The 54992-nt window shown below is 70.1% G+C and carries 55 protein-coding genes, 1 pseudogene and 1 riboswitch (1 of these 57 running past the window's edge); of the genes and pseudogenes, 33 read left to right on the top strand and 23 right to left on the bottom strand.

Going from position 1 to position 54992, the window contains the following annotated elements:
* Positions 1-70: 70 nt before the first annotated feature.
* The 3 genes from ACH492_RS37490 to ACH492_RS37500 form a co-directional block, all read right to left on the bottom strand.
* On the bottom strand, positions 71-1606 hold the full coding sequence (locus ACH492_RS37490) for an MFS transporter (protein WP_398993524.1): 1536 nt from the start codon (positions 1604-1606) through the stop codon (positions 71-73).
* Positions 1607-1669: 63 nt separating this feature from the next.
* A complete protein-coding gene (locus tag ACH492_RS37495) occupies positions 1670-2860 on the bottom strand; it encodes a lipid-transfer protein (protein WP_398993526.1) in 1191 nt (396 codons plus the stop codon).
* Positions 2861-2890: 30 nt separating this feature from the next.
* On the bottom strand, positions 2891-5041 hold the full coding sequence (locus tag ACH492_RS37500; protein ID WP_398993528.1) for an acyl-CoA dehydrogenase: 2151 nt from the start codon (positions 5039-5041) through the stop codon (positions 2891-2893).
* Positions 5042-5322: 281 nt separating this feature from the next.
* Between ACH492_RS37500 and ACH492_RS37505 the strand changes: the two genes are divergently transcribed.
* Entirely contained in the window at positions 5323-5727 is a 405-nt protein-coding gene (locus ACH492_RS37505) for a hypothetical protein (RefSeq protein WP_398993530.1), read from the top strand.
* A 64-nt stretch (positions 5728-5791) separates the two neighbouring features.
* On the opposite strand, the gene ACH492_RS37510 is transcribed toward ACH492_RS37505, so the two are convergent.
* Both ACH492_RS37510 and ACH492_RS37515 read right to left on the bottom strand, forming a co-directional pair.
* Complete coding sequence (locus ACH492_RS37510; protein WP_398993532.1) at positions 5792-6067, bottom strand: DUF397 domain-containing protein; 276 nt, start codon at positions 6065-6067, stop codon at positions 5792-5794.
* Positions 6027-6875: a Scr1 family TA system antitoxin-like transcriptional regulator gene (locus tag ACH492_RS37515; RefSeq protein ID WP_398993646.1), complete on the bottom strand. Its 849-nt coding sequence runs from the start codon at positions 6873-6875 to the stop codon at positions 6027-6029. Before ACH492_RS37515 ends, ACH492_RS37510 begins: the two co-directional genes overlap by 41 nt.
* A gap of 85 nt (positions 6876-6960) precedes the next feature.
* Between ACH492_RS37515 and ACH492_RS37520 the strand changes: the two genes are divergently transcribed.
* The 6 genes from ACH492_RS37520 to ACH492_RS37545 all read left to right on the top strand — a co-directional run bounded on the left by ACH492_RS37520 (position 6961) and on the right by ACH492_RS37545 (position 11534).
* Complete coding sequence (locus ACH492_RS37520; protein ID WP_398993534.1) at positions 6961-7380, top strand: ATP-binding protein; 420 nt, start codon at positions 6961-6963, stop codon at positions 7378-7380.
* Between the two features lie 44 nt (positions 7381-7424).
* Entirely contained in the window at positions 7425-8075 is a 651-nt protein-coding gene (locus ACH492_RS37525; protein ID WP_398993648.1) for a class I SAM-dependent methyltransferase, read from the top strand.
* A gap of 23 nt (positions 8076-8098) precedes the next feature.
* Positions 8099-9058, top strand: coding sequence for an N-acetylmuramoyl-L-alanine amidase (locus ACH492_RS37530; RefSeq protein WP_398993536.1), 960 nt, complete (start codon positions 8099-8101; stop codon positions 9056-9058).
* A 150-nt stretch (positions 9059-9208) separates the two neighbouring features.
* Entirely contained in the window at positions 9209-10030 is an 822-nt protein-coding gene (locus ACH492_RS37535; RefSeq protein WP_398993538.1) for a hypothetical protein, read from the top strand.
* A gap of 112 nt (positions 10031-10142) precedes the next feature.
* Positions 10143-11153: an LLM class F420-dependent oxidoreductase gene (locus ACH492_RS37540; protein WP_398993540.1), complete on the top strand. Its 1011-nt coding sequence runs from the start codon at positions 10143-10145 to the stop codon at positions 11151-11153.
* Positions 11154-11240: 87 nt separating this feature from the next.
* Complete coding sequence (locus ACH492_RS37545; protein WP_307663779.1) at positions 11241-11534, top strand: hypothetical protein; 294 nt, start codon at positions 11241-11243, stop codon at positions 11532-11534.
* Between the two features lie 171 nt (positions 11535-11705).
* Here the strand turns inward: ACH492_RS37545 and ACH492_RS37550 are convergent, their stop codons facing one another.
* The 3 genes from ACH492_RS37550 to ACH492_RS37560 all read right to left on the bottom strand — a co-directional run bounded on the left by ACH492_RS37550 (position 11706) and on the right by ACH492_RS37560 (position 15089).
* Positions 11706-12776, bottom strand: coding sequence for a prenyltransferase (locus tag ACH492_RS37550; RefSeq protein WP_398993542.1), 1071 nt, complete (start codon positions 12774-12776; stop codon positions 11706-11708).
* Positions 12773-13507, bottom strand: a complete 735-nt coding sequence (locus tag ACH492_RS37555) for a class I SAM-dependent methyltransferase (RefSeq protein ID WP_398993544.1) — start codon at positions 13505-13507, stop codon at positions 12773-12775. Before ACH492_RS37555 ends, ACH492_RS37550 begins: the two co-directional genes overlap by 4 nt.
* Before the next feature lie 205 nt (positions 13508-13712).
* Positions 13713-15089 (bottom strand): glycosyltransferase family 4 protein, encoded by a 1377-nt coding sequence (locus tag ACH492_RS37560; protein ID WP_398993546.1) that lies wholly within the window; start codon positions 15087-15089, stop codon positions 13713-13715.
* Between the two features lie 199 nt (positions 15090-15288).
* Here ACH492_RS37560 and ACH492_RS37565 point away from each other — a divergent pair, with 199 nt between their 5' ends.
* Entirely contained in the window at positions 15289-15936 is a 648-nt protein-coding gene (locus ACH492_RS37565; protein WP_398993548.1) for a TetR family transcriptional regulator, read from the top strand.
* A 46-nt stretch (positions 15937-15982) separates the two neighbouring features.
* On the opposite strand, the gene ACH492_RS37570 is transcribed toward ACH492_RS37565, so the two are convergent.
* Complete coding sequence (locus ACH492_RS37570; RefSeq protein ID WP_398993550.1) at positions 15983-16216, bottom strand: ferredoxin; 234 nt, start codon at positions 16214-16216, stop codon at positions 15983-15985.
* Positions 16216-17676 (bottom strand): aldehyde dehydrogenase, encoded by a 1461-nt coding sequence (locus ACH492_RS37575; protein ID WP_398993552.1) that lies wholly within the window; start codon positions 17674-17676, stop codon positions 16216-16218. Before ACH492_RS37575 ends, ACH492_RS37570 begins: the two co-directional genes overlap by 1 nt.
* Here ACH492_RS37575 and ACH492_RS37580 point away from each other — a divergent pair.
* Both ACH492_RS37580 and ACH492_RS37585 read left to right on the top strand, forming a co-directional pair.
* Positions 17675-17995: a CGNR zinc finger domain-containing protein gene (locus ACH492_RS37580; RefSeq protein WP_398993554.1), complete on the top strand. Its 321-nt coding sequence runs from the start codon at positions 17675-17677 to the stop codon at positions 17993-17995. The two genes, ACH492_RS37575 and ACH492_RS37580, sit on opposite strands and share 2 nt — an antisense overlap.
* A 109-nt stretch (positions 17996-18104) precedes the next feature.
* The gene (locus ACH492_RS37585) at positions 18105-18704 is read left to right on the top strand and encodes a DinB family protein (protein ID WP_398993556.1); all 600 of its coding nucleotides are present in this window, start codon (positions 18105-18107) and stop codon (positions 18702-18704) included.
* Positions 18705-18765: 61 nt separating this feature from the next.
* Here ACH492_RS37585 and ACH492_RS37590 read toward each other — a convergent pair whose 3' ends face one another.
* Positions 18766-19596, bottom strand: a complete 831-nt coding sequence (locus ACH492_RS37590; protein WP_398993558.1) for an alpha/beta fold hydrolase — start codon at positions 19594-19596, stop codon at positions 18766-18768.
* Positions 19597-19653: 57 nt separating this feature from the next.
* On the opposite strand from ACH492_RS37590, the gene ACH492_RS37595 reads away from it, so the two are divergent.
* A complete protein-coding gene (locus ACH492_RS37595; RefSeq protein ID WP_398993559.1) occupies positions 19654-20127 on the top strand; it encodes a MarR family winged helix-turn-helix transcriptional regulator in 474 nt (157 codons plus the stop codon).
* Between the two features lie 44 nt (positions 20128-20171).
* Here the strand turns inward: ACH492_RS37595 and ACH492_RS37600 are convergent, their stop codons facing one another.
* The gene (locus ACH492_RS37600) at positions 20172-20246 is read right to left on the bottom strand and encodes a 50S ribosomal protein bL37 (protein ID WP_099504217.1); all 75 of its coding nucleotides are present in this window, start codon (positions 20244-20246) and stop codon (positions 20172-20174) included.
* Positions 20247-20521: 275 nt separating this feature from the next.
* On the opposite strand from ACH492_RS37600, the gene ACH492_RS37605 reads away from it, so the two are divergent.
* Positions 20522-21559: an MBL fold metallo-hydrolase gene (locus tag ACH492_RS37605; protein WP_398993561.1), complete on the top strand. Its 1038-nt coding sequence runs from the start codon at positions 20522-20524 to the stop codon at positions 21557-21559.
* An 88-nt stretch (positions 21560-21647) separates the two neighbouring features.
* Here the strand turns inward: ACH492_RS37605 and ACH492_RS37610 are convergent, their stop codons facing one another.
* On the bottom strand, positions 21648-21896 hold the full coding sequence (locus ACH492_RS37610; RefSeq protein WP_307663767.1) for an SCO4226 family nickel-binding protein: 249 nt from the start codon (positions 21894-21896) through the stop codon (positions 21648-21650).
* 223 nt (positions 21897-22119) lie between these two features.
* Positions 22120-22192: riboswitch (cobalamin riboswitch) on the top strand.
* A 129-nt stretch (positions 22193-22321) separates the two neighbouring features.
* Between ACH492_RS37610 and ACH492_RS37615 the strand changes: the two genes are divergently transcribed.
* The 6 genes from ACH492_RS37615 to ACH492_RS37640 all read left to right on the top strand — a co-directional run bounded on the left by ACH492_RS37615 (position 22322) and on the right by ACH492_RS37640 (position 28953).
* A complete protein-coding gene (locus ACH492_RS37615) occupies positions 22322-23572 on the top strand; it encodes a prenyltransferase/squalene oxidase repeat-containing protein (RefSeq protein WP_398993564.1) in 1251 nt (416 codons plus the stop codon).
* Positions 23572-24228, top strand: coding sequence for an SCO2322 family protein (locus tag ACH492_RS37620; protein ID WP_398993565.1), 657 nt, complete (start codon positions 23572-23574; stop codon positions 24226-24228). The genes ACH492_RS37615 and ACH492_RS37620 overlap by 1 nt, the downstream gene beginning before the upstream one ends.
* A gap of 131 nt (positions 24229-24359) precedes the next feature.
* Entirely contained in the window at positions 24360-25574 is a 1215-nt protein-coding gene (locus ACH492_RS37625; protein ID WP_398993567.1) for an energy-coupling factor transporter transmembrane protein EcfT, read from the top strand.
* Positions 25571-27385, top strand: coding sequence for an ABC transporter ATP-binding protein (locus ACH492_RS37630; RefSeq protein WP_398993569.1), 1815 nt, complete (start codon positions 25571-25573; stop codon positions 27383-27385). Before ACH492_RS37625 ends, ACH492_RS37630 begins: the two co-directional genes overlap by 4 nt.
* Positions 27382-28212 (top strand): ECF transporter S component, encoded by an 831-nt coding sequence (locus ACH492_RS37635; protein WP_398993571.1) that lies wholly within the window; start codon positions 27382-27384, stop codon positions 28210-28212. Before ACH492_RS37630 ends, ACH492_RS37635 begins: the two co-directional genes overlap by 4 nt.
* A gap of 315 nt (positions 28213-28527) precedes the next feature.
* A complete protein-coding gene (locus ACH492_RS37640) occupies positions 28528-28953 on the top strand; it encodes a transglycosylase SLT domain-containing protein (protein WP_398993573.1) in 426 nt (141 codons plus the stop codon).
* A gap of 140 nt (positions 28954-29093) precedes the next feature.
* Here ACH492_RS37640 and ACH492_RS37645 read toward each other — a convergent pair whose 3' ends face one another.
* Positions 29094-30263, bottom strand: a complete 1170-nt coding sequence (locus tag ACH492_RS37645) for a steroid 3-ketoacyl-CoA thiolase (protein ID WP_398993575.1) — start codon at positions 30261-30263, stop codon at positions 29094-29096.
* A 264-nt stretch (positions 30264-30527) separates the two neighbouring features.
* On the opposite strand from ACH492_RS37645, the gene ACH492_RS37650 reads away from it, so the two are divergent.
* Positions 30528-31772 (top strand): cytochrome P450, encoded by a 1245-nt coding sequence (locus tag ACH492_RS37650; RefSeq protein WP_398993577.1) that lies wholly within the window; start codon positions 30528-30530, stop codon positions 31770-31772.
* 639 nt (positions 31773-32411) lie between these two features.
* On the top strand, positions 32412-33278 hold the full coding sequence (locus ACH492_RS37655) for a helix-turn-helix domain-containing protein (RefSeq protein WP_398993650.1): 867 nt from the start codon (positions 32412-32414) through the stop codon (positions 33276-33278).
* Positions 33279-33342: 64 nt separating this feature from the next.
* On the opposite strand, the gene ACH492_RS37660 is transcribed toward ACH492_RS37655, so the two are convergent.
* From ACH492_RS37660 to ACH492_RS37670, 3 genes are all read right to left on the bottom strand, one after another.
* Positions 33343-33552 (bottom strand): DUF397 domain-containing protein, encoded by a 210-nt coding sequence (locus tag ACH492_RS37660; protein WP_398993579.1) that lies wholly within the window; start codon positions 33550-33552, stop codon positions 33343-33345.
* Between the two features lie 509 nt (positions 33553-34061).
* Positions 34062-34322 (bottom strand): DUF397 domain-containing protein, encoded by a 261-nt coding sequence (locus ACH492_RS37665; RefSeq protein ID WP_398993581.1) that lies wholly within the window; start codon positions 34320-34322, stop codon positions 34062-34064.
* A complete protein-coding gene (locus tag ACH492_RS37670; protein WP_398993583.1) occupies positions 34297-35130 on the bottom strand; it encodes a helix-turn-helix domain-containing protein in 834 nt (277 codons plus the stop codon). Before ACH492_RS37670 ends, ACH492_RS37665 begins: the two co-directional genes overlap by 26 nt.
* A gap of 118 nt (positions 35131-35248) precedes the next feature.
* Between ACH492_RS37670 and ACH492_RS37675 the strand changes: the two genes are divergently transcribed.
* Positions 35249-35608, top strand: coding sequence for an ATP-binding protein (locus ACH492_RS37675; RefSeq protein WP_398993652.1), 360 nt, complete (start codon positions 35249-35251; stop codon positions 35606-35608).
* A 9-nt stretch (positions 35609-35617) separates the two neighbouring features.
* Here the strand turns inward: ACH492_RS37675 and ACH492_RS37680 are convergent, their stop codons facing one another.
* Complete coding sequence (locus ACH492_RS37680; protein WP_398993585.1) at positions 35618-36472, bottom strand: helix-turn-helix domain-containing protein; 855 nt, start codon at positions 36470-36472, stop codon at positions 35618-35620.
* Between the two features lie 168 nt (positions 36473-36640).
* Here ACH492_RS37680 and ACH492_RS37685 point away from each other — a divergent pair, with 168 nt between their 5' ends.
* On the top strand, positions 36641-37246 hold the full coding sequence (locus ACH492_RS37685) for an NADPH-dependent FMN reductase (RefSeq protein WP_398993587.1): 606 nt from the start codon (positions 36641-36643) through the stop codon (positions 37244-37246).
* 217 nt (positions 37247-37463) lie between these two features.
* On the opposite strand, the gene ACH492_RS37690 is transcribed toward ACH492_RS37685, so the two are convergent.
* Positions 37464-38417, bottom strand: coding sequence for a hypothetical protein (locus ACH492_RS37690; RefSeq protein WP_398993589.1), 954 nt, complete (start codon positions 38415-38417; stop codon positions 37464-37466).
* A 157-nt stretch (positions 38418-38574) separates the two neighbouring features.
* On the opposite strand from ACH492_RS37690, the gene ACH492_RS37695 reads away from it, so the two are divergent.
* From ACH492_RS37695 to ACH492_RS37705, 3 genes and pseudogenes are all read left to right on the top strand, one after another.
* Entirely contained in the window at positions 38575-39348 is a 774-nt protein-coding gene (locus ACH492_RS37695; protein WP_398993591.1) for a class I SAM-dependent methyltransferase, read from the top strand.
* Positions 39349-39489: 141 nt separating this feature from the next.
* Positions 39490-39782, top strand: a pseudogene (locus ACH492_RS37700) (IS5/IS1182 family transposase); the annotation flags it as partial.
* 211 nt (positions 39783-39993) lie between these two features.
* Positions 39994-40542 carry a DUF1062 domain-containing protein gene (locus ACH492_RS37705; RefSeq protein ID WP_398993593.1) on the top strand — a complete coding sequence of 183 codons (549 nt, stop codon included), beginning with the start codon at positions 39994-39996 and terminating at the stop codon, positions 40540-40542.
* A 165-nt stretch (positions 40543-40707) separates the two neighbouring features.
* Here ACH492_RS37705 and ACH492_RS37710 read toward each other — a convergent pair whose 3' ends face one another.
* Positions 40708-42723, bottom strand: a complete 2016-nt coding sequence (locus ACH492_RS37710; RefSeq protein WP_398993595.1) for a bifunctional glycosyltransferase 87/phosphatase PAP2 family protein — start codon at positions 42721-42723, stop codon at positions 40708-40710.
* Between the two features lie 243 nt (positions 42724-42966).
* On the opposite strand from ACH492_RS37710, the gene ACH492_RS37715 reads away from it, so the two are divergent.
* The 3 genes from ACH492_RS37715 to ACH492_RS37725 all read left to right on the top strand — a co-directional run bounded on the left by ACH492_RS37715 (position 42967) and on the right by ACH492_RS37725 (position 44595).
* Entirely contained in the window at positions 42967-43650 is a 684-nt protein-coding gene (locus tag ACH492_RS37715) for an O-methyltransferase (protein WP_398993597.1), read from the top strand.
* Positions 43651-43692: 42 nt separating this feature from the next.
* Positions 43693-44025: an antibiotic biosynthesis monooxygenase family protein gene (locus ACH492_RS37720; RefSeq protein ID WP_398993599.1), complete on the top strand. Its 333-nt coding sequence runs from the start codon at positions 43693-43695 to the stop codon at positions 44023-44025.
* 90 nt (positions 44026-44115) lie between these two features.
* Positions 44116-44595, top strand: a complete 480-nt coding sequence (locus ACH492_RS37725) for a GNAT family N-acetyltransferase (protein ID WP_398993600.1) — start codon at positions 44116-44118, stop codon at positions 44593-44595.
* Between the two features lie 38 nt (positions 44596-44633).
* Here the strand turns inward: ACH492_RS37725 and ACH492_RS37730 are convergent, their stop codons facing one another.
* Complete coding sequence (locus ACH492_RS37730; protein WP_398993654.1) at positions 44634-46682, bottom strand: DHA2 family efflux MFS transporter permease subunit; 2049 nt, start codon at positions 46680-46682, stop codon at positions 44634-44636.
* Between the two features lie 171 nt (positions 46683-46853).
* Here ACH492_RS37730 and ACH492_RS37735 point away from each other — a divergent pair, with 171 nt between their 5' ends.
* Both ACH492_RS37735 and ACH492_RS37740 read left to right on the top strand, forming a co-directional pair.
* Positions 46854-47759, top strand: coding sequence for a peptidoglycan-binding protein (locus tag ACH492_RS37735; protein ID WP_398993602.1), 906 nt, complete (start codon positions 46854-46856; stop codon positions 47757-47759).
* Positions 47760-47888: 129 nt separating this feature from the next.
* The gene (locus tag ACH492_RS37740; protein ID WP_398993603.1) at positions 47889-48560 is read left to right on the top strand and encodes an HAD-IA family hydrolase; all 672 of its coding nucleotides are present in this window, start codon (positions 47889-47891) and stop codon (positions 48558-48560) included.
* Between the two features lie 284 nt (positions 48561-48844).
* On the opposite strand, the gene ACH492_RS37745 is transcribed toward ACH492_RS37740, so the two are convergent.
* Together ACH492_RS37745 and ACH492_RS37750 are read right to left on the bottom strand one after the other, a co-directional pair.
* Entirely contained in the window at positions 48845-49429 is a 585-nt protein-coding gene (locus tag ACH492_RS37745; protein WP_398993605.1) for a TMEM165/GDT1 family protein, read from the bottom strand.
* Between the two features lie 287 nt (positions 49430-49716).
* The gene (locus tag ACH492_RS37750; RefSeq protein ID WP_398993607.1) at positions 49717-50457 is read right to left on the bottom strand and encodes an ABC transporter permease; all 741 of its coding nucleotides are present in this window, start codon (positions 50455-50457) and stop codon (positions 49717-49719) included.
* A gap of 239 nt (positions 50458-50696) precedes the next feature.
* Between ACH492_RS37750 and ACH492_RS37755 the strand changes: the two genes are divergently transcribed.
* The 3 genes from ACH492_RS37755 to ACH492_RS37765 all read left to right on the top strand — a co-directional run.
* On the top strand, positions 50697-51350 hold the full coding sequence (locus tag ACH492_RS37755) for an HNH endonuclease family protein (RefSeq protein ID WP_398993609.1): 654 nt from the start codon (positions 50697-50699) through the stop codon (positions 51348-51350).
* A 97-nt stretch (positions 51351-51447) separates the two neighbouring features.
* Positions 51448-53136, top strand: coding sequence for an alkaline phosphatase D family protein (locus ACH492_RS37760; protein WP_398993611.1), 1689 nt, complete (start codon positions 51448-51450; stop codon positions 53134-53136).
* A 97-nt stretch (positions 53137-53233) separates the two neighbouring features.
* Positions 53234-54992 carry the 5' portion of an FAD/NAD(P)-binding protein gene (locus tag ACH492_RS37765; RefSeq protein ID WP_398993613.1) on the top strand. Its footprint extends 536 nt past the window's final position, so only the first 1759 of its 2295 coding nucleotides appear in the window; the start codon lies at positions 53234-53236; the stop codon falls past the right edge of the window.

Here is a 54992-nt window from a genome sequence, read left to right on the forward strand (position 1 = left end):
CCATTCCTTGAGGTTCATGAAGCGATCATATAACACCTACTCAGAGGCTTTAATGCAAACTAGAGTTGACTCAATCCCGAGCAGTTCCCGACCCCGCCGAAGAGTCCTGCACGGACTCCTTCGAAGCAGCAGCGCCAGGCAGCCACAGCAGCATCAGCACCGCCGCCACCAGCAGCAGCCCCGTCCCCGTGCGGAACGCCAGCGCGTATCCGGCCGTGAGCGCCTGGGGGTCGGTGCCGCCCGCCGTGCGGGCCGCCGCGACCGTGGAGAGGGTGGCCAGGCCCAGCGCACCGCCCATCGTGCGGGAGGTGTTGATCAGCCCCGAGACCAGGCCCGCGTCGCCCGGTGCCGCGCCCGAGGTGGCGAGCGAGGCGAGCGGGGTCGTGGCCAGTCCGGCGCCGGCCATCATGAGGATGCCGGGGCCGAGGATCGTGGTGAAGTAGGTGCCCTCCGCGGTCATTGTGGACTGCCAGCCAAAGCCGGTCGCGGCGACGAGGGCGCCGATGGCCGCGACATTCCTGGCGCCGGCCCGCACCATCAGGCGGGGCGCGAGCTTCGAGCCGACGATGACGCTGACCGAGCTGGGGATGAGCGCCAGGCCCGCCTCCAACGGCGTGTAGCCCAGCACGTTCTGCGCGTACACCGTCATGAAGAACCACATGGCGAACGACGCCGAACCGCACACGAACATGGCCACGTTCGCCGCGGACACCGCACGCGAGCGGAACACCTTCAGCGGCATCAGCGGCGCGCCGGTCCGCGCCTCCACGGCCACGAAGAGCGCCAGCACCGCGAGCCCGCCGAGCAGCGGCAGCAGCGTGCCGGGCGCGGTCCAGCCCGACTCCTCGGTCTGCACGATGCCGTACGCGACCGCCGCGAGGCCGCCCGTGACCAGCACCGCGCCCGGCAGGTCGAGCCGGCGGCCTCCCCCACGGCCTTCGGCGTGGGAGGTACCCCCACCGGCCCGGCTCTCGGTGAACCAGATCGCCGCGCCGATCAGGACCAGCGCACCGACCGGCACGTTGATCAGCAGCACCCAGCGCCAGGACAGCAGGTCGGTGAGGACGCCGCCGACGAGTCCGCCGGCCGCGCCGCCCGCCGCGCCCACCGCCGTCCAGGTGCCGATCGCCCGGGTGCGGGCCGGGCCCGGCGGCACGGCCGCCGTCACGATGGTCAGCGTCGCCGGCGCGAGCACCGCCGCGCCCAGGCCCTGCACGGCCCGCGCCGCGACCAGCTGCCACCCCTCCTGGGCGAGCCCGCCCGCGACGGACGCGGCGGTGAACAGCCCGAGCCCGGTGAGGAACATCAGCTTGCGGCCGAAGATGTCCGCGGCCCGCCCGCCGAGCAGCATGAACCCGGCGAAGGCGATGGAGTACGCGTTGAGGACCCACTGCAGCCCCGTGGTGGAGAGCCCGAGATCGGCGCGCATCGAGGGCAGCGCGACATTGACGACGGACACGTCGAGGACGACGAGGAACTGGCCGGCGCATGCGGCGAGGATCACCGCCCAGGTGCGCATTGGGCGAGAGGCGCGGGTGGACATCGCTGTCTGTGCGGCGGACTCTGCGGTGCCTTCGGCGTCCGGGGCGTGAACCATGACCGTCATGGTCTCAGCCGCCGTCCGGCCCGTACATCCGGATATCGATGTACGGGCCACGGCCCCGCGGACCTAGGACCTTCGCAGCAGCGCGACGACCGCCGCCCCGCCGAGCCCGATGTTGTGCGCCAGCCCCACCCGCGCGCCCGCCACCTGCCTCGCGCCCGCCTCCCCCCTCAACTGCCACACCAACTCGGCGGCCTGGGCCAGCCCGGTCGCGCCCAGCGGATGCCCCTTGGAGATCAGGCCGCCCGAGGGGTTGACCACCCACCGGCCGCCGTAGGTCGTCGCCCCGCTCTCCACCAGCTTCCCGGACTCGCCGTCCGCGCACATGCCCAGCGCCTCGTAGGTGAGGAGCTCGTTGACGGAGAAGCAGTCGTGCAGCTCGATGACGTCGACGTCCTCGATGCCGAGCCCCGAGTCCTCGAAGACCTGCCGGCCGGCCGCCCGCGACATCGGCTTGCCAACGGCGTCGATGCAGGAGCCGGAGGCGAAGGACTCCTCGGTGTCGGTGGTCATCGCCTGGGCCGCGATCTCCACGGCCTTGTCGTGCAGCCCGTGCTGGACGACGAACCGCTCGGAGACGACGACCGCGGCGGCCGACCCGTCGGAGGTGGGCGAGCACTGGAGCTTGGTGAGCGGCCGGTGGATCGTCTTCGCGGCGAGGATCTCGTCGACCGAGTAGACGTCCTGGAACTGGGCGTTGGGGTTGTTCGCCGAGTGCCTGTGGTTTTTGGCGCCGACGGCGGCGAGCTGCGCCTCGGTCGTGCCGTACCGCTCCATGTGCTCGCGCGCCGCGTTCCCGAAGATCTGCGCGGTGGGCGGGGACATCTCGAAGCCGTGACCGGCCGCCATCACGCCGTAGTGGCGCGCGACCGGCGAGGTCGCGAAGGCCCCGCCGTCGGAGCCCGCCCCCAGGGCCCCGCGCGTCATCTTCTCGAAGCCGAGCGCCAGTACGCAGTCGCTGATGCCGCCCTCGACGAACTGCCGCGCCATCATCAACGCGGTCGAGCCGGTCGCGCAGTTGTTGCTGACATTGTAGACGGGGACGCCGGTCAGGCCGAGTTCGTACGCCGCCCGCTGGCCTGCCGTCGAGGCCTGGAAGCAGTAGCCGACCGGGACCTGCTGCACCTGCTCGTACGAGATCCCGGCGTCCGTGAGCGCCTGGCCGCCCGCTTCCCTCGCCATGTCCCAGTACTGCCAGTCCCTCGACTCGGGCTTCTCGAACTTCGTCATCCCGACGCCGACGATGTACGCCTTCATGCTGTCCCCTTCAGTCTCGTGCAGTCTCGTTCAGTCCCGCGGGAGGCCGAGGATGCGCTCGGCGACGACATTGAGCTGGACCTGTGTGGTGCCGCCGGCGATGGTGAGGCAGCGCGACATGAGGAAGCCGTGCACGGCCCGCTCCCCCGCCCCTTCGCGCAACGCGCCCTCGGGACCAAGCAGTTCGAGGGCGAGCTCCGCGGTCTTCTGCTGGTGGACGGTCTGGACGAGTTTGCGCACGGAGGCGCCCGCGCCCGGTTCGAGTCCGGACACCTGCTGCATGGTGGTGCGCAGACCGATGCAGGCGAGGGCGTGCGCCTCGGCCGCCAGCGAACCGATGCGCACGCGGTACGCGCCGTCCAGACCGGACGCCCGCGCGAGCAGCCCTTCGAGATCCGTGTCGAAGGTCAACTGATCGGCCATGTGGACGCGTTCATTGCCGAGGGTGTTGCGGGCGACCTTCCAGCCGTCGTCGACCTGCCCGACCACGGCGTCGTGCGGGAGCAGCGCCCCGTCGAAGTACACCTCGTTGAAGAGGGATTCCCCGGTGATCTCCTTGAGCGGCCGGATGTCGATGCCGTCCGTCCGCTTCATGTCGACGACGAAGTAGGTGAGCCCTTTGTGCTTGGGTGCGCCGGGGTCGGTGCGGGCGAGCAGGATCCCGTAGTCGGCCTGGAGCGCGGCGCTCGTCCACACCTTCTGGCCGGTGATCCGCCAGCCGTCCTCGGTCCGCTCGGCCTTCGTGCTCAGGCTCGCCAGGTCCGATCCGGCGCCGGGTTCGGAGAAGAGCTGGCACCACAGCACCTCGCCGCGCAGGGTCGGCCGCAGGAAGCGTTCCTGCTGGGCCGGGGTCCCGTACGCGATGAGCGAAGGCACCACCCAGGTCGCGATCCCGAGGTCGCTCACCTTCACCCCGGCGGCCATTAACTCCTCTTGTACGACGAGCTGTTGGACCGCTCCGGCGTCCAGGCCGTACGGCTTCGGGAGGTGCGGGGCGGCGTACCCGGTGGGGGCGAGGGCACGGCGGGCGGCGGCCGGGTCGAGGCCCCGGACCCCCTCGACAGCCGCGCGGGCCGGCGTCCGGTACCTCTCCGCCTCCGCCGGCAGCTCCAGCCGCAGCTCGCGCCGTGCCCCGCCCGCCGCGAGCCGGACCGCCCGCAGCCGGTGGCTGTCGCCGGACCCCAGCAGCTGGCGCCCGACCAGGGCCCGGCGCAGATACAGATGCGCGTCGTGCTCCCAGGTGAAGCCGATCCCTCCGAGCACCTGGATGCAGTCCTTGGCGCAGCTGTACGCGGCGTCCAGCGCGGTTCCCGCGGCGAGCGACGCCACCAGGCCGCGTACGCCGGGGCCGGCGTCGATCGCGCGTGCCGCGTCCCACGCCAGCGCCCGCGCCTGCTCGACGCGCACCAGCATGTCGGCGCACAGATGCTTGACCGCCTGGAACTGCCCGATGGGCCGCCCGAACTGTTCGCGCACCTTCGCGTACTCGGTGGCGATCTCCAGGGCTTTGGCGGCTGCCCCGCACGCCTCCGCCGCGAAGAGCACCCGCGCCAGGTCCCGTACGAGAGCGGTGTCGATGTCCAGCACACGGTCCCGTGGCACGGTCACGCCGTGCGCGGTGACCTCGGCGGTGGGCCGGGTCGGGTCGGCGCTCTCGTGCACGCGGACGGTGAGCGCATCCGCGTCGACCGCGAGCCAACCCGTCGGGGTTTCGAGTACGAGCAGATCGGCGTGCCCGCCACCGAGGACGGGCGGGGCGGTGCCGTCGAGCCTGTAGCCGTCCTGAGTCCGGGTGGCGGTGAGCGTCCCGGGACCGAGCGCGAGGGCCGCGATGCGCTCCCCTCCCGCGAGCGCGGCCGCCAGATCGGCCCGGCCCGCGCGGGCCAGCACGGCGGATGCGAGCACGCTGCTCAGATACGGCCCCGGCAGTGCGGCCCGGCCGGTCTCCTCCAGGACGACGACGAGGTCGAGGATCGTCCCACCCCCGCCGCCGTGCTGCTCGGCCAGATGCACCCCGAGCAGCCCCTGCTCGGCCGCACCGTCCCAGTACCCGGGTCGCCCGACCCCACCGCCGGGCGCGCCGAGCAGCTTGCGCACTTCCGCGGGCGGCACGGCGCGGGCCAGCCAGCCGCGGACGGACCGGGCCAACTCCCGCTGCTCCTGCATGATTCCGATGCCCATGGACGGCAGACTAGAACACGTTTCAATCTGACGATAGGTCAGATTGATGGTTCTTGGGGTGGGCCCGCGCCGGATCGCCGCCGTGGAGGCCACTGCCTGACGTTCGGCGCGGGCGACTGCGCGTCGACGCCAAGGGCGACCACGGCCGGAAGAGCCCTCCCCTCACCCATTCAGACCCATGCAATGGCATATCGGTCATACATCCCCCTAGCGTTACAAACCAGGTGATCGATCCGCTACAGATTGCGGATCGGGTATGACCCCTGACAGGAGGTCTGGAGTTGAAGCGCTCCATAGTTATCGCTCTGGCGAGCGTCCCGATGATGCTCGCGACCGGCATGGCATCCACGGCCTACGCGGCCGACGATCCGGATACGGACGGATCCGACAAGAACGGCAAGGTGGTCGCGAAGACCTACGTCGGCGACCCCATGACCCTGGTTCCAAACCAGAATGTGACCGCATGGGTCCAGTGCCCGACCGACGCGACCGCGGTTGGCGGCGGCGGCTTCACCAACTTCACCGATGCTGCCACTGCCTACCTCACGGACTCGTACCCCATCGACGCCAACGGCGACCCCGCCGCCAGCGGGACCAGCGCGACCGGCTGGGCAGTCTCGGCGACACACGCTGAAAACAACTCCAGCCTGACGGCATATGTGGTCTGCCTGGAGAAGAAGAAGTGATTTAGGACTGCGGAGGGCGTGCACAGCGCGCCCTCCGCAGAGTCCAACGCCGGATAGGGGCCCCTCAGAGGCCGCCCTCGGCGGCGGCCGTGACGAAGGCCGCGAAGGCGGCGGGGGTGACGGCGAAGGCGGGGCCGTCGGGGTTCTTGGAGTCGCGGACGGCGATACGGCAGGGGTGGGCGGCGACCTCGATGCAGTCGCCGCCGGTGTCGCCGCTGTACGACGACTTACGCCAGGCGGTCGCGCCGAGCGGGGCGCACTCGATGCACTCGCCGCCGGTGTTTCCGCTGTAACTGGACTTACGCCACCGCGCGCCCGTCAGGTCCTGGCTGGTGCCCATAACGTTCCTCCATTACGCGGGTGATCAGTGCCGCCGAATCCTCTACGGAGAGGGCAGCGGCCTGCACGTGAGCGTAACGAAGTGCGGCTTCCTTGACGGTGTCGGGGTTGGCGGTCATGTGCCCCGAGATGAGGTCCTCCGAGTAAACGAGGTCCGGGTCGTCGCTGAACCGCATGGTGGTGAACGAACCGATCAGGCTTGCGTGTTCGCCGGCCGCGAAGGGCAGCACCTGGATCCTCACCCAGCGTTTCTCGCGGAAACTCAACAAGTGGGCGAGTTGGTTCCGCATGACCTCCGGGCCGCCGATCGGCCGATACAGTGCTGCCTCATCCAGTACCACCCAGACCATGGGTGGATGCTCCCGGCCCAGGATCCGATGGCGCTCCATCCGAGCCGCCACCAACTCGTCCAGGTTTTCTGGCAGCCCCGTCGCCAGCACTGCCCGCGCGTAATCCTTCGTCTGCAGCAAGCCGTACACCAACTGCGCCTGGTACGTGGAGATGTACGCCGCCCGCGCCTCCATCTCCGCATACGCCTGGAACCAGCTCGGCAATTGGCTCCGCAGCACCAGCCCCACCAGCCGCGAGAACACCCCGCCCGTCCCCAGCGCCGCATCCACCCGTTCCGAGAAGTCCCTCGTCGGCACCTTCCTCGCCGTCTCGATCTGGCCGATCAGCGACGCCGTACAGAAGACACAGCCGCCGAGCTCGCCCTGCTTCAGCCCGGCGTCCTCTCTCAGGCGGCGCAGTTCGGAGCCGTAGTAGTCCAGCGGCGATGCGCTGGGATCGAGGTCGCGGATATTGACCACGCTCGCGGTCACCCCCAAGCTCACGCCTCGCGGCGTTCGTTTCCGTTCGTAGCCGAGCGTAACCACACCACCGCACGCTGGTGACATGAATCACGTAACTGACTGCTCACCAGCGGCAATTAGCGACAGCTACCGCACAGGCTTCACCCTCGGTGAGCACTCGGCCCGGCATCTGCGGCGCATCCTGCGGATGTTCCTGACCCGTTGGGACATGGCCGCGCTGACCGACGACGCCGAGCTGGCCCTGACCGAGCTGGTCGCCAATGTCGTACGGCATGTGCCCGGCAGGCGCTGCACGTTGCTCATCCTGCGACGGCCGGACGGACTGCGCGTCGAGGTCTCCGACGAGCACCCGCACTGTCCCCGCCCGGTGCGCCCCGAGTACAGAGGCGACGAGCTCGACGAGGGCGGGCGGGGGCTGCTCCTTGTCGAGGCCGTGACCGACCGCTGGGGCACGCTGCCACTCCCAGGAGCCAAGACGATGTGGTTCGAGTGCGACGCGTGAGGCACGATGGGCGGCCGGACACCCCGTACGACCCGGAGGAACCCATGGCCGCCGTCCCCAAGCCGGAGACCCTCGCCGCCTTCGAGGCCGCGAAGGGCTTCATGCCCGTACGGGAAGGGCTCGCCCTGTACGCGGCAGCGGCGGAGGCGGGCGCGCTCGGGCTGCCGCTGCTCGAGGTCGGCACGTACTGCGGGCGCTCCACCATCCTGCTCGCCGACGCCGCCCGCGAGGCGGGCACGACGGCCGTCACGGTCGACCACCACCGGGGCAGCGAGGAGCAGCAGCCGGGCTGGGACTACCACGACCCGGAGACCGTGGACCCCGAGATCGGCCGCATGGACACGCTACCCACCTTCCGCCGGACCCTGCACAAGGCCGGTCTGGAGGAGCACGTCATCGCGGTTGTCGGCCGCTCCCCGCAGGTGGCGCGGGTCTGGGGCACACCGCTCGGCCTGGTCTTCATAGACGGCGGCCACACCGACGAGCACGCGGGCGGGGACTACGAGGGCTGGGCGCCGCACGTCGCCGACGGCGGCCTGCTGGTGATCCACGACGTCTTCCCCGACCCGGTCGACGAGTGGACCGGCCAGGCCCCGTACCGCGTCTGTCTCCGGGCACTCGCGTCCGGCGCGTTCACCGAGGTCTCGGCGACCGACTCGCTGCGCGTCCTGCGGCGTACAGGGCCGGGGATCTGAGCCGTCCCGCTAGCATCGCGAGGGTGTCGTACGACGAGAACCAGCCCTCCACCCGTCCGCGCCGCATCGGCCGCGGCAATCTGACCATCGCGATCGCCGCGCTGGTGCCGACCGCCCTGGCGGGGTGGCTGGTCTGGAAGGCGATGAGCGGCCCGGAGGACAACGAGCCTCCGAAGGTGCTGCCGACGCCGAGTCGGCAGACCACCGCGGGCAAGCCGGGACCTGCCCCATCGCCTTCGCCGCCCGCCTCCTCCCCCGCCGCCTCGTCCGCTCCCTCACCCTCGCCCTCCTCGAAGGGGAACGCGTCGGGGCCGCTGACCGGCAAGGTCGTGGTCGTCGACCCGGGGCACAATCCCGGAAACTTCCGGCACACGAGCGAAATCAATAAACTCGTGGATATCGGAACCAATCGCAAGGAATGCGACACGACGGGCACGGCCACCAACGACGGCTACACCGAAGCCGAATTCACCTTCGATGTTTCACAACGTCTTCGCACACTGCTCGAGAAGCAGGGCGCGACGGTCAAATTCACCCACACCAACGACCGTCCGTTCGGTCCTTGCGTGGACGAACGGGCGCGCATCGGCAACAAGGCCGGGGCCGACGCCGTCGTCTCCGTCCACGCGGACGGCTCGGGCGTCGGCAACCGCGGCTTCCACGTCATCCTTCCCGCCCTGGTCAGGGGCGGTGCGGCAGACACCGCGAAAATCGTCGCCCCATCCCGCGACCTCGGCGAGCGGATCGCCGGAAAGTTCGTACGCGCAACGGGCAGCGCCCCCTCCAACTACGTCGGCGGCGGCACCGGGTTGGACGTACGCGAGGATCTCGGCGGCCTGAATCTGTCCACCGTGCCCAAGGTGTTCATCGAATGCGGCAATATGCGTGACCCGAAAGACGCCGCCCTGCTGAAGAGTTCGAGCTGGCGGCAGAAAGCGGCGCAGGGAATCGCGGACGGGATCGGCAGTTACCTCCAGAGGTAACAGTGCGATACCCGGCAGACGGGCGCATCGGGCAGACGATAGATTCACCTCTACGATGGGGAGTCACCCCCGAGCTCCGCGCCGTGCACACCGCCACACCGGCGGCAGCGACGACCGCCCCGATGAGACGACCGACGAAGGACTTTTTACGTGAACATCCGCTCCCTCACTCGAGGCGATGGCGTGGTGATCGGAGCAGCGGTGTTGCTGTTCATCGCCTCGTTCCTCGACACGTTCGACTGCTCCGGCAGCAACTGCGACGACGTGCCGACCGCCTGGGACAACGGTTCCCTGCTGCTGGGTGTCTACCTGGCCGGCATCATCGGTGCGGCGCTGATCGTCATCTCCCGCGCGCTGCCGCAGCCGCCCAAGGTCATCGGGCTCGACCTCGGCCAGCTCGGCGTCGCCCTGACGGTCTTCACCGCGTGGAGCGCGCTCGGCGCGATCTTCGACCCGGCGGGCTCCCTTGACGTCGGCGGCAACGTCGACGCCGGCACCGGCCTGATCCTCGGCTTCATCGCGGCGCTCGTCCTCGCGGCCGGCGCCGTCTGCTCCCTGATCGTGCCCGCCTTCAAGGCCCCGCTCGTCGGCGCCCCGAAGCCGGCCGCGAACCCGTACGGCGCGCAGCCCGGCGCCCCCGGCGGCTACGGCTACCCGGGCGCCCAGCAGCAGCCCTACGGCGCGCAGCCGGGTCAGCCCCAGCCGTACGGCGCCCAGCCGCAGCCGGGTCAGCAGCAGGCCCCGGCCGCGCCGCAGCAGGCCGGCGGCGCCGCCGACTTCACGCCGTTCTGGTTCGCGGTTCCGGTGGCCCGTCCGCTGTACGGCGAGGACGGTTCGCCGACCCCGATCGCCGAACTCGCGCCGGGCACCTGGTACCTCGCGGTCGAGCAGCGCGGTCCGGGCCTCATCGCCCAGACGCAGGACGGCCGCCGTGGCGTCCTGCAGGACGCCTCGGGTATCCAGCGCGGCTGACGCAAGCGGCTGACGCACACGGCCGTTCAGCGGCCCCCCGCCCTTCCGGGCGGGGGGCCGCTGCCGTACCCTGACGCTCCGTCAGAAACATACGGCTGGAGGGGACCCAGGTATGCGACTCGGCCTTGCTCTCGGCTACTGGGGCCGCGGCCCCGACCCCGGCCATCTGGAGCTCGCCCGGGAGGCCGAGCGGCTCGGCTACGACTCGGTGTGGACCGCCGAGGCCTGGGGCTCCGACGCCTTCACCCCCCTCACCTGGATCGCGGCGCACACCTCCCGTATCCGGCTCGGCACAGCGGTGGCCCAGATGGCCGCCCGCACGCCCACCGCCACCGCGATGCACGCGCTCACCCTGGACCATCTCTCCGGCGGCCGGATGATGCTCGGGCTCGGCCTGTCGGGGCCGCAGGTGGTGGAGGGCTGGTACGGCCGCCCCTTCCCGAAGAGCCCGCTGACGGCGACCCGCGAGTACGTCGACGTGATCCGCCAAGTCCTCAGGCGCGAGGCCCCTGTTGAGCTGGCGGGCCGCTTCCACTCCCATCCGTACACCGGTGAGGACGGCAGCGGTCTCGGCAAACCGCTCAAGCCCATCACGCATCCGCTGCGTGCCTCATTGCCCGTCCTGCTGGGCGCCGAGGGGCCGAAGAACATCTCCCAGACGACGCGCATCGCCGACGGCTGGCTCCCGTTGTACTGGTCGCCACTGCGCACGGACGTGTACGAGGCCTCCCTCACCGAGCTGCCCGACGGCTTCCTGATCGCGCCGATGGCCCGCGCCAAGGTCTGCGACGACGTCGCCGAGGGGCTGCTCCCGGTCAAGGCGATGCTCGGCTTCTACATCGGCGGCATGGGCCACGCGGCCCGTAACTTCCACGCCGACCTGATGGCGCGCATGGGGTACGCGTCCGAGGCCGGGCGCATCCAGCAACTGTTCGCCGACGGCCGCCGCGAGGAGGCCGTCCTCGCCGTCCCCGACGCCTTCGCCGACGAGATCTCACTCGTCGGACCGCGGCAGCGGATCGCCGAACGCCTGGAGCTGTGGCGCAAGGGCCCGGTCACCGACCTGCTGGTGACCGCCCCGGACCCGCACACCCTCCGGGTCCTGGCCGAGCTCAACTCGTAGACCCAAAAGACCCAAAAGGCCCGGAGACCCGGCTCTCGGGCGGGGCCGAATGGGTTTCACACGCTCACAAGCGGCAACCCGGAGAGTATGAGCCTCAGCCAACGCAAGGGAACGAATCAGGCCGCGACGGTCGTCACGATCGTTGCCGATGTCATGGCCGTCATCATCGGCCTCTGGATCCTGATGTATCTGCTGGACGCCAACCGCGCCAACGACCTGGTGGGCTTCGTCCAGGATGCCGCCCGCTGGCTCGCCGGCTGGTCCTACGACCTGTTCACCTTCGACGAAGCATGGGCACGAGTCGTCGCGGGCTACGGCCTCGCCGCCGTGGTGTACCTCTTCGTCGGCCACGCGGTGGCAGGCCGCCTGCGCCGCCACTGACAGCCCCCGAGGGCTCCGCCCCCGGACCCCCGCGCCTCAATCGCCGGCGGGGCTCAAATGGAGCCCGTCCGGCGATTGAGGACAACGCCCGAAGGGCGTACGGGGGTCCGGGGGCTTGCCCCCGGTTACGGGAAGGGGCGGGGTGGGGAACAGGCCCGCCGCAGGCGCCCCCTAGCAGCACTCCGGCGCGAGCCCCCGCGGCAGCCGCTCCCCGCCGAAGACCGCGGTGGTCGCCTCGTCCCCCCCGAGCGCGGCCACCGCCAGCAGCAGCGATCCCGCCGTCCAGGTGGTGAGCTCCTCCGGCCAGAAGGCCCGGTTGCCCTCGAAGACGTACCCCGTCCAGTACAGGCCGCCGTCGGCCCGCAGATGCTGGACGGACTGGAGGATCTCCAGCGCCCGGTCGGACTCGCCCATCACCCACAGGGCCAGGGCCAGTTCGCAGCTCTCACCGCCGGTCACCCAGGGGTTGGGCAGCACGCACCGCACCCCGAGGCCGGGGACCACGAAATCGTCCCAGCTCTGCTCGATACGCGACTTGGCCTCCACGCCCGTCAGCGCGCCGCCGAGGATCGGGTAGTACCAGTCCATGGAGTAGCGGCTCTTGTCGAGGAAGCGCTCGGGGTGCCTGCATATGGCGTGCGCGAGCGCGCCCGCCGCCAACTCCCAGTCGGGCTGCGGCTCTTCGCGCTCCTCGGCGATCGCCAGCGCGCAGCGCAGCGCCTGGTGCACCGACGAACTGCCGGTCAGCAGCGCGTCGTTGACCGCGGTGCCGTCCGCCTCCCGTTTCCAGCCGATCTGGCCGCCGGGCTGCTGCAGCTCCAGTACGAACTCGATCGCGGCGAACACGGTCGGCCACATCCGGTCGAGGAACATCTCGTCGCCGGTGGCGAGGTAGTGGTGCCAGACGCCGACGGCGATGTACGCGCAGAAGTTCGTCTCACGGCCGCGGTCGGTGGGGCGGTCCGCGTCGCCGTCGTGATAGGCGGCGTACCAGGACCCGTCCTGGTTCTGGTGCCGCGCCAGCCACTCGTACGCACGGGCCGCGGCGTCGTGCTCGCCCGCCGCGTCCAGTGCCATCGCGGCCTCGGTGTGGTCCCACGGGTCGAGGTGATGCCCGCGGAACCACGGAATCGCGCCGTCCTCGCGCTGCGCGGCGAGCACCCCCGCGACCGTCTCGGCGGCTTCCTCCGCGGTGAGCACCCCGGGCAGGACGAGGTGCTCCGTACGGCCCGGAGAGGTCACTTGGCGGCCGCCGCAGGCAGGTGCGGCTTGGTCGCGTATGCCACGAAACTCTTGCCGATCAGCGGGTTGAGCGCCTGCTCGGCGAGGCGGGTGGCCAGTGGCTTCTTCATGATGTCCCAGACCAGCAGCTGGTGGTACGCCTTGACCGGCAGGGCCTTGTCGTTGTCCACGCCGAAGGCGCACTTGAGCCACCAGTAGGGCGAGTGCAGCGCGTGCGCGTGGTGCGTGCCGTACGGCTTGAGCCCGGCCTCCCGCATCTTGCCGAGCAGCTCGTCGGCCTTGTAAATGCGGATGTGGCCGCCTTCGACCTCGTGGTACGCGTCGCTGAGCGCCCAGCAGATCTTCTCGGGGCCGTAGCGGGGGACGGTGACGGCGATACGCCCGCCGGGCTTGAGGACCCTCACCATCTCGGCGAGCACGCCCTTGTCGTCCGGGATGTGCTCCATCACCTCGGAGATGATCACGACGTCGAACGACTCGTCGGGGAAGGGAAGGTTGAGTGCGTCGCCCTCCATGGCGGCGGCGGTGGCGCCCTCGGGAGCCTCCCCGGCGTCCTTCATCGCGGCGAACCACTTGGCGACCTCGCGGATCTCCTCGCCGTTCTGGTCGAGCGCCACGACCTGCGCACCGCGCCGGTAACACTCGAACGCGTGCCGCCCGGCGCCGCACCCGAGGTCGAGCACGCGGTCGCCTGCGGCAAGCGGAAAGCGGGAGAAGTCGACGGTCAGCACGAGGTCGGCCTGCCTTCGAGGTCGGAGGAACCAGTTCCTGTGGCCGCGGAGCGGCGAGCACCCTGGACGGACCGTGCCCAGGAAGTACGTTGGGCCGCGGAGCGGCCGGGATTCGGGCCCGCGGAGCGGACAGAGGCCTGCGGCTGCCGCGTCACCGTGGCGCCCCCGCGGCCCGCGGCACCGCGAACGGCCTGGGCGTGCTTCGTCACCGGGCAACTCCTGTGGCCGCGGAGCGGGCGGGAGACGGGGCCGCGGAGCGGACCGAAGGCCGCCGGGACGCGATCGCCTCGCGGTAGTGCTCCGCCGTGCCGATCGCCGCCTGGCGCCAGGTGAACCGGGCGAGCACCCGCTCCCGGCCCGCCGCCCCAAGCCGCACACGCAGCCCGGAATGGCCCAGCAACCGGCCCAGCGCCGCCGCCAGCGCCCCCGCATCACCCGGCGGCACCGCCAGGCACGTCTCCCCGTCCGGCCCGGCCACCTCCGGAATCGCACCCCCGGTCGTGGCGACGAGCGGCGTCCCCGTCGCCATCGCCTCCGCCGCCGGCAGCGAGAAACCCTCGTACAGCGACGGCACACACGCGATCTGCGCGCTCCGTACGAGGTCGACCAGTTCCGCGTCCGTGATCCCCTTGACGAACTCGACCGCGTCCTCGAGCCCGTACCGCTCGATGAGCTGCGCGACCGGCCCGTCCTCCGCGCGCTTGCCGACGACGACGAGATGCGCGGCGGGGTTCTCCGTACGGAGCTTCGCCAGCGCCTCGACCAGGTGCACGAGGCCCTTCAGCGGAACGTCCGCGCTGGACGTGGTGACGATCCGGCCGGGAACCTCCGCGACCGCCGGGTTCGGCGACCACAGGTCCGTGTCGGCCCCGATGTGCACGACGTGGACGCGATCGCTCCGCACCCCGAGGTGGTCCACGATCTCCTGCTGCGAGGAGCCGGAGACGGTCAGCACGGACGGCAGCCGCCGGGCCACACGCTTCTGCATCCGGGTAAAGCCGTACCAGCGCCGCACCGACGCCCGCCGCCGCCAGCCGTCCGCGGCGTCCAGCTCCAACTGACGGTCGACCGTGATCGGGTGGTGGATGGTGGTGACCAGCGGCGCACCGAGGTCGGCCAGCAGCCCGTACCCGAGCGTCTGGTTGTCGTGGATGACGTCGAACTGCCCTCGCCGCGCTGCCAGATGACGCCGGGCGCGCAGCGAGAAGGTCAGCGGTTCGGGGAAGCCACCGGTCCACATCGTCGCGACCTCGACCGCGTCGATCCAGTCGCGGTACTCACCGCGCTTCGGCGTACGGAACGGGTCCGGGCTCCGGTAAAGATCCAGGCTGCCCAGCTCGGTGAGGGGCACGCCTTCGTCCAGTACGGGATAGGGCTGCGCGCCGATCACCTCGACGCTGTGGCCGAGCCGGGCGAGCTCGCGCGAAAGGTGCCGCACATAGACGCCCTGGCCGCCGCAGAAGGGGTTGCCCTTGTAGGTGAGGAGCGCGATTCGCAGCGGATCGTCACCGCCGGACGGGTGCCCGGACGACCCCCCGGACAGGCCCGAACGAGGGCCGGCCTCTATGGCCTCAGCGGTCACTCACGGCCCCCTTCTCACTGGTTTTCGCCGGAGCGTAACCGCTCACGCTAATCTAGAACAAGTTACAGACTTGATCGTTCAAGGAGCTTCGAATCTACCGGCAGGTAGCGCGGCTGTGAGGGCCCGGATCAGGTGATTCGCGCCACGACGGGCACGCTGCCATGCTGTGCGATCCGGACTCGCACATGGAACGGGACATATGAGAGCGGAAGCCAAGTCTGCGGGGGCCGCGTCGCCGCCCCTGACAGAACGCCAGGAGGCGCGTCGGCGCCGCATCCTGCACGCCAGTGCGCAGCTGGCCAGCCGGGGCGGCTTCGACGCCGTACAGATGCGCGAGGTCGCCGAGTCCTCGTCCGTCGCGCTCGGCACGCTCTACCGATACTTCCCCTCCAAGATCCATCTGCTGGTCGCCACCATGCAGGACCAGCTCCAGCACATGCACACGACGCTGCGCAAGCGGCCCCCGGCCGGGGACACCGCGGCGGAACGGGTCGCCGAGACGCTGATGCGGGCGTTCCGCGCGCTCCAGCGGGAGCCGCATCTCGCGGACGCGATGGTGCGGGCACTGACCTTCGCGGACCGCAGCGTGAGCCCCGAGGTGGACACGGTGTCCCGGCAGACGACGGCGATCATCCTGGACGCGATGGGTCTGGAGAACCCGACGCCGGAGCAGCTCTCCGCGGTCCGCGTGATCGAGCACACCTGGCACTCGGCGCTGATCACCTGGCTCTCGGGCCGGGCGTCGATCGCCCAGGTGAAGATCGACATCGAGACGGTGTGCCGCCTGATCGACCTGACTGAGACTCCGCCCGGCCGGGCCGGAAAATCGAGCCCGTCCGGCGTTTGAGGAGCGGGGTTCGGGGCGGGCAGGAAAACAACCCCGCCACCGGCGTCTAGTCCTCCGGCGGAAAGACCGGCTCCCCGCTCTCCAGCACCCTGATCGCGATCGCCTCCACCGGGCAGTTCTCCGCCGCCGCCAGGAGCTGCTCATTGGCATCGGTGTCGGCGGTCTGCGGATGCGACTGCCGTGCCGAGTCCAGCGCGAACCCGTCCGGCGCGTGGCTCACGCACATGCCCGAGCCGATGCACACGCTCCGGTCGACCTCGATGTGCCAGCGGTCACCCATCAATTACTCCCGTACTCGGCCGGCAGATGGATCATCTTGTGCTCCAGGTACGAGCCGTACCCCTCGGGCCCGAACTCTCGCCCCAGGCCTGAGTTCTTGTAGCCACCGAACGGCCCGAGCATATCGAGGCTGAACGTATTGACGTTGTATGTCCCGGTTCTGACTCGCCGAGCGAAATCGACGCCGCGCTCGACGTCCGCGGTCCAGACGCTGCCGCTGAGCCCGTAGTCGGAGTCGTTCGCGATCTTCGCCGCCTCGCCCTCGTCCCCGTACGGCAGCAGACAGATCACCGGCCCGAAGATCTCTTCGCGGGCGATGCGCATCGAGTTGTCGACCCCGCCGAAGAGCGTCGGCTCGACGTACCAGCCCCGCTCCAGTCCGGCCGGGCGCCCGCCTCCGGTGAGGATCTTGGCGCCTTCTTCCTGGCCGATCCTGATGAAGTCGAGCGAACGCTGCTGCTGGCGCCTGGCCACCAGCGGCCCGACCTGCGTCGCCGTGTCGAGCGGGTCGCCCACCACCAGCGCGGAGGCCGCCGCCGCGAACGCCTCGGCGATCTCGTCGTAGCGGCTGCGCGGCGCGAGGATACGGGTCTGGGCCACGCACGCCTGCCCGTTGTTCATCCACGCCGCGGGCACGATCCCGGCGACCGTCGACGCCAGGTCCGCGTCCGGCAGGATCACCGCCGCCGACTTGCCGCCGAGCTCCAGGGTGACGCGGGTGAGATTGCGCGAGGCGACCTCCATGACCCGCTTGCCCGCGGCGACCGACCCGGTGAAGGACACCTTGTCGACGCCGGGGTGCCCGACCAGATACTCGCCCACCTCCCGGTCGGCGGGCAGGATCGACAGGACACCCTCCGGGAGCCCGGCCTCCTTGGCGATCTCGCCGAGGATGTACGAGTCGAGGGGCGACTCGGGCGAGGGCTTGAGCACCACGGTGCAGCCGGCCAGCAGCGCCGGGCCCAGCTTGGCGGCGGCCGTGAACTGCGGGACGTTCCAGGGCACGACGGCCGCGACGACGCCCACCGGCTCCCGTCGTACGAGGATCGGCCCGAGCACTCCGGCCCGCCGCTCCTCGTGCGGATAGTCCCGCGCGACCGTGATCGCCGCGTCCCACACCATCATCGCGCCGAGCGCCTGGGCGAGGACGCTCCAGGAGTACGGAGAGCCGTTCTGCGAACTGATGGAGCGGGCGATCTCCTCGTGCCGTACGGCGATCGCGTCCTTGATCCGGCTCACCACCGCGATCCGCTCATCCAGCGTCGCCCGCGGCCAGGGCCCTTCGTCGAATGCCTTGCGAGCGGCGGCCACCGCCAGGTCGACGTCCGCGCGGGAGGCGTGCGGAACGCGCCCGATGACCTGCTCGGTGTGGGGCGAGACGACCTCGATGACGTCGCCGCCGAGGGGATCGGTCAACTCCCCGCCGATGAACAGCTTTCCGTGTTCCACAAGCTCGGTCATGGCTGCTGCCTCCCGCTGCCCGGCGCTTTCTGACACTGTTTCAGAACTGATATCAGTTCTAGTTATAGGGAGCAATGGCCACTTCGTACCCGACTCGGCTGACGTGCTCTCCCGGGTCAAGGCAGTCACCGCCGGTGGCCTCGCCTTCGTCCTGTGCTGGGAAGGGGGAGCACGGCTGGGGCGATGCATGCGCTCCGAGTGCTCCCGGGCATATGTGGACACGTCCAGGAACGGGCGGCGGCGCTATTGCACAGCACGCTGCGGAAACACCGAAGCAGTGATGCGACATCGTTCCCGACGCTCGCACCTGAAGCCTTGACTCGGACCGTGAGTCGTTTGGCCGGCCGATTGTGCTGGTCATGGCACGCCAAGGCCGGTGCCGATGCTTGGATATGACGTACAGGCATCCGTTGGCGAGTGGAGCGAGTATGTCCGATGTGAAAGAGGAACTGCACCGCAAGCTGCAGGCCGGCAGGGCAGGGCTGCTGTCCAAGCTTGACGGCTTGAGCGAGTACGACCTGCGCCGACCCATGACACCGACCGGCACCAACTTGCTCGGCATCATCAAGCACCTGGCCGGCGTGGAGTACGAGTACCTTGGCGCTTCGTTCAAGCGGCCGTCGCCGGAGACCATGTCATGGATCGAGGACGGCTCGCTGTGGGAGGGCGCCGACATGTGGGCGACACCCGACGAGTCCAGCGAGTACCTGATCGGGCTCTACAAACGTGCCTGTGCGCACGGCGATCAGACCATCGCGGATCTGAACCTGCAGGCCCCCGGGTGGGTGGCCCACTGGCCCGAGGACAGGCGCGACACGACCCTGGGCGTCCTGCTCATCCGGATGGTGGCCGAGACTGCCCAGCATGCCGGCCATGCAGATGTCGTCCGCGAGCTCATCGACGGGCGCGCCGGTCCTGATCATGACGCGGTCGGGGACGAGGCTTGGTGGCGGGAGTACGTTGCTGCGGTCCAGACGGCTGCGGACTCATTCGCGACAGGCCTTCACGCCGACAAGCCAACTGACTAGCTGCGGACACGCATCACATTGGCAGCGGCGGGCGACGGCCTGGTGTCGTCAGAGCCCTGCGTCAGCTCGCTTGGGCGAATACGGCCCGCAGGAAATCCTCCAGGATCTCGTTGAAGGCATCCGGTCGTTCCATGTTGGGGTAGTGCGCGGTGCCTTCGACGGTTGCCGCACGGCCGTTGGCGACGGTGTGTACGAGGCGTTCGGCCATACCTATGAGGTCGTCTCCGTCGATGCCACCATTGATGGCCAGTACCGGGATCGTGATCTTCGCTGCTCGTGCCCAGGTATCGGTCACGGGCACCGTCCAGTCGTGTTCGGTGCTGGTGTGCTTGGCGATCGTCCGTGTGGTCATCTCGCGCAGCCGTCGCACGACCTTCTGGTCGACGTCGTCGAGCGTGCGGTGCGGGCCGGCCGCGGACAGCAGAGCGGCGTCGATCCAGCCGTCGGCATCGCCGGCGGCCAGGGCACGAGCTTGCGCGGCGAAGATGTCCTTGGTCCAGGAGTCGTGGAATTCGGGCTCACTGGTTCCGCCGCCGCTGACGACCAGAGCATGGACCAAGTCGGGGTGCTCCAGTGCGGTGTCGACCGCGATGCTCGCGCCCATCGACAGTCCGACGAGGACCGCGGGGCCGACGTCGAGGTGGCGTAGCAGCGCGGCGAGGTCGTCGGTCTGACGGAATGGTCTGCTCGCGTTGGAGGATCCGCCGTGTCCGCGGGCGTCCGGTGCAATCACCCGGTAGTTCTTTGCGAGGACCGGCGCCTGGTCGTCCCACATGCTGTGGTCCAGGTAGCCGCCGTGCAGCAGCACCAGCGGCCGGCCCGCCCCGACGTCGCGGTAGGCGAGGTGGCCGTCCTCGGTCTCGAACGAGAACATGTCAGAAGCAGCAGTCATGACAACCAAGGTGCCATCTTCTTTGGGGATTGGCAACCAAGGTGTCATCCTGGCGGGGTGACCGACACCGACCCGCCCCTCGCACCCGATGACCTCGCCCACCGGCTCACGGAGGTGTTCGACCTCGTGGGTCCGCTGTACCGGCGCGTGCAGCGCAAGGTGGAACTGGCCGCGCCGATCGAGGGACTGTCCGTCGGCGTGCGCGCCGTCCTGGACCTGCTCCGCGAAAACGGGCCCATGACCGTCCCGCAGATGGGCCGCGCACAGGCGCTGAGCCGGCAGTTCGTGCAGCGCATGGTCAATGACGCCGCGGCAGGGCAGCTGGTCGAGATCATCCCGAACCCCGCTCACCAGCGGTCTTCGCTGATCCGGCTGACCGACCGGGGCAGGGCGGCCATCACCGCCGTGATTGCCCGCGAGCATGCTTTGCTGCGTGAGGTGGACGGGGACCTGACCGACGCCGAGGTGACGGCTTGCGTGCGGGTACTCACGAGGATGCTTGAGCTCTTCGACAACGTCGATGTGAACTGACGTGCGTCGATACCTTCCAACCGGCGGCCGTGCGCTCGGCCGGCTCAGGCGTTGGGGCGCTTGCCGTGATTGGCCTTCTTCTTCTTGCGGCCGCGTCGCTTGTTCCCTCGCTTAGCCATGGCGCACATCTCCCTCATTCAGGACTTTCCACACCTCCGCCAGTCTAGATTCGGCCAGGGGTGTCCGCATCAGCGGTTTCGCGGCCGCAGCGCCTACCGACTGGGCCGCCCCCGGGCCGCGCGAGGTTGACCAACACCGACAGCCATGACAGCCGGCCGAGGCATCGCCGCAGGTCAGCCAACTCCCGGGAACAACAGTCGACTTGGGCGACCATTGGAACCAGTTCTAGTTATAGTGAGCAATGGCCGTGACGCCGAAGAGAGATGAGAGCCTCATGACGCAGGTGACCGACCACGGCGGGGGCGTCTGGTCCATCGAGGTGCCCATCCCGGACAACCCACTCGGTCACACCCTGGTCCATCTGCTCGACACCGACGGCGGCCCCGTCCTCATCGACACCGGCTGGGACGACCCGACGTCCTGGGACGCCCTCACCGCCGGTCTCGGCTCGCTCGGCGTCTCCGTCGCCGAGATCCACGGCGTCGTCATCACCCACCACCACCCCGACCACCACGGCCTGTCCGGGCAGGTCCGCGACGCGTCCGGCGCGTGGATCGCGATGCATGCCGCCGACAGCGCGGTGGTACGCCGCACCCGCGAGGCCGAACCCGGCCTCTGGCTCGACTACTTGGCGGACAAGCTCACCAGGGCGGGCGCCCCCGACGCGCACATCGAGCCGCTGCGGGCGGCCCGCGCCTCGGGCCGGATGCGTACACTGCCGGGGCTGCGCGCGGCCCTGCCCGACCGGGAGATCGTCCCCGGCGAGCTCCTCGACCTGGCGGGCCGGCGTCTGCGCGCCATCTGGACCCCGGGCCACACCCCCGGCCACGTCTGCCTCCACCTGGAGGAGACCCACCCGGCGAACCGGCCGGGCCATGGCCGGCTCTTCTCCGGCGACCATCTCCTGCCCGAGATCACCCCGCACATCGGCCTGTACGAGGACCCGGACGACACCACCGTCACCGACCCCCTCGGCGACTACCTCGACTCGCTGGAGCGGGTGGGCCGCCTCGACCCCGCCGAGGTACTCCCGGCGCACCAGTACGCCTTTCCCGACGCGGCCTGCCGGGTACGGGAATTGCTCGCCCACCACGAGGAGCGCCTCACCGGCCTGCTCGCCCTGCTGGCCGAGCCGCTCACGCCCTGGCAGGTCGCCGAGCGGATGGAGTGGAACCGGCCCTGGGAGCAGATTCCGTACGGGTCACGGAACATCGCGGTCTCGGAGGCGGAGGCGCATCTGCGGCGGCTGGTGAAGCTGGGACGCGCGGAGGCGCTGTCGGGCAGCGTCCCGACGAAATACGTGGCGGCGTAGGCGTATCGGAGAGCAGGCGATCCCAACGGTCCCGCGGAGCGCCGTACGGACGGCCGCCGGGGGGCCGCGGGACCGGCCTCGGTTGTAACTAGACAGACAGCGGCACGGGGTGGATTTCGCTGGCCGGGTGACCGGTTCGCTCGTGTATGCGCTTCACCGCTTCCGCGGAGGGCGCCTCGGACAGGCAGTACACGACTCCCGCGTCGGGGTCGGCCCACGCCCGCTCGAAGTGCACTCCTTCCTCCGCCTCGATCTCCAGGTCCGCCCGGTGTGCAGCCGAGAGCTGCTCAGCCGTGATGCCCTCCATGCCGTGGTGGACGTCCATAAACGTGGTCATCGCCCGCCACCTCCAGCCGTGTCGTCGGTCATGGGCTTCGGCACGGATGAGGAGGCGCGTCGTCCCGCCCTGGTGCCGGAGCCCTCCTCCCACCATCGTGCGCCCGCCACCCCCCTGAGGCGACCCGGGTTGCCGCCCCATCCGCGCTCGGGTGTCCGCCCCCACTCCCGGCCGGCGACCGGCCGGTAGATACAGTGGGCGAGTCGTCATCATGCCCGTACGGGGGGAAGCCGGTGCAAATCCGGCACTGACCCGCAGCCGTGAGCCGCCGTCGCGGGCGGTGAGTCGGAATGCCCCGTACGCGGTCGTGACCGGCTCGTTGCCACCGGAACGGCCGGTGGCAGGCACCGTCGAGGCATACGGAGCCGAGCCCTGGTGCCTCAGCGTGCCCGTGCCCGGCTCCCGCAGGAGAGGCCCAGCCCGCCATGACCACCGTTCGCCGCAGCGCCGCAGTGCTCGCCGCCTCCGCCGTACTCGGCATGGCCATCGCCTCGGCCGCCGCACCGGTCGCGATCGCAGCGCCGACCCCGACTCCCTCCACCGTGCTGCCGTCCGGCCTGTACGGCACGGGCGATCCGACCTACGACGGCGTCTGGCGGCAGTCGCTCGCGCTGCTCGCTCAGGACACGGTGGGCGTCAAGCCCGCCGCGAAGGCCGTGGACTGGCTGACCGGGCAGCAGTGCGACAGCGGGGCCTTCCCCTCGTACCGCGCCGACGCGACCAAGCCGTGCGACGCGAAGCTGCCGCTGGACTCCAACGCGAGCGCGGCCGCCGTGCAGGCGCTGGCCGCGCTCGGCGGGCAGGACGCCACCGTGAAGAAGACGGCCGGCTGGCTGAAGTCCGTCCAGAACGCCGACGGCGGCTGGGGCTACAACCCGGGCGGGGCCAGCGACGCCAACTCCACCTCCATAGTGATCGGCGCGCTCGCGGCGGCGGGCGAGAAGCCGGACGCACTGAAGTCGAAGGGCGGCAAGACGCCGTACGACGCGCTGCTGACGTTCGCGCAGCCGTGCGGCGGGAAGGACGGCGGCGCGTTCCTCTTCCAGCCGAAGCAACCGGGGATCGTCGCCGACTCCACCGCGGCCGCGGTGCTCGGCGCGCACGGCAAGGGCTTTGTCGTGACCGCGGGCGCGAAGGACGCGAAGGGCACGGTCTGCGAGAAGTCGACGACCGTCGAGGGCGCGGCACACAACGGCGCGGCGTATCTCGCGACCGCGCTGGCCAAGACCGGCCATCTCAACACGCCGCCGATGCCGGGAGCGACGGACCCGGCCGAGAAGCCGGACTTCGGCAACACTGCGGACGCGGTCGTCGCACTGACCGCGCAGGGCCTGGGCGACCAGGCGAAGAAGCCGCTCGCGTGGCTGCAGCAGAACTCCGCGGCCTGGGCGAAGGAGTCGGGCCCGGCGGCGTACGCGCAGCTGATCCTGGCGGCGCACGCGGCCGGCGCGGACCCGAAGAGCTTCGGCGGTACGGACCTGGTGGCGGCCTTGAACGCGACGGGTCCGGCACCGGAGAAGTCCGCGGCTTCCGAGAAGCCTGAGAAGTCTGAGACATCCGAGAAGTCCGACTCCGGCTCAGACGTCGGGGTGTGGTGGATCGTCGGCGCCTTCTTCGTCGCCAGCATCGGCGCGGGCATCCTGTTCAGCGGCCGCCGCAAGAACCAGCAGCACTGATGCGTACGCGACTGCTCGCCCTGGTCCTCGCGCTGGGCACCGCACTGACGGTGCTGGGCGCGGGTCCGGCGCAGGCGGCCGGCTACCGCTACTGGTCGTTCTGGCAGAGCAGTGGCGGCGCATGGACGTACGCGACCCAGGGCCCGGCGACTGCGAAGCCCGCGGACGGCTCGGTGAGCGGCTTCCGCTTCTCGGTGAGCGAGGACAGCGGGGATTCGGCGCAGCCGCGTACGGCTGCGGACTTCGAGGCGATCTGCGGCGGTACGCGGCCGAAGCCGGGCGCGAAGCGGATCGCGCTCGTCATCGACTCCGGCACGCAGGCGGACGCCCCGTCGGGCGAGACGCCCCCGGCGTCACGGGTGGCGTGCGCGCAGGTGCGGCCGGACGCGACGACCGCGGAGGCGCTGGCGGAGGTGGCGAAGCCGCTGCGGTACGACAGCCAGGCGCTGCTCTGCGCGATTTCGGGCTACCCGAAGACGGGCTGCGGCGAGCAGGTCGCGGCGACGGAGCCGAAGGCCTCGGCCGCACCCAAGGCAGACGGCGCCGACGACAGCGGCCCATCGATCGGCATGGTCGCCGGCCTCGCGGCGGTCCTCGCGCTGGGCGCGGCGGCTGTGTGGCAGTCCCGCCGCCGCAGGTACCCCGGTCCGCGGTGAGCGTTGGCCAGGGGGCGTTGACGGTTGCTCTCCAGTGGGTGGCTTCGCGGGCGAACCCCGACAGGACCGCGCCCCATACCCCCGCGCCGCAGGTACCCCGGTCCGCGGTGAGCGTGGGCCAGGGGGCGTTGATGGTTGCTCTCCAGTGGGTGGCTTCGCGGGCGAACCCCGACAGGACCGCGCCCCGTACCCCCGCGCCGGAGGCGACCCGCGTCCGCCACCCCCGCAGACTCCGGCTCCGGCTCCGGCTCCGGCTCCGGGTGCCCGAGGCGAATCGGAGCAACGCCGTTCACGCCGGGGCCTGGTGGCTGTGGGCCCTCGGGCTTGCCACCGCCGCATCCCGGACCACCAACCCCCTCCTCCTCGGCCTCCTCGTCGGCGTCGCCGGATACGTCGTCGCCGCCCGCCGCACCGACGCCCCCTGGGCCCGCTCCTACGGCGCCTTCGTCAAGCTCGGCCTCGCCGTACTCGTCATCCGGCTGCTCTTCTCGGTCTTCCTCGGCTCCCCGATCCCGGGCACGCACACCCTGTTCACGCTGCCCGAAGTACCGCTGCCCGACTGGGCGAAGGGCGTCCGCGTCGGTGGCCGGGTCACGGCCGAGCAGTTGTTCTTCGCTCTGTACGACGGTGCCAAGCTGGCGACCCTGCTGATCTGCGTGGGCGCCGCGAATGCGCTCGCGAATCCGGCTCGGCTGCTCAGGTCGCTGCCGGGTGCCCTGTACGAAGTCGGCGTCGCCGTCGTCGTCGCCATGACGTTCGCGCCGAACATGGTCGCCGACGTCGTACGCCTGCGCACCGTCCGGCGTCTGCGCGGCCGCCCCACCGGCGGCATCAAGGCGATCGCCCAGATCGGACTGCCCGTCCTGGAGGGCGCGTTGGAGCGCTCCGTCGCGCTCGCCGCCTCGATGGACGCGCGCGGATACGGGCGTACCGCCCAGGTCCCGCCCGCCGTACGCCGGACGACGACCGTCCTCACCCTCGGCGGGCTCCTCGGCGTCTGCCTTGGTTCGTACGGACTGCTGGCCGCCGCGGGCGCGTCGTACGGTCTGCCGCTCCTCGTCGCCGGGCTGCTCGCCGCGCTCGCGGGCCTGCGTCTCGGCGGGCGCCGCTCCGTACGCACCCGCTACCGCCCCGACCGCTTCGGCCCGCGCTCCTGGCTGGTCGCGGGGTCCGGCGCGGCCGTCGCCGCGCTGCTGATCAGGGCGGGTACATACGCCCCGGAGGCGCTGCACCCCGGCGTCGTACCGCTGACCGCGCCGACGCTGCCGCTGTGGCCCGCCGCGAGCGTACTGATCGGCCTGCTCCCCGCCTTCGTGGCACCGCTCCCCTCGAAGGAGACCCCGTGATCCGCTTCGAAGACGTATCGGTGACGTACGGCGACAGCGACGGCGACGCCGACGCGCCCGCCGTCCGTGGCGTCGATCTGACCGTCCCCGAGGGCGAGTTGGTGCTCCTCGTCGGCCCGTCCGGTGTCGGCAAGTCGACGCTGCTCGGTGCCGTCTCCGGGCTCGTCCCGCACTTCACCGGCGGCACTCTCCGCGGCCGCGTCACCGTCGACGGCCGCGACACCCGCACCCACAAGCCCCGCGAACTCGCCGACCTCGTCGGCACGGTGGGCCAGGACCCGCTCGCCCACTTCGTCACCGACACGGTCGAGGACGAGCTGGCGTACGGCATGGAGTCGCTGGGTCTGGCCCCCGAGGTGATGCGCCGCCGCGTCGAGGAGACCCTCGACCTGCTCGGCCTGGCCGAGCTGCGCGACCGCCCGATCGCCACGCTCTCCGGCGGTCAGCAGCAGCGCGTCGCGATCGGCTCGGTGCTCACGCCGCACCCGAAGGTGCTCGTCCTCGACGAGCCGACGTCGGCGCTGGACCCGGCGGCGGCGGAGGAGGTGCTGGCGGTGCTGCAGCGTCTGGTCCACGACCTCGGTACGACAGTCCTGATGGCCGAGCACCGCCTGGAGCGGGTCGTGCAGTACGCGGACCAGGTCATCCTGCTGCCCGCGCCCGGGGAGCCCCCGGTGATCGGGGCGCCGGCGGAGGTCATGGCGGTCTCGCCGGTGCATCCGCCGGTGGTGGCGCTGGGCCGGGTGGCGGGGTGGGACCCGCTGCCGTTGTCGGTACGGGACGCGCGCCGTCGGGCCGGTGCGTTGCGGGAGCGCCTGGCGGGTCTTTCCCCCACCCCGCCCCTTCCCCTTACCGGGGCTCCGCCCCAGACCCCCGTACGGCCTTCGGCCGTGTCCTCAATCGCCGGACGGGCTGGATTTTCCCGTCCGGCGGGCGGGAAAATCCAGCCCCGCCGGCGATTGAGGCGCTGGGTCCGGGGCGGGGCCCCAGCAACGGCGCGGCGCAATTCAGCCCCTCCGGCGATTGAGGCGCGGGGTCCGGGGCGGAGCCCTGGCTCGGGCGGCCCGCTCGCCGAGGTTCGCGCCCTCGGCGTTCGCCGCGGGCGCATCGAGGCTCTCCGCCGCGTCGACCTCGCCGTCGCCCCCGGCGAGACCATCGCCCTCATGGGCCGCAACGGCGCCGGAAAGTCCACCCTCCTCGCCGCCCTCGTCGGCATGGTCGAGCCCACCTCCGGCACCGTCCTCGTCGGCGGCCGCACCCCCCACCGCACCCACCCCCGCGAGCTCGTCCGCCAGGTCGGCCTCGTCCCGCAGGAGCCGCGCGATCTGCTGTACGCGGACACGGTGGCCGCCGAGTGCGCGGCTGCCGACGCCGACGCGAACGCCGCCCCCGGCTCCTGCCGGGCCCTGGTCAGCGAGCTGCTGCCCGGCGTGCCGGACGCGACCCACCCCCGCGACCTCTCCGAGGGGCAGCGCCTCGCCCTGGCGCTGGCCGTCGTGCTCACCGGCCGCCCCCCGCTGCTCCTCCTCGACGAGCCGACCCGCGGTCTGGACTACGCGGCGAAGGCCCGCCTCGTCGGCATCCTCAGGGCCCTCGCCGCTGAAGGGCACGCCATCGTCCTGGCCACCCACGACGTGGAGCTGGCAGCCGAGCTCGCGCACCGGGTGGTGATCCTCGCCGACGGCGAGATCCTCGCGGACGGCCCGACCCCCGAGGTCGTCGTCTCCTCCCCCGCCTTCGCGCCCCAGGTCGCCAAGGTCCTGGCCCCGCAGCAGTGGCTGACCGTCGCCCAGGTCCGGGAGGCGCTATGACCACGCCCCAGGCCCGCGCGGTACGCCTCGGCCCCCGCTCCATCACCGCCCTCGCCCTGATCAGCGCGATCGGCGTCATGGCCTTCGGCTGGCCGCTGCTCGCCGACGCCGACTCCGGGCTCGCACACTCCGCAGACGCCCCCTGGCTCTTCGCCGCGCTGCTCCCGCTCCTCGTGGCCGTCGTCGTCGCGACGATCGCCGACACCGGGATGGACGCCAAGGCGGTGGCGATGCTCGGCGTGCTGGCCGCGGTCGGGGCGGCCCTGCGCCCCCTCGGCGCGGGCACCGCGGGCCTGGAGCCCATGTTCTTCCTGATGGTGCTGAGCGGCCGGGTGCTCGGCCCGGGCTTCGGCTTCGTACTCGGCTCGGTCACGATGTTCGCGTCCGCCCTGCTCACCGGCGGTGTGGGCCCGTGGATGCCGTTCCAGATGCTGTCGATGGGCTGGTTCACGATGGGCGCGGGGCTCCTGCCGGGACCGGACCGGCTGCGCGGCCGCGCAGAGCTGCTGATGCTGGGCGTGTACGGAGCCGTCGCCGCGTTCGCCTACGGCACCGTGATGAACCTCCAGGGCTGGACGTACATCGGCGGCCTCTCCTCCGGCATCTCCTTCCACCCCGGCGATCCCGTCCACGAGAACCTGGTCCGCTTCCTCACCTACTGCGCGGCGACCTCGTTCGGCTGGGACCTGGGCCGCGCGGTGCTCACGGTCGTACTGACCCTCGCCATCGGCCCGACCCTCCTCAAGGCACTGCGCCGAGCCACCCGACGCGCCAACTTCGAGGCGCAGGTCACATTTCAGACCCCTCAGAGGGTCCCTCCGGGGTGAGCCGCCCCACACGCCTTTGGCCAGTACCAAGCGGACTAGTAGACGTCAGGAACCCGGACAAACCTACCCATCCACGCTCTGACCTGCACGAATATCCCGTGTCAAGCCCCTGCGCGTTTCACCCCAAGTGCGAGCTCGGCTAGTAACAAGGGGCGTTGCGACGGCGCGAGCAGCTCGCTAAAACTGGTCCAGTCGCAAGGCGCCCCGTGCTCGTCCCCGAGCCCAACGCGCCCTTCAGGCGGCCGGATTCCCCCTCGTGCAAACGAGATTCGGCATGCCCGCGCGACCGCCCCGTACCCGAAGTTAGGTGTCTTTGTGTCTCGCTCGATCATCCGCCGCATCGCCAACCGTCCGAAGACCGCTCTTGTCGGCTCCGCGCTCGTGGTGAGCTCCGCCGCAATGGTGCTCGGCGCCAACCCGGCCTCCGCCGCTGAGGCTCCCGCCTCGCCGTCCGAGTCCCCCAAGGCGATCGCCCAGAAGATGATTGGCGACGAGGCTCAGTTCCAGTGCTTCAGCAAGATCGTGTCGCACGAGAGCGGCTGGGACGTGAACGCGTCCAACCCGTCCAGCGGCGCGTACGGCCTCGTCCAGGCGCTGCCGGGCGGCAAGATGGCCTCCGCCGGCGCGGACTGGCAGACCAACCCCGCGACGCAGATCGAGTGGGGCCTGGACTACATGAAGTCGCGCTACGGCAGCCCGTGCGGCGCGTGGGCGTCCTGGCAGGCCAAGGGCTGGTACTGATCCGGCCCCTGGGACCCCTCGGGGCTCCGCCCCAGACCCCGCGCCTCAAACTCCCCCAGACTTCGTCCGGGGGGACCCCCACGAGGCTGAAATTCTCCGGCGATTGAGGACGCAGGAGGCGTAGGGGGACGGCAGTCCCCCTACAGGCGCTGAATGATCGTGCCCGTCGACAGCGCCCCGCCCGCACACATCGTCACCAGCGCAAACTCCTTGTCCCTGCGCTCCAGTTCATGCAGCGCCGTCGTGATCAGCCGCGCCCCCGTCGCCCCCACCGGATGCCCGATCGCGATCGCGCCCCCATTGACGTTGACCTTCTCCAGGTCCTGCTCGAAGACCTGCGCCCAGCTCAACACCACCGACGCGAACGCCTCGTTGATCTCGACCAGGTCGATGTCCTTCAGCGACATCCCCGCCTTGCCCAGCACCGCGCGCGTCGCGTCGATCGGCCCGTCCAGGTGGTAGTGCGGGTCCGCTCCGACCAGCGCCTGCGCGACGATACGGGCCCGCGGTTTCAGCTTCAGCGCCCGCGCCATCCGCTTCGACGCCCACATGATCGCCGCCGAACCGTCCGAGATCTGCGACGAGTTCCCGGCCGTGTGCACCGCCGTCGGCATGACCGGCTTCAGTTTCGCCAGCGCCTCCATGCTCGTGTCCCGCAGTCCTTCGTCCCGGTCGACGAGCCGCCACATGCCCTGCCCCGCCGCCTGCTCCTCCTCCGTCGTCGGCACCTGCACCGCGAACGTCTCGCGTTTGAAGCGCTCCTCCGCCCACGCCACCGCCGCCCGCTCCTGCGACAACAGCCCCAGCGAGTCGACCCGCTCCCGCGATAGTCCGCGGTTGCGCGCGATGCGCTCCGCCGCCTCGAACTGGTTCGGCAGGTCCACATTCCACTCGTCGGGGAACGGCTTCCCCGGCCCGTGCTTGGACCCGCTCCCCAGCGGCACCCGCGACATCGCCTCGACCCCGCAGCTGATCCCGATGTCGATGACCCCGGCCGAGATCATGTTCGCGACCATATGGCTCGCCTGCTGCGACGACCCGCACTGACAGTCCACCGTCGTCGCCGCCGTCTCGTACGGCAGCCCCATCGCCAGCCACGCGTTCCGCGCGGGGTTCATGGACTGTTCGCCGGCGTGGGTGACCGTGCCACCGACCACCTGCTCGACGCAGTCGGCGTGGATGCCGGTGCGGCCGAGGAGTTCACGGTAGGTCTCGCCCAGCAGATAGGCGGGATGCAGATTGGCGAGCGCGCCTCCGCGCTTGCCGATGGGGGTGCGTACGGCTTCGACGATGACGGGTTCCGCGGCCATGAGCTCGTCCTCTCCTCACACAGCCGCTGAGCGTCCCGGCGCCCCGCGGCCGAACTAGTACGCGTTCTAGTTCTCTATGCAGTCTGATAAGTGCTACCCCCGGTACGCAAGGGTCTTGCACGCCCCTACTGCAGCCCTTACCCGCAACAGATCCCGCCGTGACCCTTGCCACTTGTAGAACTCGTTACTACCTTTCGGTCAACTTCTGATGGGTCGTCAGACAAGCCGCTGTCACCGACACCACCGCCAGACCTGGAGTTGCCGATGTCCTGCCCCCATCTGCCAAAAGGGTTCGACTTCACCGATCCCGATCTGCTCCAAGCCCGCATCCCCCACCCTGAGTTCGCCCAGATGCGGCAGACCGCCCCGGTCTGGTGGTGCGCACAGCCCGCCGGCATCTCCGGCTTCCAGGACGAGGGCTACTGGGTCGTTTCCCGTCACGCCGACGTCAAGCACGTCTCCACACACCCCGAACTCTTCTCCTCCAACACCAACACCGCCGTCATTCGCTTCAACGAGTCCATCAGCCGTGACCAGATCGAGGTCCAGAAGCTGATCATGCTCAACATGGACCCGCCCGAGCACACCCGCGTCCGCCAGATCGTGCAGCGCGGCTTCACCCCGCGGGCAGTCCGGTCATTGGAGGACGCACTCCGCTCCCGCGCCCGCACGATCGTCGAGACCGCGCTCGCCGGCGCGAAGGACGACGGCAGCTTCGACTTCGTCACCAACATCGCCGTCGAACTCCCCCTCCAGGCCATCGCCGAACTCATCGGCGTACCGCAGGAGGACCGCGCCAAGATCTTCGACTGGTCCAACAAGATGGCGGCGTACGACGACCCGGAGTACGCCATCACCGAAGAGATCGGCGCCGAGGCGGCGATGGAGATCGTCTCGTACTCGATGAACCTCGCCGCCGCCCGCAAGGAGTGTCCGGCCAAGGACATCGTCAGCCAGCTCGTCGCCGCCGAGGACGAAGGCAACCTCTCCAACGACGAGTTCGGCTTCTTCGTGATCCTGCTGGCGGTCGCGGGCAATGAGACGACGAGAAACGCCATCAGCCACGGCATGCACGCGCTTCTCACGCACCCCGAGCAGTGGGAGATCTACAAGCGGGACCGGCCGGAGACCGCGGCGGAGGAGATCGTGCGCTGGGCGACGCCCGTCGTCTCCTTCCAGCGCACGGCAACCCAGGACGTGGAGCTGGGCGGTCAGCAGATCAAGAAGGGCGACCGGGTCGGCCTCTTCTACTCATCCGCCAACAACGACCCCGAAGTCTTCGACGCACCCGAGCAGTTCAACGTCACCCGCGACCCGAACCCCCACCTCGGCTTCGGTGGCGGAGGCCCGCACTTCTGCCTCGGCAAGTCCCTTGCCGTGATGGAGATCGACCTGATCTTCAACGCGATAGCCGACGTCCTGCCCGACCTGCGCCTGGTGGGCGACCCGCGGCGCCTGCGCTCGGCCTGGCTGAACGGCATCAAGGAACTCCAGGTCACGCACGGCTGACCTGCGATGCCGTGGGAGGCAGGGGCCACCCACCCACGCCAGGCCTCTGCCTCCCGTCGGGACCCCGGAGTCCCCACAGCCCTCACATGGCGAATTCGAACGCCATGGCCAGGGCCCACAAGCATGTCTGCCGGTCCGGGATCTCCGTTGCTCCCGCGCTCTCGCCCCCGGCCTCGCCAGCCTCCCGCCGATCAGCTGGCGCCTGCTGCGGCAGGCTCTCGAGCGCGACGACCTTCGGCGCCGGCTCGTACTCGACCGGCGCGACCAATTCGCGTCTCGGCCGGAGGCCCCTTCCTGAAGGCACTCCCTACGTCCGAACGGCCCATTCGGTGAATTTTTTTCGTCACTTGAGCCTCGGAGGTAGCTCCGCCTGTTACGCCTTCTCTCATGCCCCACGGAGGAGGCGGCGAGGGGTTGCCTACTCGGACATGAGTCTGGATGCTTTCTGCTATGTGGCACTTCCCGTCATGCGGTATTGAGAGAAGTCATACGAGCAGGAACCCATCAGCGGACCACCACGGAGCGCTATGGCCGTCCGTAAGCAAGCCGGGTGCCTAGGCGGCCCGGGACGTAACGCAGAGAGCCCGATGGCCGATGACCCCACCGCCATCTCTGCTACCGAAGGGACCCCTGTTGTCTGTGACCGAAAATCCACTCTTCCAGCGCCAGCGTCTCCGTGACCGGCTGAAGAAGGCCAGGGAATCGGCCGGCCTCACACAGCGGCAGGTGGCAGAGGAACTTGACTGGTCCCCATCAAAGGTGATCAGGATCGAAAACGGAAAGATCGGCGTCAGTGTCACCGATGCCATGGCTCTCCTGACGACCTATGGCATCACCGAAGATGGGCAGGCTCAAGAACTCATCAGTCTGGCGCGGTCAGCTCGCCAACTTCCGTGGTATTCCCCCTATCGCTCGGTCATGTCAGCCGATTTCCAGGCGTACCTGGCATACGAGGGATCGGCCTCGATCGTCCGGAACTACGAGCGAAATGTGACACCCGGCCTCCTTCAGACTGAGGCCTACACACGGGCACTGATGACAGGCTTCGCGGCGGGCGGGGAGGGCGCAGGCGGCGATGACCTGGAGTTGAGGGTCCAGCTCCGGATGGAACGACAAGACCGCGTCCTGCAAGCTGATACCGGAGAGTTCTACTTCATCCTGGACGAAGCAGCCCTACGTCGCACCATCGGCAGCGAAGCAATCATGCGTCAACAGCACGAGCGGCTGCTGACAGTCAATGAAATGCCCAACGCGAAGGTCATGTACGTGCCCTTTACGGCCGGGATCTATCCATTCTTCAGGACCCCGTACGTCATCTTCGAATTCTTCAGCGACGACGATGACATCGTCGCATACCTTGAAACGCCCGAGGGTGAGGTGCTCTTGAGCGAAAAGACACCGGGTGGCAGCAGGAGGAAACAGCCGGCGGACTACCTGGACGCCTTCTGGAAGGTAGAGAAGGGCGTCGCACTAGAAGTCAGCGAAGAGGTCCTGTTCTCCGGCTAGACAGGATGGGGGGTACGTGAAATGCAAGAAAACACCGACAAGAAATCGATGGATTGCAGCGCGGTTACGGCGCTGTACGGAACGTTCCTGCAGGATCTTTCACATGTCGGACGAACCTTTGCCATGCCCCACGTCCGAACGTCAGAATGCCAGGCCCTTGGCACTGTGAATGGCGGACGAAGACGCCGTCGACTTCAGCGATCTCCACGCAGTTGCCAGTCGGCTCACTATGGGAGCTTTTCCGCCATGTCAGAACAGGGTGGGCGGCTTCCACTACGCCTCCACGGCTCAATTTGATGCAATCAAATTGATTATGGATGAGCCTCCGCCGCCTGCCAAGGGCGCGCCCTTGCCCGGCGGCGGCAGACCCGAGCAACCAACAATACGGGGGAAATGAGGGCAAACAGGGAGACAACAGCGCAAGAAGTCAGCTGCTAAGAGTCGACTCTCCGGAGCGACTGCGGGCAGCAAAGAGGGAGCCCTCTAGGCCTCGCTGGCAGGCATCCGGCCCGGGAGCTCCCCCTTCCGAGCATCCTCGCCGGTTGATCTTGGGAAAGGACACTCCACCCGTGAAGTCTAGCGACTCAGGCGCGGGAGTCATCCGTGCCGCCGCAATTAAACAGTGGAAGGGATGGGGGCGTACGGCAGCGGCACACGCTGCGAAAGGCGCCAGTACAGCCTTAGGTACAGCGGCCATTTCGATCATCGTCTGGTGGCTGCAAGGCAAGTGAGGTCGATGCGTCAGCCTGCGAGCAGGCTGACGCATCCAAAGGCCAGCACTGGCTAGAGGTGGCCCCGCGCGGCGGCCGAGACGAAGGCTGTGAAGGCGGCCGGGGCGAGGGTGAGGGCGGGGCCGGTGGGGTTCTTGGAGTCGCGTACGGCGACGGTGTGGCGGGTCTCGGCGACCTCTATGCAGTCGCCACCCTGGTCGCTGCTGTAGCTGGACTTACGCCAGGCGGCGCCGTTGAGGGGGGCGCACTCCACGCAGGAGCCGCCTGTATCGCCGCTGTAGCTCGACTTACGCCACTGCGCGTTGCTCCCCATAACGTTCCTCCATCACCTGCCGGATCAGCTCCGCGGAGTCCTGCAAGGACAGGGCCGCGGCCTGGAGGTGATCGTAACGGAGTAAACGTGCCCTGGCCTCAACCGGATTCGCGGTCGGATGTCCGGTCTCGTAGTCCTCGCTGTAGACGATGGCCGGGTCGCTCTCGAAACGGAAGATGTCGAATGAGCCCATCAAGCCCGCATGTGCCCCAGCCGTGAATGGCAGGACCTGCACATTCACCCGGGGGTTGTCCAAGTAGGACAACAAGTTGAGCAGTTGCCCCCGCATGGCTTCCGGTCCGCCCACCTCCTGGTGCAACACCCCCTCGCCGAACACCGCCCACAGCACGGGCGGCTCCTCCTTGTCCAGAATCCGCTGTCGCGCCAGCCGAGCCGCCGCACGGCGGTCGAGATCGGTCTGGTCCATCACGCCGAGCACCGCCCTCGCGTACGCCTCTGTCTGCAAGAGACCGTGCACGAGCTGCGCCTGGAACGCGTAGATCTCCGTCGCCCGAGCCTCAAGTTCCGCGATTTGCCGGAACCACGCGGGGAGTTGGCTCCGTAACACCAGATCGAGCAGCCGGGACAGCAACCCATCCGTACCCAGCGCCACATCCGCACGCTCGCTGAACTCCGCCGTCGGCAACTTCCGCGCCGTCTCGATCTGGCCGACCAGCGACCCCGTGCAGAAGATGATCCCGCCCAACTGCTTCTGCGTAAGCCCCGCCGCCTCGCGGTACCGCCGCAGCTCGTACCCGTAATAGTCCAGCGGCGACGCGCTCGGGTCGAGGACATTGATGTGAGTCATGGCGGCATCCCCTCGTTCAACTCCGCCAACGGCAGGGCACGTTGTATCCGGTCCGTAGCCGAGAGTAGTCAACACAGCTCACGCTCGTACCGTGAACGAAGAACTTTCCCAGTACGGCATGCGCTTCACCGTCGGCGAGCACTCCGCACGGCACGTCCGGCGGATCGTGCGCAGCTACCTCGGCGTGTGGGGCATGCCCGAACTGACCGACGCCGCCGAGCTGGCCGTGACCGAGCTGCTCGGCAACGTCGTGCGCCATGTGCCCGACCGGCACTGCGGGTTGCTGATCCTGCGCCATCCGGAAGGCCTACGGGTCGAGGTCACCGACCGCGCGCCCGTGCTGCCGCCGGCCAGCGACGCGGGCGCGGATGAGGAGTCCGGCAGAGGGCTCGCGCTGCTGGATGCCGTGGTGGACAAGTGGGGCGTGGAAACAAGACGCGGACCAGGCAAGACGGTGTGGTTCGAGGTGAGCCATTGACCGCCCGCGTCAGCCGGACACCGCGCGCAGCGCGCCCGGCATGCGGCCGGTGAGGCGGTCGAGCGCGGCGGATGTGGCGTCGTCGGCGGGGAGGTGGACGATGAGGCGCTGGTCGTCGTCGGCGGCCAGTTCGAGGGCTTCGTACGCCAGGCGCAGCTCGCCGGCCTCGGGGTGGATCAGCCGTGCTATGCCGCTGGACTTCGGGAGGCCGGGCAGGGTGTCCACGCGCTCGGCGAAAGTCGCCCCGGCGGCGACGGTCAACTCGTCCGCGAGCGCCGCGACATGCTGATCCGCCCGGAACGGCCCTTGCTTGAGGGCGGCGACTTGTTCGTCGGCGATGCGGTCCCAGTCGGGGTAGGCAGTCTGCGCCCGGTCGTCGGTGAACACGAAGCGGGCGAGGTTCGGCGGCCTGCCGTCCAGTAGACCGATGGGTCCTGCCAGCCGCTCGTAACCTGCGGTGCAGGCGAGGATCTCGCTCAGCCGATTGAGTAGCACGGCCGGGGCGGGCTCAAGGCGGTCGAGCAGCGCCCGCACTGTGGGGCGCACCGCGCGGGCCGGTGTCGCGCCGCCCATGCAAGTGAAGCCGCCCTCGGCCCCCTTGGCGAGGCGGTGCAGGTGGATGCGTTCGCTTGCGGTCAGCCGTAGCGCGTCGGCCATCGCGGAGAGCACTTGCGCGGACGGCCGGCGGTCGCGTCCCTGCTCGAGCCGTGTCACGTATTCGACGCTGACTCCGGCGAGCGTGGCCAGCTCGGCCCGGCGCAGGCCCGGCGTACGGCGGCGGGGCCCGGTGGGCAGCCCCACCTCGGCGGGTGTGACGGCTTCACGGCGGATACGCAGGAACATGCCCAGCTCGTTGTCGCTCACGTTGCGAACGTAACAGGCGTGGCCGCCGGGATCGTGGCCCTGCCACTACCAGTATCGGCCCGGCCTTCCTGGTCTCCGCCCCACCCGGCAGGTTGAGAGTCGTGACCACCGAGGTCACCTGTCACCTGTCACCTGTCACCTACTGACTTGCGGAGAAGGAGCACAGCCATGCCCAGTGAGACCCTCAACCTCGCGGTGATCATCGGGAGTGTCAGGGAGGGCCGGTTCGGCCCAGTAGTCGCGCGGTGGTTCGTCGAGCAGGCCGAGCAGCACGGCCAGTTCACTGTGGACCTCATCGATCTCGCGGATACACCCCTGCCGCTCGAGCTGCCGCCCGTGCCGCCGGCGCTCGAGCCCGACATGGCCCGTCCCGCCGAGATGGCGGGCCTCACCCGGCGGATCACGGCGGCCGACGCGATCGTCGTGGTGACGCCGGAGTACAACCGCAGCTTCCCGGCCTCGCTGAAGGCCGCCATCGACTGGCACTACACCGAGTGGCAGGCAAAGGCGGTCGGTTTCGTCGGGTACAGCGGGGGGAGCGGCGGCATCCTGGCGATGGAGCAGCTGCGCCAGGTCTTCGGCGAGTTGCAGGCCCACACGGTCCGCGACTATGTCGCCTTCCCCCGGTACTACGAGCTTTTCGGCCCCGACGGCATCCTCAGGGACCCCGAGGGCCCCAATGGCGCCGCGAAGGTACTGCTCGACCAGCTCCTGTGGTGGGGCTCGGTCCTCCACGACGCCCGGCGCGCCCGCCCGCACACCACCGCACATTGAGGACTGCGACCAGGCCCTGTGGTTTGGATCAGCCGGCCGTTGGGCCTGTCCGGCGCGATGCCCCGGACCGCTGGCGGGCGGCCTGGTCGGCCGTGCGTCTTCGGCGCCGGCGTGACCCCTTGGCTTGAATGGATTCCCGCCCCTTGAACCATGATCTCGATCGTGTTGCTTTGCGTGTGGGCCAGCCCGCAGGGGCTGGCCCTCTTCTCGTGTGTGGTCAGCCGGTCAGGGGGTGCCACTGGTCTTCCCGCGTGGGGTCGATGCTGCTGAGCCACACCAGCGCCCCACCGATCAGGCCGGGCTTGTCCCGCGTGGCCAGGTCCGGGTTTTCGAGCATGTCGGCAGCCTCTTCCAGGTAGGTGACCAGCGTGTCGAGTTCCTCGCCGGGGGCTTCGTTGTAGCGGGACCAGCTGCCCAGGTAGCCGGTCGCGGCATCCAGGTACAAGCCATAGGTGCTGTCAGCTGGGCTCAGAGCAACAACCGGAATCCAGGTTGGCCTCCACACGGTGATCCGCTCCTCTTCGAGGCGGTCGGCGTTGAGGGTGTCCAGGTCTGCCTGGGAGTCCATCTTCAGCCGGTAGACGGCGGCCACGGCGTCCAGGGTCATCAGAGCTCCATTGCCCGGAAGGCATCCCCAGCCGTTGCCCCCGTCGTCACCCGCCGTCAGCAGCCACAGGACGCGCAGCTCGACGGGTATCTGAATGCCGAGGTCGCCTTCCATGGCGGCGATGGCGGCGGGGCCGGCGCCGGCGCGGAGCGCAGCGTAGGAGTCGGGGGCGTTGTGCTTGAGCCAGCCGGTGATGCGCCGCCAGGCATCGGCGACCTCCCGTACGGTGACCGCGGCGACAGCAGGGTCGGCAGGCTGGTCCTGGTCTCGACCCTGCTCCTGCTCCTGGTCATGGGCGTCCGTGGAGGGCTCGGTGGAGGGGGCCGCTCTCAGAAACCGGATCTCGATCCGGTCCGGCTCGCGGATGTAGCCGACGGAAAGGTCGGGGCAGTCCTCGAACAGGTCGCCGTCGACCGTCACGGTGAGGATGCCGGGCAGACCCGAGGGCCGGCCCATGTCGGGGTCGTCGGCCAGCTGGCCGGCCAGGACCTTCAGCGCGTAGGGAACTCCGGCCCCTAACTGAGCGGCGATGTCGCGTACGTCCGGCTGGATTTCGACCTTCACGGCCTGGTGCTCCTTGCTGGTCGGATGGAGGGCGGTGCCCCTCACACAGTAGGACGCCCGCCCTCACCGGCGGGTGGCCGGAAGGGGCGTCGGTGGCGTCGATCCGCACCTGGCTAGTGGCCTGTCCGGCGGATCATGTGACTACTAGGCTGCGACGATGGAACGCGTAACCGACGTGCCCGAGAGCTTCGCCCAGTCTGCAGATCGGGACCAGGTGAATGACTACGACCGTTTCGCCGAGGCGTACTCGGTGGAGAACGAGAACAACCTTGTGAACGCGTACTACGAGCGGCCCGCGATGTTGGCTCTCGCCGGAGACGTGGCCGGCCGCAGGATCCTGGACGCCGGTTGCGGCTCGGGCCCCCTGTCCGCTGCACTGCGCGACCGCGGTGCGGTCGTCACCGGCATCGACGCCAGCGCCGGGATGCTGGCGTTGGCAAGACGTCGGCTCGGTGACGACGTGGCCCTGCACGTGGTCGACTTGAGCGACCGCCTGCCGTTCGCCGACGGTGCGTTCGACGACGTGGTCGCGTCGCTGGTGCTGCACTACCTGGAGGACTGGGGGCCGACGCTGGCCGAGTTGCGGCGAGTGCTCAGGCCCGGCGGCCGGCTGATCGCGTCGGTGGACCACCCTTTCGTGGCCTACACGATCCAGGATCCTCGGCCCGACTACTTTGCGACCACCAGCTATGGCTTCGACTGGAAGTTCAACGGGCAGTCCGTCCCAATGAGGTTCTGGCGCAAGCCATTGCACGCGATGACCGATGCCTTCACCACCGCCGGCTTCCGCCTTGCCGTCATCAGCGAGCCGCAGCCCGACCCGGCTGCCCGTGAGCTGTTCCCCGACGACTTCCATGACCTTTCGATCAAAACCACCTTCCTGTTCTTCGTTGTCGAGGTACCGCCGTCGGCTACCGGCTCGGACGACTAGGGCCTGTCCGGCGAATCATGCGACTGGTTCGGGCCGGGGTCGTTGCGCCCGTCGTGGGACGGGGAGATCTGACGAACGACGAGTGGGCCCGGCTGAAGCCACATTTGCCCAAGACGGGCCAGCGGGGCGGGCGTTGGGTGAGCGTACAGCTCCCGCCGTAACCGCCGCTACCTGCACAGACGCCACATCAAGCAGACCATCCGCGAGCCGAAGGACCAGCGGGCCAACCGCAAGCGCCGGGGCAGCAAAGGCGGTCGGCCGCCGGCTTCGACAAGACGATCTACAAGCGCAGGAGCGAGGTCGAGCGGGCGATCAACAGGCTCAAGAACTTCCGGGCCGTGGCCACGGGGTACGACAAGCGGGCCTACGTCTTCCACGGCACCTTCCACGGCACCGTCACCGTCGCCGCGATCTGGCTCTGGCTTCGTCCATGATCCGCCGGACAGAACCTGGCGGTGAGGCGCTCGAAAACCAGTGGAACAGCGCCGCTGTGCGCCATTACCGTGCTGCCGAACCAAGTCGTCTGGTCAAGGACGTGCCGTTGTACACCCTGTGAGACCTCCCGAGCGCTGAATCGTCGCGCGTCGCACATGTGCGCCGCGCTCCTTTTTGCTGCGGACTTCTCACTGAAACCGGTGTACTTCTGTGCTCGAAAACTGGGTGGTCGTGCCCACCTGCCTGCCGCTCGTTCTCCGCCGTTGCCACGCGTGCGCGTCCGAGCGCTTCCGGGCAAGCGGTAAATTTCGCGTCAACGCAAACCACAAGCTCATCGACGCCTGGCTCCTCGCGCTCTGTACCGCTTGCGGGGAAACTGCAAAGCTCACGGTCCTGGAGCGGATGAATGTGCGCTCCGTACGACCTGAGCTGCTGGACCGGCTGCATGACAACGACCCTGGCCTGACAGCTGAGTTGCTCCAGGATCCGGTCGTGCGGCGCCGTAACCGCATCGCCCTCGACTGGGGCAACGCCTGGTGCCTCGACACCGGCGGATCGGATCACCTGGACCGCGAGGTGATCGACGTCTCGGTCCGCTTTGCGGCGCGGATCCCGGTCCGGCCGGTGCGTCTGATCGCTGAAGGTTGCGGTCTTTCGTGGGCCGAGGTCGAGAGACTGCTCACGGAGGGGAAACTCGTTTCGGCAGTCCGGCTGAGCGGCAAGCTCTCCGGCGACTTCACCTTCACGCTCAAGCGCTGAGCCCTCCTCGGGACCAGGGGCCTGTCCGGCAAGATCCGCCGGACAGGCCACTGGTCCCGGTAGCGCCCAGGTGGCGGAACCGGCGGCGCGGGCGGATGCTGGCTTGAACGCGACGATCCACCCCAGGGGGTGCGGGCACGACCCGTACTCCCTGGGGCGCGCGTGCTACTTCGGCGCGGCCGGGACCGGGGTTCCGACAGGTGTCCGCGCGGGCGGCACCGCGCCCTGGGGCACCAGGAGATCGCGCCGGCCGGCCAGCACGTACGTGAGGCCGAAGCCCGCGCCCACCACTGCCGCTCCGCCCGCCGCGTCGAGTACCCAGTGGTTCGCGGTGGCGACTATCGCGCAGACGGTGAGGAGCGGGTGGAGCAGGCCGAGGAGCTTCATCCACAGCTTGGGCGCGAGGATGAAGACGACCAGGCCGCACCAGAGGGACCAGCCGAAGTGCAGCGAGGGCATGGCCGCGTACTGGTTGGTGACGGCGGTCATCGCGCCGTAGTCCGGGTTGGCAAGGTCCTGCGGGCCGTGGACCGTGTCGATGAAGCCCATGCCGGGCATCAGGCGCGGCGGGGCCAGCGGGTAGAGCCAGAAGCCCAGGAGCGCGAGGACCGTCGCGAAGGCGAGCGAGGAGCGCGCCCAGCGGTAGTCGGCGGGGCGGCGGACGTACAGGACGCCGAGGATGGCGAGCGGGACCACGAAGTGGAAGGACGTGTAGTAGAAGTCGAAGAAGGCTTCGGCCCACTTCGCGTTCACCACCGCGTGGTTGACCCAGTGCTCGATGTCGAGGCCGAGGGCCTGCTCGACGGAGATGATCTGACGGCCGTGCTCCTCGGCTGCGGCGACGCCGCCGGTCGCGGCGGCGCGGATGTGCGAGTAGACGGAGTAGCCGACCCGGATCACCAGGAGTTCGAGGAGCAGGTTGGGGCGGCTGAGGACGCGCCGCCAGAAGGGCAGCAGCGGCACCCGGGTCCAGCGGGCCGGGGCGGGCGTTGCGTACTCGGTGGGGACGGGCCGGCGGAAGTACGGCGAGGTGCGCGGCAGGAAGGGCACGGCGCAGGCAGCGGCGAGCGCGGCGATCAGCAGGACGTTGTCGCGTACGGGGTGGAGCAACGCCATGTTGGGCAGCAGCATCTTCCCGGGCAGGGTCATCGCCAGGATGATCAGGACCGGCCAGAGCATGCGGTCACAGGCGCGCTTTCCGACGCGGCCGACGACGGCGAGGAGCACCCACAGGAGTTGGTGCTGCCAGGCGGTGGGCGAGACGGCGACGGCGGCGCAGCCGGTGAGGGCGACGGCGAGGAGGAGCTGGCCGTCCTGGGCGTACCGGACGGCGCGGCGCAGGCCGAACCAGCAGACGACGGCGGCGAGGGCGACGTACAGGGCTATCTCGAGCGGGCCCTCGAGGCCGAAGCGGAGCAGTGCGCCGTGCACGGACTGGTTGGCGAGGCTGTCCGGGCGGGCGCCGAGGCCCGCGCCCGCGACATGGTGCACCCAGTAGGTCCAGGAGTCGCTGGGCAGCGCGGCCCAGGCGAGCGCGGAGAGGGCGGCGAAGGTGCTTGCCGAGCTGACGGCGGCGCTTCTGCGGCCGGTGAACCAGAGCAGTGGCGCGAAGAGGAGGACGGTGGGCTGAAGGGCCGCGCCGAGGCCGATCAGTACGCCCGAGGATCTCTCCCCGCGCGCGGCGAAGCAGCCGAGGAGGACGAGCAGGACCGGGATGATGCTGGTCTGGCCGAGGTAGAAGCTGTTGCGTACGGGCAGCGACAGCATCAGCAGGCTGATGGCGATGGGCGCGGCGAGCAGACCGCTGCGGCGCGAGACCGGGCCGGGCAGGGCGCGGGCGACGACCAGGCCTATGCCTACGACGAGCAGGAGAGTGCCGAAGGTCCAGGCGACGCCGAGGCTCTGCTCGGCGGAGCGGGCCAGTGGTTTGAGCACGAGTCCGGCGAAGGGCGTGCCGGTGAACTTGTCGGCGTCGTACAGCGAGCCCTTCACATGCAGGACGCCGTTTTCGCCAATCCAGGTCTCCAGGTCGGTCAGCCGCTCACCGGGCGGCTGCCGGAGCACCGCCGCCGTCTGACGTATCGCAAGTACGGCGGCTACGAGCCAGAGGGCGGCCCTGGCCGCGCCCATCCTCGTGTCCGTCGTCGCCCTCCCGCGTACGCTGTGCTCCGCGTTCGCCACGTCGCGCCGCGCCTCCCCTACGTTCCGCGTTCCTGGTTCATAGAGCCTCGCATTGCTCCATGAAGGAGACTCAGGCAACCCCCTCTTCGCCTGACTGTCACCCCGTTTTGGCTGAATATCTCTCGGGACATCTCTCGGACGGCACCGGAACTGCGAGATCCGCAGCACCGGCGGCGCAGGCCCGTCCTGCCGCCGTCGCTGATTCCCGTGCCGCCGCCGGTCGACTGAAATAGGTTGGGGCGCATGACCAAGGAGCAGCCCCAGGACCAGTGGAACGCCGTCGACAGCTATGTCACCGACCACCTCGCGCCCGCCGACGAAGCCCTGACCGCGGCCCTCGCGGCGAGCGATGCGGCCGGTCTCCCGCCCATCCAGGTCGCGCCGAACCAGGGCAAGCTGCTGTATCTGCTGGCACAGATGCAGGGCGCGCGCACGGTCCTCGAAATCGGCACGCTGGGCGGCTACAGCACGATCTGGCTGGCCAGAGCGCTGCCGGAGAACGGCAGACTGATCTCCCTCGAATACAACCCGGCCCATGCGGAGGTGGCCCGCGCGAACATCGCCCTCGCGGGACTCGACAAGATCGCCGAGGTCAGGACGGGCGCGGCGCTGGAAACGCTGCCGAAGCTGGCGACGGAGCCGGGCACGGGCCCGTTCGACCTGGTCTTCATCGACGCGGACAAGCAGAACAATCCGCAGTACGTGGAGTGGGCGCTGAAGCTCAGCCGCCCCGGCAGCGTGATCATCGTCGACAACGCGATCCGGGGCGGCGCTGTGCTGGACGCGGACAGCACGGACCCGGCGATCGTCGGTACACGGCGGATGTACGAGCTGCTGGCACAGGAGCCGCGGCTGGACGCGACGGCGGTCCAGACGGTGGGCGCGAAGGGGTACGACGGGTTCCTGCTGGGACGTGTGGTGGCCTGAGGCGCCGCCGGCGGGCGTATGCCGTACGGCAGGATGGGACTCATGAGCATCGTGAAGATCAACGTCCTGACCGTTCCCGAGGAGCAGCGCGAGGTGCTGGAGAAGCGCTTCGCGTCCCGTGCGGGCTCGGTGGAGAACTCCGACGGCTTCGAGTGGTTCGAGCTGCTGCGCCCGCTCGAAGGGACCGACCAGTACCTCGTCTACACGCGCTGGGCCGACGAGGCGTCCTTCCAGGCCTGGATGGAGGGCTCTATGCGCGCCTCGCACGGGGGTGGGGGCGGAGGCGGCGAGGGTGGCGAGCGGCCGAAGCCCGCCGCCACCGGGTCGACGCTGTGGTCCTTCGAGGTCGTCCAGCAGGCCGCCCCGAAGGCCTAGCACGTATCACGTCGGCATGTCGGCACGTAGCACGGACTGAGCGGCGGAAATCGTTGGCCGCGGGGCTGTCCGTCCGGTACAGAGACCGGTATGACCACCTGGACCCTGGCCCCCGAGGCCTTCGACTCCCCCGACGCGAGTGCCCTGCGGCGTGACTACTACGACGAGGTCGCGAGCCGCTACTGGAAGCGGCCCGCGACCCCCCGGGAGATCGACGAGGGGCTCACCGGGGACGGCGTCGGGCAACTCACGCCGCCCACCGGCCAGTTCGTCGTCGGACGGTACGGCGGCAAGGCCGCGGCCTGCGGCGGCATCCTGCTGCTGGACGCCGAGCGCGCCGAGCTCACGCGGGTGTTTCTGCGGCCGGCCTTCCGCGGCAAGGAGGGCGCCGCGCTGCTGCTGCGGACCCTGGAGGACGAGGCGCGCGGGCTCGGCGCGCGGCGCATGGTTCTCAATACGCGGCTCGATCTGATCGAGGCACGCACCCTGTACGTCCGGCACGGCTACGCCGAGATCCCGGCGTACTGCTCGGGTCCGTACATGGAAATCTGGTACGGCAAGGAGCTGTGAGGCGGCAGGGCGGAGTTCGGGCCGAGTCCAGGCCGAGTTCAGGCCGAGTGGTCGCGCCTGGGCTGCGGGCCGTTCGGCCGCTCCTGGTCCGAGCCGCACAGCTCCGCGGTCAACTCCCGGACCAGTTGCACCAGATTGGTCGGCCGCTCCGGGCCCCACCAGTCGCCGAGCAGTTCCGCGAGCGAGTCTTCGCGGGCCTTCGCCAGCCGTACGGCCGTCTCCATGCCCCGGTCGGTGAGCATCAGATCCAGGCCCTCGCGGCGGGCGAGGCCGCGTTCCTCCAGCTGGCGGCCGGCCTCGGTGATGACGCGCAGCGGCACGAGCGTGGAGTCGGCGAGCAGGGCGGGCTCGACGATGCCGTGGCGGCGGATGCGCAGCAGCAGCCAACTGGCCGCGGGCAGCAGGTCGTACCCCGCCCTTTCGGTGATCTTCTCGTAGATCTTGCGCCGGCCCTCGCGCGAGCCGAGTACCGACAGGGCCCGCGCCACCTCCTCGTGGGAGGAGCGGTGGACCGGGTTGGAGGCCAGGGTCTCGGTGGGATCAGGCGCGGTGACCGAGCCGCGCAGCTTGTCCTCCTTGAGGAAACAGGAGACGAGGAACGCCACGACGACCACGGGCACGGCGTACAGGAAGACGTCGGTGATGGACGCCGAGTACGCGTGGAGCACCGGCGGGCGCAGCGCGGGCGGCAGTTCGGCGATCAAGCGCGAGTCGGCGGCCAGCTGCCCGGGACCGACGCCGGAGGGCACGGACCGTCCGGCGAGCGCTTCGGCCAGCATGTGCTCCAGCCGGTTGGTGAAGATCGAGCCGAAGATGGCGACGCCGAACGCGGCCCCGATGGAACGGAAGAAGGTCGCGCCGGAAGTGGCGACGCCCAGGTCCTCGTAGCTGACGGCGTTCTGGACGACGAGTACGAGCACCTGCATGACCAGGCCGAGACCGGCGCCGAAGACGAAGAAGTACGCGCTCATCTCTCCGGTGGAGCTGGTCTCGTCGAGCCGGTGGAGCAGCAGCAGGCCCACGGCGGTGATGCCGGTGCCCGCGATGGGGAAGACCTTCCAGCGTCCGGTGCGGCTGACGAACTGGCCCGACAAGGTCGAGGTCAGCAGCAGGCCGAGCACCATGGGCAGCATGTGCACACCGGACAAGGTCGGTGAGATGCCGTGCACGACCTGTAGGAACGTCGGCAGATAGGTCATCGCACCGAACATCGCGAAGCCGACGACGAAGCTGATGACGGCGACGAGCGTGAAGGTGCGGATCCGGAACAGCTTGAGCGGCAGCACCGGTTCGGCGGCGCGCTGCTCGACGTACACGAAAACGACGAGGAGTACGGCGCCGAGTACGGCGAGGCCGATGATCTGCGCCGATCCCCAGGCCCAGGTGGTGCCGCCGAGGGAGGCGACGAGGACCAGGCAGGTGGCGACGGAGGCGATGAGGAATGTGCCGAGGTAGTCGATGGTGTGCCGGGTCGGGCGGGCCGGGATGTGCAGTACGGCGGCGATGACGAGCAGCGCGACGAGGCCGATGGGGAGGTTGATGTAGAACACCCAGCGCCAGCTGAGGTGTTCGGTGAAGAAGCCGCCGAGCAGCGGGCCGAGGATGCTGGTCGTGCCGAAGACCGCGCCGAACAGGCCCTGGTACCTTCCGCGTTCGCGTGGCGAGACGATGTCGCCGACGATCGCCATGGACAGCACCATGAGGCCGCCGCCGCCCAGGCCTTGGAGCGCGCGGAAGCCGATGAGCTGCGGCATGTTCTGGGCGACGCCGCACAGCGCGGAGGCGATCAGGAAGATGACGATGGCGGCCTGGAAGAGTTTTTTGCGGCCGTACTGGTCGCCGAGCTTGCCCCACAGGGGGGTGGCCGCGGTCGAGGCGAGCAGATACGCGGTGACGACCCAGGACAGATGGTCCATGCCGCCGAGATCGCTGACGATGGTCGGCAGGGCGGTGGAGACGATGGTCTGGTCGAGGGCGGCGAGCAGCATGCCGAGGAGCAGTGCGCCGATGGCTGCCAGGACGGCCTGCCGGTTCTGGCCCTCGTCCGGGGCCGGGTTCACGGCCGGAGTGCGCAATTCCTGAGCCATGCCGATCTCCTCGGTTACGCGGCCCTCCATCACTCTCCTCCCCATCCTGGGCGTTGTGACCGGTTACGGCCTGCCGAGCGGGCGGGGCGGGCGGCGCCGGGCGACCGGGCGCCGTTGGGCGTCGCGAGGGGGCTGCATAATCGCTCGCAGCGCAAGGGGAGGGAATCAGCAATGACCGGACACCTGTGTCCTGAATGCGGTACGCCGCGAGATAACGAGGGCAGAGCCGGGCCCGGCTGCGCCTGCGCGGAGCGGGCCGCGGACGCGGTACAGGCGGAGCGGGAGGCGGAGGCCGCGGCGGTCGAGGATTTCGATCCGCTGCGCGTACGGCCATATGTAACGCTGCGGAACGTGGCCGAGAGCGGTCCCGCGCCGGACGGCGGGACGGTGCCGCTGCCACTGCCACTGCCGCCGCGCCACGCGGTGGATCTGGCGCCGCATGACGAGCCGGAGACTCTCGACCCCGTGGACCTCACCCCGGTGCGGCACCGCGGGCGCCGACGGTCGCACAAGTCGCACAAGGGGCTCATGGTGGTCGCGGCGGCGGTGACGGTGGCCGGGACCGCGGCGTTCGCCGGAGGGCTCTTCTCCGGGGACGACGAGCGCGAGAAGGCCCTGCCGGACAGGGGGACGAGCGCGCCGACCGTGAGCGCACTGCCGGACACACCCACGTCATCGCCATCCGGGTCCGCGTCCGCCGACGCCTCGGCCTCGCCGTCGGGTACGGCGTCGGCGGGGCAGTCCTCGGCGAGTACGTCCGCGGACTCCTCCGCACCCGCAGACCCGTCGGCCCCACCGCCCTCGACGGCGCAGGCCACGGGTTCGGTGTCCGAGGAGCCACAGGCGCCGGGGGCGGGCACGCTGCGCAGCGGGGACAGCGGACCGGAGGTCGTGGAGCTCCAGCAGCGGCTGGCCAAGGTGCTGCTGTACGTGGGCCCGATGGACGGACAGTACGGACAGTCGGTCGAGGACGCGGTGCGGTCGTACCAGGACAGCCGGAACGTCAAGGGTGATCCCAAGGGGGTCTACGGACCGAAGACGCGCCGGGCACTGGAGGCGGAGACGAGCGAGCCGTGAGTCCAGGCTTGGGGTAGCGCCGACCGGTCTGTTTTTGTATCGTGGTTGAACAAAGTGGTTCCGCCCGCACTCCCTGACCGGCGGGCGGAACCGCCTTGTCTCTCTTCTCCCGCGCCTTGGAGTACGCCGATGCCGGCAACCGTCCCGCCGCCCGTCCTGACCGCCCGTGCCCTCCTGCTCGACATGGACGGCACCATCGTCAACTCGGACGCGGTGGTGGAGCGCTGCTGGCGCGTCTGGGCGGCCGAGCACGGCCTGGACCCGGACGAGGCCCTGAAGGTCGTCCACGGCCGACAGGGGTACGCGACCATGGCGGCGCTTCTCCCGGACCGGCCGATGGAGCAGAACCACGCCGACAACCGCGTGATGCTCGCCCAGGAGACCGGGGACACCGAAGGCGTCGTCCCCGTCGCGGGCGCCCCGGCCTTCATGGCGGCGATCGCCGCGCTCCCGCACGCCCTGGTGACCTCGGCGGACGAGGCGCTCGCCCAGGCCCGGATGACCGCGGCCGGCCTGCCGATGCCGCGAACCCGGGTCACCGCCGAACGCGTCGGCGCGAGCAAGCCGGACCCGGAGGGCTTCCTCAAGGGCGCGGCGGAGCTGGGCTTCGCCCCGGCGGACTGCGTGGCCTTCGAGGACTCGGAGGCGGGCATCGAGGCGGCGAGGTCGGCGGGGATGCGGGTGGTGGGGGTGGGCCCGCGCGCGTCGGCACTGGCCCCGGACGTCCACGTCCAGGACCTGACGGGGCTGCGCGTGGAGGCGACGCCCGACGGCACGATCCGCCTCCACGTCACGAAGTAACCGGGGCTCCGCCCCGGAACCCGGACGCCCTTCGGGCGCTGTCCTCAATCGCCGGACGGGCTTAAAAGTGCCTGCCCGTCCGACGGGTCCCGGCCGGACGGGCAGGCAAATCCAGCCCCGTGGGAGTCCCCCCGGACGAAGTCTGGGGGGATTGAGGCGCGGAGTCTGGGACGGAGCCCCAGATCGGGAAGTGGGGGTCCCCCCACGCCCGCCAGGGCGTAGGGGGAGGGTAGGGGAACAGGCCCGCCGCTCCCGCACCGCACCCGCACCCGCACCGCGCAGCCCTACCCCGCCAGCGCCTCATAAAGGCTGAGCCCCGCCAGCGCCAGCATCACCCCCGCCGCCACCCTCGTAATCAGCCGCAGCGGCACGTACTTCATCAGCGTCCGCCCGCCCAGGATCCCGATCCCCGCCACCGCCCACAGCGCCAGCACCGCACCGATCCCGACCGAGAGCGGGTTGTCGTAGCGGGCCGCGAGGTTCGCCGTCATGATCTGGGTCAGATCGCCGAACTCCGCGACCAGGATCAGCATGAAGCCCGCCCCGGAGACCTTCCAGAAGGACTGGTCGGCCGGGGCCTTGACCTTCTCCTCCTCGCCGTCGTCCTTCTTCATCAGCAGCATCAGCGCGCCCGCGAGGAAGAGCAGGCCGACCACCGCCTGCACCAGCCGGTGCGGCAGCAGGGTCAGCACGCTGCCCGCCGCGACGGCGAGCGTGACATGGACGGCGAAGGCGGCGGCGACACCCGCGAAGACGTATGAGGCGCGGTAGCGGGTGCCGAGCATCAGACCGGCGAGGGCGGTCTTGTCGGGGAGTTCGGCGAGGAAGACGACACCGAAGGTGACCGCCATGACGGTGAAGCTGATCACGGTTGGGGTTCCTCAATCGGTCGGGCGCGGCCCTGCCGAGAGTCCTGAGCGTTTCAGGAGTCGCTTCGGCACGGCAGCACCATGAATGGATACATGGGTACTGCGGCCGAAGGTCTCGCTGGCGGGTCTCACCGAGTTCTCGAAACCGAGGTCTCGAAACCAGGGTCTCGAAACTCGAAAAGGTCCGCCTCCGGGCGCCGGCCGGGCAACGAGGCCCAGCAGTATGTCGACGTTCCGGCGAAGAGCTACTCCCCTTCTGCTCCGTCGAGGGTACGGCACCCCGGCCGTCAGACCGGATCGCGGTGGAGCCGCCCCCGCGCCACCAACTCCAGCACCAGCGACACCGCCACCGCCTGCACCGCCATCAGCGCGACCAGTACAAACAGCTGCACCGCGCCCGCCAGCAGTGGTGACGCCCCGCCGAGCAGCATCCCGACGAACGCGCCCGGCAGTGTGACCAGACCCACGGTCCGGGTCTGATCGAGCCCCGGCAGCAGCGCGTCGGACGCGGCCTCGCGCGCCACCTCCATCCGGGCGTCCCGGTCGAGCAGCCCGAGCGCCATCCCCGCCTCCACCTCGCCGTGCCGCAGCTTCAGCTCGTCCAGGGCCCGCCGCCCGCCGAGCACGGTCGCGGTGAGCGCGCCGCCAATGAGGATGCCGGTCACCGGGATCAGCGCGATGCCCTTCAGCGGGACCATGCCCGTGAGCAGCAGGGCACAGACGGCGGGCACGACGCCCGCGGCGATCGGTAGCCAGGCCCACAACCAGGTCTTGTTCGCGGTGATGCGTCGGCCGGCCGTGCGCACCGCGACCGCGTACATCAGCAGCAGAAACGCGAGCAGCAGCGGTACGGAGCGGACCACCCAGCCGATCACCAGGGAGACGGCCCCGAGTTGGACCGCGGCCCGCACGCCGGCCACCGCGATCTCGCGCCCCCGTCCCAGCTGAGCGACGGCTGCCACCGTCGCCGCGACGGCCAGCAGCACGGCCAGCACGACTCCGAACGTGACATTGACCGACAGCAGCACCCGGCAACCCTACGCCGCCGCACGCCATGTGCCGGGGCGTCAGCTCCCTTGCAGTCGGGAGATTTATTGGGATTTCTGCGGATGTCCAGAGCCACCTCGGGAGTTCCGGGGGCGTCAGCACTTGATGTGACGTGCCCATGTCGCCACCCTGTTACCTGGCGCCCACCCACAAGAAACCTGGCGCCGCCACCATGGCCACGCCCGAACGGCCAAGTACCCCCCACATCAAAGGAGTTCGCATGCATGGTGTCTACGCGCGTCGCTTCCGTCGTATAGCCGTACTCGCCGCAACCTCCGCCCTCGCTGCCACCGGTCTGCTCGCCACCGCCCCCACCGCGCAGGCCTCCCCGCCCACCCCGATCAGCGCCGCCACCGCCCGTACGTATCTCGGCCAGCTGACGGTGACGGCGGAAGGCTCTTCCACCGGCTACAGCCGCGACAAGTTCCCGCACTGGATCACCCAGTCGGGCACGTGCAACACCCGTGAGGTCGTCCTCAAGCGCGACGGCCAGAACGTCCAGCAGGACTCCAGCTGTGCGGCGGTCAGCGGCACTTGGTACTCCGAGTACGACGGCGCCACCTGGTCCCTCGCCTCCGACCTGGACATCGATCACGTCGTGGCGCTCGCCGAAGCCTGGCGCTCCGGCGCGAGCAGCTGGACCACGGCCCAGCGGCAGTCCTTCGCCAACGACCTCACCCGCCCGCAGCTGATCGCCGTCACCGACAACGTCAACCAGGCCAAGAGCGACCTCGACCCGGCGGAGTGGCTGCCGCCGCGGACCGCCTACCGCTGCACGTACGCCCGGATGTGGGTGCACGTGAAGCACCACTGGAACCTGTCCGTGGACTCGGCCGAGAAGAGCGCGCTGCAGTCGGTACTGAACGGCTGCTGACCAGCCGCTTACACTCCGGCCACGATCCGGCCGGAACCTGTTCCCCCTCCTCTGTCGTTCCGTACCGTACGGTGCGGTGCGACGGAGGAGGGCACACATGACCGGGCTGCGCCTGGGACCACTGCTGCGGTATGTCGACTGGGAATCCGGCGGGAGCGCGACCGTCTGGGTCGAGGCCGACCGGCCGTGCACGGCCGAGGTCCGGTGCGCGGACGGCGCAAAGGGTGCTTCGCCGACATTCCGGATCGAAGGCCACCACTACGCGCTGGTCCCCGTCACCGGGCTGACGCCCGGCACGGCGACGGAGTACGAAGTGCTGCTCGACGGCCACCGGGTCTGGCCGCTCGAGGACTCTCCATTCCCGGCGAGCACCATCCGTATGCCCGACGTCCCCTCCCCCGGCGTCACCGTGTCCTTCGGCTCGTGCCGCTGGTCGTCCGCGCCCGCCGACGAGCACGACCCGATCGGGCCGGACGCGCTCGACACCCTCGCCGCGAAGCTCGCCGCCGAGCCCGATGCCGTACGGCCCGATGTGCTGCTCCTGCTGGGCGACCAGGTGTACGCGGACGCGACGTCCAAGGCGACCAAGGAATGGATCGCCACCCGCAGGGATCTGAGCGAGCCTCCCGGCGCGGAGGTCTCGGACTACGAGGAGTACACCCGCCTCTACGACGAGTCCTGGCTGGACCCCGAGGTGCGCTGGCTGCTCTCCACCGTCCCCAGCTGCATGATCTTCGACGACCACGACGTGATCGACGACTGGAACACCAGCGCGTCCTGGCTGGCGGAGATGCGGACCACCCCGTGGTGGCAGAAGCGGGTGCTCAGCGCCCTGATGTCGTACTGGGTCTACCAGCACCTGGGCAATCTCTCCCCGGCGGCGCTGGAGTCGGACGAGCTGTACGCGGCGGTACGGGCGACTGACGACGGGACCGACCGGCTCAGGCGCTTCGCGGAGGAGGCCGACACCGACCCGGCCTGTGTGCGCTGGAGTTACCGCCGCGACTTCGGCCGGACCAGGCTGCTGATGGTGGACACGCGCGCGGGCCGCGTCCTGGAAGAGCAGCGGCGGTCGATGCTGGACCAGGACGAGGCCCGCTGGCTGCGCGACCAGGCGCTGGCCGGGCGGGGGTCGTACGACCACCTGCTCATCGGCACCTCGCTGCCGTGGCTGCTGCCGCCGCTGATCCACGACGCGGAGAGCTGGAACGCCGCGCTGTGCCGCGGTGAGCGAGGCGAGAGATGGGCGCGGTTCGGCGAGAACCTGCGCAGACGGGCCGACTTGGAGCACTGGGCGGCCTTCCCCGCCTCTTTCGAGAAGCTGGCGGCCCTGATCGCGGAGGTCGGCAGCGGGGAGGACGCGCCGGCGACGGTATGCGTACTGTCGGGCGATGTGCACCATGCGTACGTCGCCGAGCCCGAGTGGCCGGACGCCGCGCAGCCCGACTCCCGGGTGCTGCAGCTGACCTGCTCGCCCGTGCACAACTCCATCCCGCGCTCGATACAGCTCGGATTCACCTTCGGCTGGAGCCGGGTCGGCCGGCGGCTCGGCCATGCGCTGGCCCGCCATGGCCGCGTGCGCAGGTCGGCGGTGAACTGGGGACGCACGGGCGGTCCTTGGTTCGGCAATCAGCTGATGACGTTGATGCTGCGGGGCCGTTCGGCGAACCTGCGGCTGGACCAGGCGCAGGTGGTCGGGGCGGGTGCCGACGCTCGCGCGCGGCTGGTGGCGGCGGACGAGCGGGAGCTGACTGCGAGCCGTGATCCTTCCCACAGCGGAGGATGATCCTCGACCCCAGGGGTTCGACTCCCGGCGCACCCCCGGCATGATGACCCGGACGCTCAGCTTCCATGCAGCCCCCCATGCCCCGGGAGTCACCGCTTTGTCCGACGTACGCGACGCATGGTCCGCAGCTTCGCCCACCGGAGCCCCCGCCGCTGCCCGCGCCATTGCGGTCGTCGGCGCGGGCCCGCGCGGCACCTCCGTGCTCGAACGGCTCTGCGCGTCGGCCCCCGAACTGACCCCGGACACGCCGCTGACGATCCACCTCGTCGACCCGGCGCCCCCGGGCCCGGGCCGCGTCTGGCGCACGGACCAGTCCGCGGAGCTTCTGATGAACACGGTGGCGTCGCAGGTCACGCTGTTCACGGACGACAGCGTTGCCTGCGAGGGCCCGATCCTCCCGGGCCCGACCCTGTACGAGTGGGCGACGGGGATCGCCGGGGAGAAGCTCGACCCGGACGACTATCCGACGCGGGCGTGCTACGGCCGCTACCTGGAATGGGCATTCAGCAGGTCTGTGGCGTCGGCCCCGGAGTCGGTGACGGTGGAGGTACACAGGGCACGGGCGGTACGGCTTGAGGACGACCGGGAGCAGGCTGCGGCGGACGGGGCGCCGGCGGCAGCCGCGCGGACCCGGCCGGAGGCGCAGGCCACGGCAGCCGGGACGCGGGCGGGCGCCCGCGGCACAGTGCCCCAACCCCGTACCGCGGGCGACGCCACCGCACCCGGGGGCGCCGGAACGGACGCGCCCGCGGCTACCGCACTCGACGAGCTCACGGCCACCGGACCGGACGCGTACGCGGCCACCGCCCCGCTCCAGACCCTCACCCTCGATGACGGCGCCACCATCACCGGGCTCTCCGCCGTGATCCTCGCGCAGGGGCATCTGCCCGTCGTCTCCCGGCAGACCCAGGCGCACCTCGCCGAGTACGCCGCCCGCCACCCCCGCCTGCGCTACTTCGGGCCCGCCAACCCCGCGGACCTCGACCTCTCCCCCATAGCCCCGGGAGAATCGGTCCTGCTGCGCGGCCTCGGTCTCAACTTCTTCGACCACATGGCGCTGTTGACGACCGGCCGCGGCGGTGCGTTCGTACGCGGTGACGACGGTGCGCTCACCTACGCCCCCTCCGGCCGCGAACCGCGGCTCCACGCGGGATCTCGGCGCGGCGTCCCCTACCAGGCGCGCGGCGACAACGCGAAGGGCTCGTTCGGGCGGCACGAGCCGCTGGTGCTCACGCCCGACGTGATCACCGTCTTCCGCAAGCGCGCGGACGAGGGCGACCCGCCGGACTTCCTCACCGAGATATGGCCGCTCGTGGCGAAGGAAGTGGAGACGGTGCACTACGAGGCGCTGCTCGCGGCACGCGAACCCCAACCCGAACACGGCCCCGAACCCGAACGCGCCCCCGGACCCAGCCCCGGACCCGGACCCAGCTCCGGACCCGGACCCAGCTCCGGACCCGACGGCCTCGCCCTCCGCGGCTTCCGGGCCCGCTACCTCGACGCCCCCCACGGCAGCCCCCAGGAGACCGCCGTACTCGACGAGTTCGACATCACGCACCGGGACCGCTGGTCCTGGGACCGGATTTCGCGTCCGTACGCCGACGAGCGCTTCGCCTCCCCCGCCGAGCACCGCGCCTGGCTCCTCGCCCATCTGCGCCAGGACGCCGCCGCGGCCGCGCTCGGCAATGTCGAGGGCCCGCTGAAGGCCGCCCTCGACGTACTGCGCGATCTCCGCAACGAGCTGCGCCTGATCGTGGACCACGCCGGCCTCTCCGGCAGCTCCCGCCGCGACCACCTGGACCGCTGGTACACCCCGCTGAACGCGTTCCTCTCCATCGGCCCGCCGCGTCGCCGCA

The organism is Streptomyces sp. NPDC019443 (assembly GCF_044389785.1).
Taxonomy (GTDB): Bacteria; Actinomycetota; Actinomycetes; order Streptomycetales; family Streptomycetaceae; genus Streptomyces.

What these genes read in the sequence shown, in the direction of transcription:
- ACH492_RS37490 (WP_398993524.1), bottom strand. Translation starts at nt 1,606, where the DNA reads ATGACGGTCATGGTTCACGCCCCGGACGCCGAAGGCACCGCAGAGTCC.
- ACH492_RS37495 (WP_398993526.1), bottom strand. Translation starts at nt 2,860, where the DNA reads ATGAAGGCGTACATCGTCGGCGTCGGGATGACGAAGTTCGAGAAGCCC.
- ACH492_RS37500 (WP_398993528.1), bottom strand. Translation starts at nt 5,041, where the DNA reads ATGGGCATCGGAATCATGCAGGAGCAGCGGGAGTTGGCCCGGTCCGTC.
- ACH492_RS37510 (WP_398993532.1), bottom strand. Translation starts at nt 6,067, where the DNA reads ATGGGCACCAGCCAGGACCTGACGGGCGCGCGGTGGCGTAAGTCCAGT.
- ACH492_RS37520 (WP_398993534.1), top strand. Translation starts at nt 6,961, where the DNA reads ATGAATCACGTAACTGACTGCTCACCAGCGGCAATTAGCGACAGCTAC.
- ACH492_RS37525 (WP_398993648.1), top strand. Translation starts at nt 7,425, where the DNA reads ATGGCCGCCGTCCCCAAGCCGGAGACCCTCGCCGCCTTCGAGGCCGCG.
- ACH492_RS37540 (WP_398993540.1), top strand. Translation starts at nt 10,143, where the DNA reads ATGCGACTCGGCCTTGCTCTCGGCTACTGGGGCCGCGGCCCCGACCCC.
- ACH492_RS37545 (WP_307663779.1), top strand. Translation starts at nt 11,241, where the DNA reads ATGAGCCTCAGCCAACGCAAGGGAACGAATCAGGCCGCGACGGTCGTC.
- ACH492_RS37565 (WP_398993548.1), top strand. Translation starts at nt 15,289, where the DNA reads ATGAGAGCGGAAGCCAAGTCTGCGGGGGCCGCGTCGCCGCCCCTGACA.
- ACH492_RS37570 (WP_398993550.1), bottom strand. Translation starts at nt 16,216, where the DNA reads ATGGGTGACCGCTGGCACATCGAGGTCGACCGGAGCGTGTGCATCGGC.
- ACH492_RS37580 (WP_398993554.1), top strand. Translation starts at nt 17,675, where the DNA reads ATGGCTGCTGCCTCCCGCTGCCCGGCGCTTTCTGACACTGTTTCAGAA.
- ACH492_RS37575 (WP_398993552.1), bottom strand. Translation starts at nt 17,676, where the DNA reads ATGACCGAGCTTGTGGAACACGGAAAGCTGTTCATCGGCGGGGAGTTG.
- ACH492_RS37585 (WP_398993556.1), top strand. Translation starts at nt 18,105, where the DNA reads ATGTCCGATGTGAAAGAGGAACTGCACCGCAAGCTGCAGGCCGGCAGG.
- ACH492_RS37590 (WP_398993558.1), bottom strand. Translation starts at nt 19,596, where the DNA reads ATGACTGCTGCTTCTGACATGTTCTCGTTCGAGACCGAGGACGGCCAC.
- ACH492_RS37605 (WP_398993561.1), top strand. Translation starts at nt 20,522, where the DNA reads ATGACGCAGGTGACCGACCACGGCGGGGGCGTCTGGTCCATCGAGGTG.
- ACH492_RS37610 (WP_307663767.1), bottom strand. Translation starts at nt 21,896, where the DNA reads ATGACCACGTTTATGGACGTCCACCACGGCATGGAGGGCATCACGGCT.
- ACH492_RS37615 (WP_398993564.1), top strand. Translation starts at nt 22,322, where the DNA reads ATGACCACCGTTCGCCGCAGCGCCGCAGTGCTCGCCGCCTCCGCCGTA.
- ACH492_RS37620 (WP_398993565.1), top strand. Translation starts at nt 23,572, where the DNA reads ATGCGTACGCGACTGCTCGCCCTGGTCCTCGCGCTGGGCACCGCACTG.
- ACH492_RS37625 (WP_398993567.1), top strand. Translation starts at nt 24,360, where the DNA reads ATGGTTGCTCTCCAGTGGGTGGCTTCGCGGGCGAACCCCGACAGGACC.
- ACH492_RS37635 (WP_398993571.1), top strand. Translation starts at nt 27,382, where the DNA reads ATGACCACGCCCCAGGCCCGCGCGGTACGCCTCGGCCCCCGCTCCATC.
- ACH492_RS37645 (WP_398993575.1), bottom strand. Translation starts at nt 30,263, where the DNA reads ATGGCCGCGGAACCCGTCATCGTCGAAGCCGTACGCACCCCCATCGGC.
- ACH492_RS37650 (WP_398993577.1), top strand. Translation starts at nt 30,528, where the DNA reads ATGTCCTGCCCCCATCTGCCAAAAGGGTTCGACTTCACCGATCCCGAT.
- ACH492_RS37665 (WP_398993581.1), bottom strand. Translation starts at nt 34,322, where the DNA reads ATGGGGAGCAACGCGCAGTGGCGTAAGTCGAGCTACAGCGGCGATACA.
- ACH492_RS37670 (WP_398993583.1), bottom strand. Translation starts at nt 35,130, where the DNA reads ATGACTCACATCAATGTCCTCGACCCGAGCGCGTCGCCGCTGGACTAT.
- ACH492_RS37675 (WP_398993652.1), top strand. Translation starts at nt 35,249, where the DNA reads ATGCGCTTCACCGTCGGCGAGCACTCCGCACGGCACGTCCGGCGGATC.
- ACH492_RS37685 (WP_398993587.1), top strand. Translation starts at nt 36,641, where the DNA reads ATGCCCAGTGAGACCCTCAACCTCGCGGTGATCATCGGGAGTGTCAGG.
- ACH492_RS37695 (WP_398993591.1), top strand. Translation starts at nt 38,575, where the DNA reads ATGGAACGCGTAACCGACGTGCCCGAGAGCTTCGCCCAGTCTGCAGAT.
- ACH492_RS37715 (WP_398993597.1), top strand. Translation starts at nt 42,967, where the DNA reads ATGACCAAGGAGCAGCCCCAGGACCAGTGGAACGCCGTCGACAGCTAT.
- ACH492_RS37720 (WP_398993599.1), top strand. Translation starts at nt 43,693, where the DNA reads ATGAGCATCGTGAAGATCAACGTCCTGACCGTTCCCGAGGAGCAGCGC.
- ACH492_RS37725 (WP_398993600.1), top strand. Translation starts at nt 44,116, where the DNA reads ATGACCACCTGGACCCTGGCCCCCGAGGCCTTCGACTCCCCCGACGCG.
- ACH492_RS37730 (WP_398993654.1), bottom strand. Translation starts at nt 46,682, where the DNA reads ATGGCTCAGGAATTGCGCACTCCGGCCGTGAACCCGGCCCCGGACGAG.
- ACH492_RS37735 (WP_398993602.1), top strand. Translation starts at nt 46,854, where the DNA reads ATGACCGGACACCTGTGTCCTGAATGCGGTACGCCGCGAGATAACGAG.
- ACH492_RS37740 (WP_398993603.1), top strand. Translation starts at nt 47,889, where the DNA reads ATGCCGGCAACCGTCCCGCCGCCCGTCCTGACCGCCCGTGCCCTCCTG.
- ACH492_RS37755 (WP_398993609.1), top strand. Translation starts at nt 50,697, where the DNA reads ATGCATGGTGTCTACGCGCGTCGCTTCCGTCGTATAGCCGTACTCGCC.
- ACH492_RS37760 (WP_398993611.1), top strand. Translation starts at nt 51,448, where the DNA reads ATGACCGGGCTGCGCCTGGGACCACTGCTGCGGTATGTCGACTGGGAA.